55 protein-coding genes are annotated in these 56,073 nt (G+C 62.7%); 21 read left to right on the forward strand and 34 right to left on the reverse strand.

All coding sequences use genetic code 11. The features are described from left to right. Positions 1–25 precede the first annotated feature (25 nt). The 6 genes from FJ930_RS18640 (at position 26) to FJ930_RS18665 (ending at position 4,427) form a co-directional block, all read left to right on the forward strand. Complete coding sequence (locus FJ930_RS18640; protein WP_140739533.1) at positions 26–742, forward strand: ABC transporter permease; 717 nt, start codon at positions 26–28, stop codon at positions 740–742. After that, positions 739–1,563: an ABC transporter permease gene (locus tag FJ930_RS18645; protein WP_141839625.1), complete on the forward strand. Its 825-nt coding sequence runs from the start codon at positions 739–741 to the stop codon at positions 1,561–1,563. The genes FJ930_RS18640 and FJ930_RS18645 overlap by 4 nt, the downstream gene beginning before the upstream one ends. A gap of 137 nt (positions 1,564–1,700) precedes the next feature. Then, the gene (locus tag FJ930_RS18650) at positions 1,701–2,570 is read left to right on the forward strand and encodes an NAD(P)-dependent oxidoreductase (protein WP_141839626.1); all 870 of its coding nucleotides are present in this window, start codon (positions 1,701–1,703) and stop codon (positions 2,568–2,570) included. A gap of 6 nt (positions 2,571–2,576) precedes the next feature. Next, the gene (locus FJ930_RS18655) at positions 2,577–3,281 is read left to right on the forward strand and encodes a DNA alkylation repair protein (RefSeq protein WP_141839627.1); all 705 of its coding nucleotides are present in this window, start codon (positions 2,577–2,579) and stop codon (positions 3,279–3,281) included. Continuing rightward, positions 3,241–3,819 carry a GNAT family N-acetyltransferase gene (locus tag FJ930_RS18660; RefSeq protein WP_141839628.1) on the forward strand — a complete coding sequence of 193 codons (579 nt, stop codon included), beginning with the start codon at positions 3,241–3,243 and terminating at the stop codon, positions 3,817–3,819. Before FJ930_RS18655 ends, FJ930_RS18660 begins: the two co-directional genes overlap by 41 nt. 44 nt (positions 3,820–3,863) lie before the next feature. Next, a complete protein-coding gene (locus FJ930_RS18665; protein ID WP_141839629.1) occupies positions 3,864–4,427 on the forward strand; it encodes a DUF3299 domain-containing protein in 564 nt (187 codons plus the stop codon). A gap of 12 nt (positions 4,428–4,439) precedes the next feature. Here the strand turns inward: FJ930_RS18665 and FJ930_RS18670 are convergent, their stop codons facing one another. The 4 genes from FJ930_RS18670 to FJ930_RS18685 form a co-directional block, all read right to left on the reverse strand. Further along, complete coding sequence (locus FJ930_RS18670) at positions 4,440–4,931, reverse strand: Lrp/AsnC family transcriptional regulator (RefSeq protein WP_006205209.1); 492 nt, start codon at positions 4,929–4,931, stop codon at positions 4,440–4,442. 107 nt (positions 4,932–5,038) lie between these two features. Further along, positions 5,039–5,713, reverse strand: coding sequence for a uracil-DNA glycosylase family protein (locus FJ930_RS18675; RefSeq protein ID WP_141839630.1), 675 nt, complete (start codon positions 5,711–5,713; stop codon positions 5,039–5,041). Next, the gene (locus FJ930_RS18680; protein ID WP_141839631.1) at positions 5,653–6,264 is read right to left on the reverse strand and encodes a glutathione S-transferase; all 612 of its coding nucleotides are present in this window, start codon (positions 6,262–6,264) and stop codon (positions 5,653–5,655) included. The genes FJ930_RS18675 and FJ930_RS18680 overlap by 61 nt, the downstream gene beginning before the upstream one ends. Positions 6,265–6,295: 31 nt before the next feature. Further along, positions 6,296–6,919: a thermonuclease family protein gene (locus FJ930_RS18685; RefSeq protein ID WP_141839632.1), complete on the reverse strand. Its 624-nt coding sequence runs from the start codon at positions 6,917–6,919 to the stop codon at positions 6,296–6,298. Positions 6,920–6,995: 76 nt separating this feature from the next. On the opposite strand from FJ930_RS18685, the gene FJ930_RS18690 reads away from it, so the two are divergent. Further along, positions 6,996–8,516, forward strand: coding sequence for an ATP-binding protein (locus FJ930_RS18690; protein WP_141839633.1), 1,521 nt, complete (start codon positions 6,996–6,998; stop codon positions 8,514–8,516). A 24-nt stretch (positions 8,517–8,540) separates the two neighbouring features. Here the strand turns inward: FJ930_RS18690 and FJ930_RS18695 are convergent, their stop codons facing one another. Next, positions 8,541–9,539, reverse strand: a complete 999-nt coding sequence (locus FJ930_RS18695) for a nicotinate-nucleotide--dimethylbenzimidazole phosphoribosyltransferase (RefSeq protein ID WP_141839634.1) — start codon at positions 9,537–9,539, stop codon at positions 8,541–8,543. A 197-nt stretch (positions 9,540–9,736) separates the two neighbouring features. Between FJ930_RS18695 and FJ930_RS18700 the strand changes: the two genes are divergently transcribed. Both FJ930_RS18700 and FJ930_RS18705 read left to right on the forward strand, forming a co-directional pair. Beyond that, positions 9,737–9,967, forward strand: coding sequence for a DUF1289 domain-containing protein (locus FJ930_RS18700; RefSeq protein WP_141839635.1), 231 nt, complete (start codon positions 9,737–9,739; stop codon positions 9,965–9,967). A 10-nt stretch (positions 9,968–9,977) separates the two neighbouring features. Then, the gene (locus FJ930_RS18705) at positions 9,978–10,682 is read left to right on the forward strand and encodes a TIGR02281 family clan AA aspartic protease (RefSeq protein ID WP_141839636.1); all 705 of its coding nucleotides are present in this window, start codon (positions 9,978–9,980) and stop codon (positions 10,680–10,682) included. Positions 10,683–10,684: 2 nt separating this feature from the next. Here the strand turns inward: FJ930_RS18705 and dusA are convergent, their stop codons facing one another. Next, positions 10,685–11,680 carry a tRNA dihydrouridine(20/20a) synthase DusA gene (gene dusA, locus FJ930_RS18710; protein WP_141839637.1) on the reverse strand — a complete coding sequence of 332 codons (996 nt, stop codon included), beginning with the start codon at positions 11,678–11,680 and terminating at the stop codon, positions 10,685–10,687. Positions 11,681–12,346: 666 nt separating this feature from the next. Further along, a complete protein-coding gene (locus FJ930_RS18715) occupies positions 12,347–12,649 on the reverse strand; it encodes a DUF982 domain-containing protein (RefSeq protein WP_140739574.1) in 303 nt (100 codons plus the stop codon). A 442-nt stretch (positions 12,650–13,091) separates the two neighbouring features. Here FJ930_RS18715 and FJ930_RS18720 point away from each other — a divergent pair, with 442 nt between their 5' ends. Beyond that, positions 13,092–14,549: an NCS1 family nucleobase:cation symporter-1 gene (locus tag FJ930_RS18720; RefSeq protein WP_140739577.1), complete on the forward strand. Its 1,458-nt coding sequence runs from the start codon at positions 13,092–13,094 to the stop codon at positions 14,547–14,549. Positions 14,550–14,598: 49 nt separating this feature from the next. On the opposite strand, the gene FJ930_RS18725 is transcribed toward FJ930_RS18720, so the two are convergent. From FJ930_RS18725 to tpiA, 5 genes are all read right to left on the reverse strand, one after another. Further along, the gene (locus FJ930_RS18725) at positions 14,599–15,144 is read right to left on the reverse strand and encodes a DUF1697 domain-containing protein (protein WP_141839638.1); all 546 of its coding nucleotides are present in this window, start codon (positions 15,142–15,144) and stop codon (positions 14,599–14,601) included. 25 nt (positions 15,145–15,169) lie between these two features. Next, positions 15,170–16,807, reverse strand: coding sequence for a CTP synthase (locus FJ930_RS18730; RefSeq protein WP_140777480.1), 1,638 nt, complete (start codon positions 16,805–16,807; stop codon positions 15,170–15,172). 131 nt (positions 16,808–16,938) lie between these two features. Continuing rightward, positions 16,939–18,066, reverse strand: coding sequence for a L,D-transpeptidase (locus tag FJ930_RS18735; RefSeq protein WP_141839639.1), 1,128 nt, complete (start codon positions 18,064–18,066; stop codon positions 16,939–16,941). Positions 18,067–18,277: 211 nt separating this feature from the next. Then, on the reverse strand, positions 18,278–18,748 hold the full coding sequence (gene secG / locus FJ930_RS18740) for a preprotein translocase subunit SecG (protein ID WP_140739589.1): 471 nt from the start codon (positions 18,746–18,748) through the stop codon (positions 18,278–18,280). A gap of 166 nt (positions 18,749–18,914) precedes the next feature. After that, positions 18,915–19,685, reverse strand: coding sequence for a triose-phosphate isomerase (gene tpiA / locus FJ930_RS18745; RefSeq protein ID WP_141839640.1), 771 nt, complete (start codon positions 19,683–19,685; stop codon positions 18,915–18,917). Between the two features lie 144 nt (positions 19,686–19,829). On the opposite strand from tpiA, the gene FJ930_RS18750 reads away from it, so the two are divergent. Genes FJ930_RS18750 through glp form a run of 5 tightly spaced genes read left to right on the forward strand, consistent with a single transcriptional unit; the run spans position 19,830 to position 25,235 of the window. Further along, the gene (locus FJ930_RS18750) at positions 19,830–21,722 is read left to right on the forward strand and encodes a SurA N-terminal domain-containing protein (RefSeq protein ID WP_141839641.1); all 1,893 of its coding nucleotides are present in this window, start codon (positions 19,830–19,832) and stop codon (positions 21,720–21,722) included. Beyond that, the gene (gene trpD / locus FJ930_RS18755; RefSeq protein ID WP_141839642.1) at positions 21,719–22,729 is read left to right on the forward strand and encodes an anthranilate phosphoribosyltransferase; all 1,011 of its coding nucleotides are present in this window, start codon (positions 21,719–21,721) and stop codon (positions 22,727–22,729) included. Before FJ930_RS18750 ends, trpD begins: the two co-directional genes overlap by 4 nt. 3 nt (positions 22,730–22,732) lie before the next feature. Then, positions 22,733–23,545 carry an indole-3-glycerol phosphate synthase TrpC gene (gene trpC, locus FJ930_RS18760; protein ID WP_141839643.1) on the forward strand — a complete coding sequence of 271 codons (813 nt, stop codon included), beginning with the start codon at positions 22,733–22,735 and terminating at the stop codon, positions 23,543–23,545. 2 nt (positions 23,546–23,547) lie between these two features. Beyond that, positions 23,548–24,030, forward strand: a complete 483-nt coding sequence (gene moaC, locus FJ930_RS18765) for a cyclic pyranopterin monophosphate synthase MoaC (RefSeq protein ID WP_141839644.1) — start codon at positions 23,548–23,550, stop codon at positions 24,028–24,030. Beyond that, positions 24,030–25,235 carry a gephyrin-like molybdotransferase Glp gene (glp, locus tag FJ930_RS18770; protein ID WP_141839645.1) on the forward strand — a complete coding sequence of 402 codons (1,206 nt, stop codon included), beginning with the start codon at positions 24,030–24,032 and terminating at the stop codon, positions 25,233–25,235. Before moaC ends, glp begins: the two co-directional genes overlap by 1 nt. Positions 25,236–25,282: 47 nt before the next feature. On the opposite strand, the gene FJ930_RS18775 is transcribed toward glp, so the two are convergent. Next, positions 25,283–26,113 (reverse strand): alpha/beta hydrolase, encoded by an 831-nt coding sequence (locus FJ930_RS18775; protein WP_141839646.1) that lies wholly within the window; start codon positions 26,111–26,113, stop codon positions 25,283–25,285. A 313-nt stretch (positions 26,114–26,426) separates the two neighbouring features. Between FJ930_RS18775 and FJ930_RS18780 the strand changes: the two genes are divergently transcribed. Both FJ930_RS18780 and kynA read left to right on the forward strand, forming a co-directional pair. Then, positions 26,427–28,052 carry an AMP-binding protein gene (locus FJ930_RS18780; protein ID WP_141839647.1) on the forward strand — a complete coding sequence of 542 codons (1,626 nt, stop codon included), beginning with the start codon at positions 26,427–26,429 and terminating at the stop codon, positions 28,050–28,052. Continuing rightward, entirely contained in the window at positions 28,049–28,885 is an 837-nt protein-coding gene (gene kynA / locus FJ930_RS18785) for a tryptophan 2,3-dioxygenase (RefSeq protein ID WP_140739616.1), read from the forward strand. The genes FJ930_RS18780 and kynA overlap by 4 nt, the downstream gene beginning before the upstream one ends. 57 nt (positions 28,886–28,942) lie before the next feature. On the opposite strand, the gene kynU is transcribed toward kynA, so the two are convergent. Genes kynU through FJ930_RS18805 form a run of 4 tightly spaced genes read right to left on the reverse strand, consistent with a single transcriptional unit; the run spans position 28,943 to position 32,974 of the window. Then, positions 28,943–30,190 carry a kynureninase gene (gene kynU / locus FJ930_RS18790; RefSeq protein ID WP_141839648.1) on the reverse strand — a complete coding sequence of 416 codons (1,248 nt, stop codon included), beginning with the start codon at positions 30,188–30,190 and terminating at the stop codon, positions 28,943–28,945. A gap of 36 nt (positions 30,191–30,226) precedes the next feature. Next, a complete protein-coding gene (locus FJ930_RS18795; protein WP_141839649.1) occupies positions 30,227–31,150 on the reverse strand; it encodes an ABC transporter permease in 924 nt (307 codons plus the stop codon). 5 nt (positions 31,151–31,155) lie between these two features. Continuing rightward, complete coding sequence (locus tag FJ930_RS18800; RefSeq protein ID WP_141839650.1) at positions 31,156–31,935, reverse strand: ABC transporter ATP-binding protein; 780 nt, start codon at positions 31,933–31,935, stop codon at positions 31,156–31,158. Between the two features lie 58 nt (positions 31,936–31,993). Continuing rightward, a complete protein-coding gene (locus tag FJ930_RS18805) occupies positions 31,994–32,974 on the reverse strand; it encodes an ABC transporter substrate-binding protein (RefSeq protein ID WP_140739628.1) in 981 nt (326 codons plus the stop codon). 151 nt (positions 32,975–33,125) lie between these two features. Between FJ930_RS18805 and FJ930_RS18810 the strand changes: the two genes are divergently transcribed. Both FJ930_RS18810 and lexA read left to right on the forward strand, forming a co-directional pair. Next, positions 33,126–33,899 carry a GntR family transcriptional regulator gene (locus FJ930_RS18810; protein WP_140739631.1) on the forward strand — a complete coding sequence of 258 codons (774 nt, stop codon included), beginning with the start codon at positions 33,126–33,128 and terminating at the stop codon, positions 33,897–33,899. 386 nt (positions 33,900–34,285) lie between these two features. Continuing rightward, entirely contained in the window at positions 34,286–35,023 is a 738-nt protein-coding gene (lexA, locus tag FJ930_RS18815; RefSeq protein WP_140606975.1) for a transcriptional repressor LexA, read from the forward strand. On the opposite strand, the gene FJ930_RS18820 is transcribed toward lexA, so the two are convergent. Further along, entirely contained in the window at positions 35,017–37,476 is a 2,460-nt protein-coding gene (locus FJ930_RS18820; protein WP_141839651.1) for a ComEC/Rec2 family competence protein, read from the reverse strand. The genes lexA and FJ930_RS18820 overlap by 7 nt on opposite strands. Positions 37,477–37,578: 102 nt before the next feature. Between FJ930_RS18820 and gltX the strand changes: the two genes are divergently transcribed. Together gltX and gltA are read left to right on the forward strand one after the other, a co-directional pair. After that, positions 37,579–39,003 (forward strand): glutamate--tRNA ligase, encoded by a 1,425-nt coding sequence (gene gltX, locus FJ930_RS18825; RefSeq protein ID WP_140739641.1) that lies wholly within the window; start codon positions 37,579–37,581, stop codon positions 39,001–39,003. 184 nt (positions 39,004–39,187) lie between these two features. After that, positions 39,188–40,516 (forward strand): citrate synthase, encoded by a 1,329-nt coding sequence (gene gltA, locus FJ930_RS18830; protein ID WP_140606978.1) that lies wholly within the window; start codon positions 39,188–39,190, stop codon positions 40,514–40,516. Between the two features lie 68 nt (positions 40,517–40,584). Here gltA and lpxB read toward each other — a convergent pair whose 3' ends face one another. The 16 genes from lpxB to FJ930_RS18915 all read right to left on the reverse strand — a co-directional run bounded on the left by lpxB (position 40,585) and on the right by FJ930_RS18915 (position 56,070). Beyond that, on the reverse strand, positions 40,585–41,748 hold the full coding sequence (gene lpxB / locus FJ930_RS18835; protein WP_141839652.1) for a lipid-A-disaccharide synthase: 1,164 nt from the start codon (positions 41,746–41,748) through the stop codon (positions 40,585–40,587). Then, positions 41,741–42,640: an LpxI family protein gene (locus FJ930_RS18840; protein WP_246676954.1), complete on the reverse strand. Its 900-nt coding sequence runs from the start codon at positions 42,638–42,640 to the stop codon at positions 41,741–41,743. Before FJ930_RS18840 ends, lpxB begins: the two co-directional genes overlap by 8 nt. Next, on the reverse strand, positions 42,627–43,460 hold the full coding sequence (gene lpxA / locus FJ930_RS18845; protein ID WP_141839654.1) for an acyl-ACP--UDP-N-acetylglucosamine O-acyltransferase: 834 nt from the start codon (positions 43,458–43,460) through the stop codon (positions 42,627–42,629). The genes FJ930_RS18840 and lpxA overlap by 14 nt, the downstream gene beginning before the upstream one ends. 13 nt (positions 43,461–43,473) lie before the next feature. Then, on the reverse strand, positions 43,474–43,941 hold the full coding sequence (gene fabZ / locus FJ930_RS18850) for a 3-hydroxyacyl-ACP dehydratase FabZ (protein WP_140606981.1): 468 nt from the start codon (positions 43,939–43,941) through the stop codon (positions 43,474–43,476). Beyond that, positions 43,934–44,989, reverse strand: coding sequence for a UDP-3-O-(3-hydroxymyristoyl)glucosamine N-acyltransferase (gene lpxD, locus FJ930_RS18855; RefSeq protein ID WP_141839655.1), 1,056 nt, complete (start codon positions 44,987–44,989; stop codon positions 43,934–43,936). Before lpxD ends, fabZ begins: the two co-directional genes overlap by 8 nt. Before the next feature lie 76 nt (positions 44,990–45,065). Beyond that, the gene (gene bamA, locus FJ930_RS18860; RefSeq protein WP_141839656.1) at positions 45,066–47,462 is read right to left on the reverse strand and encodes an outer membrane protein assembly factor BamA; all 2,397 of its coding nucleotides are present in this window, start codon (positions 47,460–47,462) and stop codon (positions 45,066–45,068) included. Positions 47,463–47,679: 217 nt separating this feature from the next. Beyond that, positions 47,680–48,822 (reverse strand): RIP metalloprotease RseP, encoded by a 1,143-nt coding sequence (gene rseP, locus FJ930_RS18865; protein WP_141839657.1) that lies wholly within the window; start codon positions 48,820–48,822, stop codon positions 47,680–47,682. Between the two features lie 97 nt (positions 48,823–48,919). After that, the gene (locus FJ930_RS18870) at positions 48,920–49,735 is read right to left on the reverse strand and encodes a phosphatidate cytidylyltransferase (protein ID WP_141839658.1); all 816 of its coding nucleotides are present in this window, start codon (positions 49,733–49,735) and stop codon (positions 48,920–48,922) included. Then, positions 49,732–50,466 (reverse strand): isoprenyl transferase, encoded by a 735-nt coding sequence (locus FJ930_RS18875; protein WP_140739662.1) that lies wholly within the window; start codon positions 50,464–50,466, stop codon positions 49,732–49,734. The genes FJ930_RS18870 and FJ930_RS18875 overlap by 4 nt, the downstream gene beginning before the upstream one ends. A gap of 32 nt (positions 50,467–50,498) precedes the next feature. Beyond that, positions 50,499–51,053 (reverse strand): ribosome recycling factor, encoded by a 555-nt coding sequence (gene frr, locus FJ930_RS18880; RefSeq protein ID WP_140606987.1) that lies wholly within the window; start codon positions 51,051–51,053, stop codon positions 50,499–50,501. Positions 51,054–51,162: 109 nt separating this feature from the next. Continuing rightward, complete coding sequence (gene pyrH / locus FJ930_RS18885; RefSeq protein ID WP_140606988.1) at positions 51,163–51,885, reverse strand: UMP kinase; 723 nt, start codon at positions 51,883–51,885, stop codon at positions 51,163–51,165. Positions 51,886–52,330: 445 nt separating this feature from the next. Then, a complete protein-coding gene (tsf, locus tag FJ930_RS18895; protein WP_141839660.1) occupies positions 52,331–53,251 on the reverse strand; it encodes a translation elongation factor Ts in 921 nt (306 codons plus the stop codon). A 110-nt stretch (positions 53,252–53,361) separates the two neighbouring features. After that, positions 53,362–54,144: a 30S ribosomal protein S2 gene (gene rpsB / locus FJ930_RS18900; RefSeq protein WP_140606991.1), complete on the reverse strand. Its 783-nt coding sequence runs from the start codon at positions 54,142–54,144 to the stop codon at positions 53,362–53,364. 237 nt (positions 54,145–54,381) lie between these two features. Then, complete coding sequence (locus tag FJ930_RS18905) at positions 54,382–54,933, reverse strand: LysE family translocator (RefSeq protein ID WP_246676955.1); 552 nt, start codon at positions 54,931–54,933, stop codon at positions 54,382–54,384. Further along, on the reverse strand, positions 54,930–55,208 hold the full coding sequence (locus FJ930_RS18910; protein ID WP_141839661.1) for a DUF4031 domain-containing protein: 279 nt from the start codon (positions 55,206–55,208) through the stop codon (positions 54,930–54,932). Before FJ930_RS18910 ends, FJ930_RS18905 begins: the two co-directional genes overlap by 4 nt. 31 nt (positions 55,209–55,239) lie before the next feature. Continuing rightward, positions 55,240–56,070, reverse strand: coding sequence for a cell envelope integrity EipB family protein (locus FJ930_RS18915; RefSeq protein WP_141839662.1), 831 nt, complete (start codon positions 56,068–56,070; stop codon positions 55,240–55,242). Positions 56,071–56,073: the final 3 nt, after the last annotated feature.

A 56,073-nucleotide genomic window follows, 5' to 3' on the forward strand; every position in this document is an offset into this window, starting at 1 on the left:
ATCGCCACGGAGACAAGACCCGTAAATGCCGGCCCAAAGCATTTGGACACTTCTCAGTTGGGGCCCCGATGGCTGGAGTGACGATATCGCCTATGGCGCGATGGTCACCATCGCGCTTGCCCTTGCAACGCTGCCGATCGGCCTGACGATCGGCTTTTTCGTCGCCTGGGCCAAGCAGTCCGAAGAACCGTCGCTGCGGCTGGCGGCCAACATCTACACCACCATGTTTCGCGGCCTGCCGGAATTGGTGACGCTGTTCCTGTTCTTCTTCGGCATGCCGATCCTGCTGCAATACATCATCCGCTTCTTCAAGCCCGAGGCGACGATCGATGTGGACAGCTTCGTCGCCGGCATGATCGTGCTTTCGCTGATCTTTTCGTCCTATGCCAGCGAGGTATTCCTTTCGGCCTTTCGCGCCATTCCAAAGGGCCAGTATGAGGGTGGTTATGCGATCGGACTGTCGAAGTGGCTGACCATGCGCAAGGTGATCTTGCCCCAGTTGCTGCGCATCGCCTTCCCCGGTCTCGAGAATTGCTGGCTGAGCCTGCTCAAGGACACCGCCCTGGTCTCGGTGGTCAACCTCGCCGAGACCTTGCGCAACGCCGGCGTGGCGGCGCGCGTCACCAAGCATTCGTTCCTCTTCTATAGCTTCGCCGCGCTGGTCTTCCTCGTCCTGGCGATCCTGTCGTCGATCGCCACCGGGTTCATCTTGCGCTCGCTGGGGCGGAGGGAGGCACGATGAGTATCACGGAAGCGATCGCGGTCGAACGGCCTCCACCGCCGGCTCACGGCTGGCCGCGCACCCGCATCGTGGGATATGCGCTTGTCGGCCTGTGGATTCTCTTCGGCCTCGGTATCGTTGCGTATCTTTTCTATTCCTGGAACGGCGAATTCTTCGCCAGGTATGCGCCGGCCTATCTGCAAGGGCTGGGAACCACGCTGGCGCTCGTGTCGATTTCGATGGTGGTCGGCGCGATCCTTTCATTGCCCGTCACCTATGGCCGCATGTCGAAGAACCGGATCCTGTCCGGCATCGCCTACTGTTACGTCTATTTCTTCCGCGGCACGCCGCTGCTCGTCCAGGTCTATCTGGTCTATTACGGCGTGGGCTCTTTCCGGGTGCAGCTCGAATCCGTCGGACTGTGGTGGTTCTTCCGCGACGCCTTCAACTGCGGTGTGTTTGCCTTCGCGCTCAACACCGCCGCCTACCAGGCCGAAATCCTGCGCGGTGCCATCGAAAGCGTGCCCAGGGGCCAGTGGGAGGGCGCCGCCTCGCTCGGCCTGCACAAGCTGCAGACGTTGCGCAAGGTCATCCTGCCGCAAGCGTTCATCGTGGCGTTGCGACCCTACGGCAATGAACTGGTTCTGATGATCAAGGCCTCGGCCATCGTCGCCATCATCACCGTTTACGACCTGATGGGCAACGCGAAGCTCGCCTACGCCAAGTCCTTCGATTTCCAGGCCTATGTCTGGGTCGCCATCGTCTACCTGGTGATGGTCGAGATCCTGCGCCATGGCGTCGAATGGATCGAGCGCCGGATCACGATTCACCTGCACCGCTGATACATTCGACGCTGCGCGCGTCAGGCAGCCTGCCCTAGGCCCGCACCAGTCGATGCGGCAGCGCGCGCCTTGACGAATTCGCCGCATGGCCTAGAGCTTCCGCAACTGAAATCTCTATTCCGTCGGAAGGACAAAGCATGGCATCGGTGGCATTTCTCGGTCTTGGCGTGATGGGCTACCCCATGGCCGGACACCTGAAAAACAAGGGCGGCCACGACGTCACCGTCTACAACCGCACACGCGCGAAAGCCGAACAATGGGTCGCTCAACATGGCGGCAGCTTTGCCGCGACACCGGCGCAGGCTGCCGAGGGCAAGGATTTCGTCTTCTCCTGTGTCGGCAATGATGACGATCTGCGCTCCGTGACGACTGGTCCCGAAGGCGCCTTCGAGGCGATGAAGAAAGGCTCCATCTTCATCGACAACACGACGGCTTCGGCAGAAGTCGCGCGCGAACTGGCACAAGCCGCGCAATCGAGCGGATTCTCATTTCTCGACGCGCCGGTTTCCGGTGGCCAGGCCGGCGCCGAGAACGGCGTGCTGACGGTCATGGTCGGTGGCGACCAGGCTGCCTTCGACAAGGCCAGGCCGGTCATCGACGCCTACGCCCGTATGGTCGGGCTGATGGGGTCGGCAGGCGCCGGCCAGCTCACCAAGATGATCAACCAGATCTGCATCGCCGGACTGGTGCAGGGACTGTCTGAAGGCATCCATTTCGGCAAGAAGGCCGGTCTTGACATCGAGAAGGTGATCGAGGTGATCTCCAAGGGCGCGGCCGGCTCCTGGCAGATGGAGAACCGGCACAAGACCATGAATGCCGGTAAATATGATTTCGGTTTCGCCGTCGACTGGATGCGCAAGGATCTCGGCATTTGCCTGACAGAAGCCGATCGCAACGGCGCCAAGCTGCCGGTGACCGCCCTTGTCGACCAGTTCTACAAGGATGTGCAGGCCATGGGCGGCAAGCGCTGGGACACGTCCTCGCTGCTGGCGCGGCTGGAGAAGTAGCCGATCATGTCCCTGCCCGCTCCAGGCTGGACCGCGCAGGAGATCGTCGCGCATCTGCGCTCGATCGGCACCGAGGAGAATCGCCGCGGCATGGCGCGGTTCGGCATCAACACCGCGACCGCGCTCGGTGTCGGCAATGTGGATTTGCGGCCCTTGGCGCGCGAGCTGAAGCGCAACCACGAACGGTCCCTGGCGCTGTGGGCCAGCGGCATTCGCGAAGCGCGGCTGATCGCGGCTTTCACTGGTGAGCCAAAGGAGATAACCATTGAGGAATGCCGCCGCTGGGCCGGCGATTTCGATTCCTGGGAAGTTGTCGACACTGTCTCGGACCTGTTCGTGGACACGCCGTTCTGGCGTGAACTGGTCGAAGAGTTCGCTGCCGACGAGCGCGAATTCGTCCGCCGCACGGCCTTTGCGATGCTGGCATGGGCGGCTGTGCATCTGAAGAAGGAACCTGACGCGACGTTCCTGCCTTATCTGCGATTGATCGACGCCCATGCCGGCGATGAGCGCAATTTCGTCAGGAAAGCGGTCAATTGGGCGCTGCGGCAGATCGGTAAGCGATCGGTGACGTTGCATGCTCCTGCCCTCGCCCTGGCGCAGAAACTTGTGGTTTCCAGCGACAAGACCAGGCGTTGGGTCGGCAAGGATGCCGCGAAGGAACTGTCAGATGCCAAGACGCTCGAACGCCTCGCCGCCAGAAAAATCTGAATACGCCGATATCCGTTTCACCGAGGTGACACCGGCAACACGCGTCAGCTTCGAGACCTTGTTCGAGCAGCCCGGTGCGCCGAAATACTGCTGGTGCATGGCCTGGCGACACGCCGGTCGCGAGCATATCCAGAACGACGAGAAGAAACGTCGGATGATGGCGCTCATCGACGCCGGCACGCCGGTCGGCATCCTCGCCCATATCGACGGAAAGGCCGTCGCCTGGTGCTCGGTCGCGCCGCGCGAGACCTATCGCAAGCTTTCAAGTCAGCAGGACGACAGCGAGACGGGCGTCTGGTCGATCGTCTGCTTCTACGTGCCAAGGGCGTTGCGCCGCGGCGGCCTTGCTTCGGCCCTGCTCGATGCGGCCATTGACCATGCCTTTGCCAATGGCGCGCGCATCGTTGAGGCCTATCCGGTGGACGAAGCGTCGCCGAGCTATCGGTTCATGGGTTTTCGCGACATGTTTGCTGTTCGCGGTTTCCGCGAGGCCGGCATGGCCGGATCTCGCCGATATGTGATGCGGCTCGAGCATTGACGCCGTTGGCCTCGGCGTCTTTACTCCCCGCAAGGGAAGCGGCCATGAACTGTTTCAAGTCGATCATAGCGCTCGCGGCGGCGCTGTCTCTCTCCATTGCCGGCGCCTCGGCCGCGACCATGCACATCTTCTGGAAGGATTTGCGCCCGGCCACCCAGGCGGTTGCCGGAGATGCCGGCCTGCCGATGATCGCGGCAAAATTGCCCGACCACGGCGAGACGCTGTCCGTTGGCCTGCAGGACAAGACCATACAATTAGCCGGCTATGCATTGCCGGTCGATCGCGACGGCGACCTCGTCTATCAGTTCCTGTTAGTGCCGTGGACGGGCGCATGCAGCCACATGCCGACGCCGCCGCCCAACCAGATCGTACTGGTTACGCCCGCCCATCCCTACAAGATGTCGGAAGCTTACCAGCCGGTCGCCGTCACCGGTGCCCTGAAGCCGGACATGGAAAAAAGCCAGCTGTTCATCCTCGACGGCGTCAGCGTCATCCTGTCCGGTTACACCGTCCGCAAGGCGGAGGTGGTCGGTGTCGACACCGTGCCTGATACAATCACCCTGCCGGTGAACTCGCCTTGGACATTCCTCAACAAGAAGAAGAACTGATCGGATCGACGCTCAGGCAGCGTTGGCGCCTGATTCCTTATCCAACACCATGTAGTCGAGCGGGATTTCGGTGGTGTATTTGATCTGCTCCATGGCGAAGGACGACGACACGTCGCGAATTTCGATCTTGGCGATCAGCCGCTTGTAGAACGCGTCATAGGCAGCAATGTCTGGCACCACGACGCGCAGCAGATAGTCGACGTCGCCGCTCATGCGATAGAACTCGACCACCTCGGGAAATTCCTGGATGACCTCGGAAAACCGCCGCAGCCATTCGTGGCTGTGCGAATTGGTGCGGATCGACACGAAGACGGTGACGCGCACATTGACCTTCTCGTGATCGAGAATGGCGACGCGCCGCTTGATGACGCCCTCCTCCTCGAGTTTCTGGATGCGGCGCCAGCAAGGCGTGGTCGACAGGCCGACCTTCTTGGCGACATCGGCAACAGCGAGCGTCGCGTCCTCCTGCAAGAGGCGGAGAATTTTTCGGTCAAGGCGGTCCATCGGAGGCTCCTGGGGAATAGTTTCGCTATATTCCCTTTTATTCAGGCCGTTCACAAGAAAGAAATTCTGCTGATCGGCTTGAAAGCGAGTGATTTCTTGCGGATTGCCTAGGCGATGCGATATCGGATTTCCGACCGCAGGAAAGGCAGCAAATCCATTTCAAACCACGGATTCTGCTTCAGCCAGCCGGTGTTGCGCCAGGACGGATGTGGCAGCGGCAGCACTTTCGGGCCAACGGGATTGTCCCATATGGCCCGCCAGTCCATCACCGTTTCCGTCAGCGAAGGGCGGCGCGCGGCGCCCATATGCCAGGACTGCGCATAGATGCCGATCGTCAGCACCAGGTCGATCGCCGGCATCAGGGCCATCAATGGCGCGCGCCAGGCAGGAGCGCATTCGCGCCTGGGCGGCAGGTCACCGCCCTTGGCATCCTGGCCGGGAAAGCAGAAGCCCATCGGCACGATTGCGAATTTTTCGATGTCGTAGAATTCGTCGCTGGTCACGCCAAGCCAGCTACGCAGCCGGTCGCCGGAGGCATCGGTGAACGGCATGCCCGACAGGTGCACCTTGGTTCCCGGCGCCTGGCTGGCGATCAGAATGCGGGCGCTGGATGATGGCCGCAGCACCGGTCGCGGCTCATGCCGCAGTGGCTTGCCGATGGGATTTTCGACGCAAATGCGGCAGGCGCGGACCGTCGCGGCGAATCTGTCCAGTTCCACGCTCAAGCGGCGGCACTCGGCCGGCTGGAGATCGCCTGATGCCAACGCAGCACATTGGTGCATTCCTCCGGCACCTCGATCCGTGCCGGCTTCATGAAGTCGATCGCGATCAGGCCGGTGATGTCGGCAATCGAATAGCTGTCGCCGGCGGCGAACTCCCGATTGGCCAACTCTCCGTCGAGGAGTTTCAGGAACGCTACCGCCTTCGGCTTGTTGGCCTCGCCCCATTCGGGGATCTGTGGGATTTCCCATTCCTTCATCGCCGGATGGATATGGCGAAAGGCCTGGGCGACGCAACTGAGCAAATTGAACTCCATCCGTCTTTGCCACATCTCGACCAGCGCCTTGCCGAGCGCGCCACGTCCGAACAGGGCTGGCTCCGGGTGCAACTCCTCGAAATAGCGGCAGATGGCGACGGATTCGGTGATGACGGTGCCGTCGTCAAGCTCCAGCACCGGCAGGCGTTGCAAAGGGTTGCGCGAACTCACCGCTTCGTTCTTGTGCTCCAGCGCGCCCATGTCGATGGATACCAGCGGAACCGAGATCCCCTTCTCTGCGAGGAAAACGCGAACCCGCCGCGGGTTGGGCGCCCGGCCGCCGTCGAAGAGTTTCATTCGATCCTCCTTCCCTTCCACCAGATACGCTTCACCAGAAGCGAAAGATCTCCCGCACGGCGTCACCGATGGACGCCAGCGTGCCGTGCTTGCGCTCGACAAGCTCGCCGCGATGGCTGGCGCGCCAGTCCTGCGGCCGATCGAACGTGCCCGCCCAGATACCAACCTTTGCCGCGCGCGCAATCGCTTGCTCGTTTTCGAAGTCGCCATAGGCGACGGCCCAGCCGGCCTCGACCTGAGCGCGGTTGAGATCGGTACCGCCGGCCATGCAATCGCCAAGCAACCGGCCATAGCGATCCCGTTGCCAGCCGCCGCAGGTGACCGGCCTGCCGGCGATCAGGCGCACCAGCGACTGACGCGCCAGCGTGCCGCAGGGATAATCGGCGCCGTTCTTGCGGCAGGTCTGGGTGTATTCCGGGGCGTCGATGCCGCGCATGCGGATGCGTTCGGTGCGGAGCGTAATCGAATCGCCATCATTGACGACGGCCGCACCTTGCGTCTTGCGCGTCTCCACCCGGTCGAGGCGCGCCGCCAACAGGATCAGCAGGCCCAGAATGATCACGGTCAGCGCATAGTCCAGCATTTTGCGCCGCAGGCTTCTCGGGCGCGGCACCGCGTACCGCCGGTACGACCTTGGCGACCAGGAACGGCTCATATGGCAAACGGTTGGTTAATCATTCGAACGTAGCTTAACGCCTTGAAATCGCTGCGCGCATGAATTGAAGTTTTTGATGCCCCTGCAACGCTCGAACACAGCGGACAAGTTCATTGTGGACCGCAGGAAACCGCATCGCAACAGCGATGTGGCGCGCGCGGTGCGCAAGACGCGCGACCGTCTTTCGCAGCAGGCGGGCAATCCCGATTTCGACCGCGAACTCCTGAAACTCCACGCCCGCGCCATGACAAGCGGCGCCGTGGTCATCCCGCTACTCGTGCTGGCGATCGCCGCGGCTGGCCGGTTCGCCGGCGTCGGCAACGAGATCGGGCTCTGGGCGCTATTCACGCTTACCTGCTACACGATCGTCGCCTTCATGGCGCGGCGTATCGAGCGGACGGAGGCTTCCGAGATCAACCCCTCGCAGGCACGAAGGGAGTTCCTGGCCGGCCATTTCCTTTGCGGTCTCGGCTGGGCCTGGTTCGTCTGGCTCGGCTGCGGCGCCTGCGCCCTCGACCAGTTCCAGGTGGTCAAGGCGGTGGTGCTGCTGCTTGCCATGGCCGGGACGGCGGTCATGGCCTCGTCCCTCAGCGGCGCACTGTTGGCGACCTTCGCCGTACCGGTGGCGCTCTATGCCTATACCGGGGCCAAGCTGTGGATGCCGGTCGAGGCGATCATGGCGGCGCTGCTTGCCCTGTCGTTGCCTTTCTTCGCCTATGTCGCCCGTCACATCAATCGTTCCTCCTTGATGCTGTTGTCGTTCCGCTCCGAAAAGGACGCGCTGATCGCTGAACTGGAAACGGCGAAATCGATGTCGGACGAAGCGCGGCGACGAGCCGAGGATGCCAACCTGGCAAAGTCGCGCTTCCTCGCTTCGATGAGCCATGAGTTGCGCACGCCGCTCAATGCCATTCTCGGCTTTTCCGAAGTGATGGCGAACGAAGTGCTGGGGCCGATGAGCAATCCCACCTATCGCGACTATGCCCATGACGTCCATGACTCAGGCCAGCATCTGCTCGATCTGATCAACGAGATCCTTGACCTGTCGCGCATCGAGGCCGGCCGTTACCAGCTCAATGAAGAGCCGGTGATGTTGCTCAACATCGTCGAGGATTGCTGCCACATGATGGAGTTGAAGGCGCGCAACAAGGACATCCGCGTCGTCCAGGATTTCGAACCGACATTGCCGCGGCTGTTCGCCGACGAGCGCGCGGTGCGCCAGATCACGCTCAACCTTCTGTCCAACGCCATCAAGTTCACCGCCACCGGCGGCGAAATCCGCGTCCGTGTCGGCTGGACCGCGGGAGGCGGACAATACATTTCGATCAAGGACAATGGTCCCGGCATCCCCGAGGACGAGATCCCGATCGTGCTTTCAGCCTTCGGCCAGGGCTCGATCGCCATCAAGAGCGCCGAACAGGGCACCGGCCTTGGCCTGCCCATCGTGCAAGGCTTGCTCGCCATGCACGGCGGCGAGTTCGAGCTGCATTCCAAGCTGCGCGAAGGCACAGAGGCGATCGCCATCTTCCCGCTGAGCCGAGTGATGGAAGAGCTGCCGGCGCTGCCGACCGCGGCGGTGGCGGCACGACGGCGGTAGAGGATCTCATCGGTGCGCGGGCGGCTATGCCCGCACTGCTGCTGCCATTCCCGAACTGGTCAGCGCCGCCGCCTTGATCAGGCCCGCGGCAAGCGCTGCCCCTGCCCCTTCGCCGTGGCTGATACCCAGGTCGAGCAGCGGCCGGAAGCCAAGCAACTCGGCGGCCCTTGCATGCGCGGGCTCCGGCGACAGGCTGGCGAGAACACAATGGTCGAGCGCTGCGGCGTTCGCGGCATACAGCACCGCCGCGGCTGCGGTTGCCGCAAAGCCGTCTAGCAGCACCGGGACGTTCTGCATCCGCGCGGCGAGGATGGCGCCGGCTATCGCCGCGAACTCGCGGCCGCCGACCCTGCGCAGCACTTCGAACGGGTCTTCGAGATGGCCGCCATGAAAGGCCAGGGCCGCATCGACCACCTCCGCCTTGCGGGCCTGCATCGCCGCATCGGCGCCGGATCCCGGACCAATCCAGTCGGCACCCCTGCCTCCGAACAGCGCGGCGAGCAGGGCGGCGGCGACAGTGGAATTGCCGACGCCGAGATCGCCGAGGCAAAGCAGATCGGTGCCGCCGGCGATCGCTTCCATGCCAAAGGCCATCGTGGCGGCACAGCCACGCTCGTCGAGCGCGGCATCCTCGATGATGTCGCCGGTCGGGATGTGCAGGGCAAGATCGAACACCTTCAGCCCGAGATCGTTGGCAATGCAGATCTGGTTGATCGCCGCACCCCCGGCCGCGCACAGCTCGACCGCGTTGGCGGTAGCCGCCACCGGCCGTGGCGAAATACCGTGCCTGACAACGCCATGATTGCCGGCAAAGACAGCCATCAACGGCCTTGTCACGGCGGGCGGAGCCCGGCCGCTCCATGCGGCAAACCACGCGGCGATGTCCTCGATGCGGCCGAGCGAATTGCGTGGCTTGTCGGCCTTGGCAAACAGCGCGCGCACCTGCGCTTCAGCTTTGAGGTCGGCAGCAGGCAGGTTGTCGAGCAGGTTGCGAAAATCGTCGAAAGGCAGCGCGCTGGTCATGTCGTGAGCAATCATTCCTGGAGTTGGTGAGCGGCATAGCCGCGTTGCGCGATCGGCACAACCTTCCCTGATCATTGTCCCTGGTTGCCGCAAAGGCGGCCGCGGAAGGCGCGATCGCGAGGGCTTGCATTGGCTTTGCCGTTGCACCATGTGGGAGTGGAAGAGCGGATTCCGCACGGGTCCCTCGAGAGAAAGTCATGACGGCCATCGAATCTCCCTGCATCCTGGTCTGTTCGATCGATGTGAAAACCGGCTTCTGCTTCGGTTGCGGCCGCACGCGCGATGAAATCGGCGCCTGGATGGGCATGACGCAGGAAGCACGCCGCAGTGTGATGGCTGAACTGCCGGCCCGGCTGGAAACGGTCGAGCGCCGGCCTCGCCGGGAAACGCGCCGTACCCGCATGGCGCGCGAACGCGACGCACTTTGATGAGGCGGTGATGGGCCGGTTATTCTGGATAGTGATGGCAGTGATCGGGGTGGGAGCGGTCCTGCTCATGATCAACGATTCCGCCGGCAGCACGCTCGGCATCGAGAATTACGATTTCGGCCGGCTGATCTGGCTTGGTGCCTTCGGCGCCCTCATCGGCGCCGGCCTGCTTCGTTCCGGCCGCCCCTTGGGCGCCATGGCCCGCAACCTCGGCGCTTGGGTGGCCATCGTGCTCGCGCTGGTCGCAGGCTATCAGTATCGCTACGAACTGCAGGATATCGCCAGCCGGGTCACCGCCGGCCTCGTTCCCGGCAGTCCGCTGGCGCTCGGTGTCGAAGACGGCCATGCCACGGTGACCCTTGACAAGGCCGACAACGGTCATTTCGAAGCGCGCATCCTGGTCAATGGCAATCCGGTACGTGCCGTCGTCGACACCGGCGCGACCAGCACGGTGCTGACCTCGGAGGATGCGCAAGCGGCCGGCTTCAATCCGGCCGCGCTCAACTACACGATACCGGTTTCGACAGCCAACGGCATGGCACGCGCCGCGGCTGTGAAGACCGACCAAGTGGCGATCGGCGGCATCGTGCGCAAGGACATGACGGTGATGGTCGCGGCGCCAGGCATGCTGAGCCAAAGCCTGCTCGGCATGAATTTCATCGGCTCGCTGTCGGGCTTCGACGTGCGCGGCGATCGTATGATCCTCAGGGACTAAGGTCAGGCCGCCTCGGCTGCTGCTCCCCCGAACTCGACAGCCTCGAAAGCCTTCTTCAGCACGACGGGCCCGGCGCCTGGCCGCGTCGCGTCCGTCGACAGGATCTGGCGGTAGCGCCGCGCACCGGGCAGCCCATGGAACAGCCCGACCATATGGCGAGTGACATGGCCCAGCCGCCCGCCCTGCTCGATGTGGTATGCCGCATAATCCGCCATCGCATCGATCAGCGCGGCGAAATCGAACGCCTCGGGCTTCGCGCCGTAGAACGCGGCATCGACGCCGGCCAGAATGCCGGGCGTGTGGTAGGCGGCGCGGCCAAGCATGGCGCCGTCGACATGATCGAGATGCACGCGCGCTTCTTCAAGCGACTGAATGCCGCCATTGATGCCGATGAATTTGTTCGGTTTTCCAGCCTTCAGCCGATAGACCCTGTTATAGTCGAGCGGCGGGATGTCCCGGTTTTCCTTGGGACTCAGCCCTTCAAGCCACGCTTTGCGTGCATGCACCCACAAAGCGTCGGCGCCGGCATCGAAAACCCCGTCGGCCAGCGCATCGAGTGCTGGCTCAGGATCCTGTTCGTCGACGCCAATCCGGCACTTGACCGTGACGGGTATTGCCACCCCCGCTTTCATCGCCTTGACGCAGTCGGCGACGAGGTTGGGCACTTTCATCAGGCAAGCGCCGAACGTGCCCGACTGGACGCGGTCGGACGGGCAGCCGACGTTGAGATTGATCTCGTCATAACCGAACGCTTGGCCGATGCGCGCAGCCTCGGCAAGCTTCGCCGGGTCGGAGCCGCCGAGCTGCAAGGCAACGGGATGTTCCGCCGCATCAAAGCCGAGCAGCCTTTCGCGCGCGCCCTGGATGACCGCGTCGGCCACCACCATTTCTGTATAGAGCAGCGCACGGCTCGTCAGCTGGCGATGGAAGAACCGGCAATGGCGGTCCGTCCAGTCCATCATCGGCGCGATGGAAATTGGGCTGCCTAATCCATTCATATTCTTGTCATTTCAGCTTCAGCCTGTCCAACGGCTCATTGGAGCGACCGCGAAATTCACCTGCGCCCCTATAGCCGAAAACAGGCCGAATTGCCAGAAGGCGCCATATCGGCCGCCCCTGTCGCCTGATCGATGTCCTCGGTGGAAACTCGACCTCCTCCCGCGGATGCCGCGCCTTCTCGATTTGAGGAGCGCGGGTCGCGTTGGTTTGCTGCGGGTACCTCTGCGATTTGTCTCCCGAGCAGCCCAGCTCCTGCAGCGGCGCGGCCGGCCGCGCAAAACCATTCGGCGGGGCACCAGACATAGGCAAAGTGGAGGCGCGCTTTCACTGGAACGGCGGACCTCAGAGGCCTGCGCAAGAGCTATCTGAACATGCGCGAAGAATGGCAAGGCCGTTCCTCGCGCCGTCCCTACAGCGCCACGTCGACAGCCACAACGCCCTCTGTGAAGCGTGAGAGAAGCTCGCGGAACTGCTTCGGCGAATTGGTCCTCATGAACAAGGACCCATGTCCGAGCCAGCCGACCTGCATGGCGCGATCGAAGAGGTATTCCCGACGCTCGTGCAGCCGAGATGCGCGAAGGGCGATCTCAGGTAGTCACCTTCATGGCAGCGCAAAAACCGCCGCGGCCATCGCGGACGTGGCGGTTAAGTTCGAGGCAATGCGGCTACCGCCGCAATGCGTGAACGCTCGCCATGGTGTCGCTGCCTATCGGCATCGCCATGTCATCATCGAGAAGCCGCGTGATCCGGGCAAAGCCGGTGAACGCTTTCCTTGCTTCCTCGGCCGACATCTGGCCCGACAGGGCAGCCGAGCAGCAGTTCAGCGCACACTGATATACAGGGCCACGCCTTCCCGTTGGCCATTTGCGCAGGAAAACCATCGCTTCGGCAACACTATCTACTTCTTCTACAGGGTGTCCCTGCCCGCGCGATATCCGCACGGGCGAAAAGAAATGCAGGCAGTCCATAGTTTCCTCCCGGTCGATCGCGATGCGCTCGATCGAACCCAATGAAACGCGTCATCTGGCGGTTGGTTCCATGCAGAACGTAAAATCTTTAAAAAATCCGCCGGTCGAAAGCGGCCGCCGAAGGAGCTGGCTACACCGTCGGAAAAAAAAGGACAGGCCACTTTACGGCCGGGTGGTAGTCCTTTACCTCCAGCCGCCCGAACGGCAGTGGTCCCACTGTGATCGGGCACCGCCTGGACAGCATCGCCGTTACCGAAATTCGAATCACCCGGCCGGTGGGATTCAGCAGCGGCCCACCATTGGGGTCCCACGATAATCGCGGTTCGCATTGAATATCTTTAAGGTCAAAGCCGACAAATGGTTGCTTGCCGGTTCCCCAGCGTCAGGCTTAACCTCTGCGGTCAACGCGTGAGGGCGCGTTCTGGCAAAAGGGGACGTTGCAATGACAATACAAGGTGCATCGCCTGACTTATACAACGAGGATCTCGCTCCTGCGAAAATCCGCAATTGGGGACCGTTTTCGATCTTCAACGTCTGGACGTCGGACGTCCATAGCCTCTGGGGCTATTATCTCGCCGCCAGCCTGTTTCTGTTCTGCGGCGGCTTCGTCAATTTTATTATCGCAATCGGCATCGGCTCGCTGATCATCTATGCGCTGATGAACATGGTCGGCTATGCGGGCGTGAAGACGGGCGTGCCCTACCCTGTTCTTGCCCGCGCTTCCTTCGGTATCTGGGGCGCCAACATACCGGCGCTGGTACGCGCGATCGTCGCCTGCTTCTGGTACGGCGCGCAAACGGCGGCCGCCTCCGGCGCGATCGTCGCCCTGCTGATCCGCTCGCAATGGTTCGCCGATTTCAACGCCAGTACGCATTTCCTCGGCCATTCCGGCCTGGAGGTGATCTGCTTCGTGGTCATCTGGGCGCTGCAACTGCTGATCATCCAGAAGGGCATGGAAACGGTGCGCCGCTTCCAGGACTGGGCCGGGCCTGCCGTCTGGGTGATGATGCTGATCCTGGCGGTCTATCTCTGCGTCAAATCCGGTACCTTCGCTTTCACCAGCGACATCCCGATGGACGTGCTGAAGGAAAAGACCAAGGACGCGGGCGTGCCGGGCGAACCGGGTTCATGGACCTCGCTGTTCGCGGTGGCCGCCATCTGGGTGACCTATTTCTCGGCGCTCTATCTCAACTTCTGCGATTTCGCCCGCTACGCGCCGGACAAGGCCGCGTTGCGCAAGGGCAACATCTGGGGCCTGCCGGTCAACCTGATCCTGTTCTCGCTGGTCGCCGGCGTCACCACTATCGCCGCCTATGACGTCTATCACGAGGTCCTGCTGCACCCTGACCAGATCTCGGCCAAGTTCGACAGCTGGTTCCTGGCCGCGCTCGCCGCCTTGACCTTCGCCGTCGCGACGCTCGGCATCAACGTCGTGGCGAACTTCGTCTCGCCGGCATTCGACTTCTCCAACGTCTTCCCACGTCAGATCGATTTCAAGAAGGGCGGCTACATCGCGGCTATCATCGCGCTTGTGCTCTATCCCTTCGCCCCGTGGGAAGGCAGCGCCGCGTCCTTCGTCAACATCATCGGCGCGACGATGGGGCCGATTTTCGGCGTCATGATGGTCGACTACTACCTCATCCGGAAGGGCGAGGTCGATGTCGAGGCGCTCTACCGCGAGGACGGCGAATTCCGCTTCCAGGGTGGATGGCATGTCAATGCCTTCATCGCCGCCGGCATCGGCGCGGTCTTCTCGTCGATCCTGCCGAACTTCACCAATTGGCTCCCGTCCTGGTGGGGCGTCTATGGCTGGTTCTTCGGCGTCGCTATCGCCGGCATCATCTATTATGTGCTGCGCACCGCCGCCGTGGGTGCGGGCGCCAGGATGGCGAAGGCTTGATAGGAATAGGCAGTAGGGAGTGGGAACAACACACCCTACTGCCTACTGCCTACTGCCTATCTTCGACCATCTCGGCCAGCTTGCGCACCGTGTTCCAATTGCGCGACGTGCCTATGCCCATGCGCTTGTGATTGGCCGCGGCAAGCAACCGCGAGCTCGGCCTCTCACGCGAGAACACCAGCCATATATCGCCGCTGACCAGGAGCACCTTTTCGTCCTCGGCGGCATAGGCCTGAAGCCCCGATATGGCGTCTTCGGCCACGGGTTTGCGCATCACGCGCACCGCGACCTGGTCGCCGGCTTCCACCGATTCGGTCGGGAATGGATTGCACGCCGCGAGTTTCAGCCAATCTCCGGCACCACGGACAATGATGTCGACGTGGCGACCAAAGGCCTTTTCGAAGGTGGCCTCCAGCCGCTTTTCAAGCGCGGGGATCGAGGTCCTTTCACTCTCGAAGACAAGGTTGCCGGTCGCCGCCAAAGTGCGAACGTTCTTCAGGCCAAGGCCTTCCGCCATCGCCTTGAGGTCCGACATGACAACCCGACGCCCCTCGCCGAGGATGATGCTGTAGAGGAGCGCGACATAGGTCCGCATGGGGTAAAGCCCGCTTGGCGGAGGCCTAGACCAGGCGCGACTGTTCCACCGCCGCCTCGATGAAGCTGGCGAAAAGCGGGTGCGGATCGAGCGGCCGGCTCTTCAGTTCGGGATGATACTGCACGCCGATGAACCAGGGATGGTCAGGGTATTCGACCGTTTCCGGCAACACGCCATCGGGCGACATGCCGGCAAACACCAGGCCGCAATCCTCGAGCCGCTGCTTATAGTCGATGTTGACCTCGTAGCGGTGACGATGGCGCTCGGAAATCTGCGTGTCGCCATAGATATCGGCAATCTTGGATCCCTTGGCGAGATCGGCCTGATAGGCGCCGAGCCGCATCGTGCCACCGAGATCGCCGGTTTCCCGCCGCTTCTCCAGCATGTTGCCCTTCAGCCATTCGGTCATCAGCCCGACGACCGGCTCCTTGGTCGGGCCGAATTCGGTCGAGGACGCATCTTCGACGCCGGCCAGCGAACGCGCCGCCTCGATGCAGGCCATCTGCATGCCGAAACAGATGCCGAAATACGGCACCTTGCGCTCGCGCGCGAACTTCGCCGCCAGAATCTTGCCCTCGGAGCCGCGTTCGCCAAAGCCGCCGGGAACCAGGATGCCGTGCACCTTTTCCAGCCACGGCGTCGGATCCTCCTTCTCGAAGATCTCCGATTCGATCCAGTCGAGCTTGACCTTGACGTGGTTGGCCAACCCGCCATGCGAAAGCGCCTCGATCAGCGATTTGTAGGCATCCTTGAGGCCAGTGTATTTGCCGACGATGGCGATCGTCACCTCGCCTTCGGGATTGTGGATCCGGTCCGACACTTTCTGCCAGGGCTCCATGCGCGGCTTCGGCGCCGGATCGATGCCGAAGGCCGCCAGCACTTCCGAATCAAGCCCTTCCTTGTGGTAGGCCATCGGCACGTCGTAGATGTGCGGCACGTCGAGCGCCTGGATGACCGCGCTTTCCCGGACGTTACAGAACAGCGAGAGCTTTCTGCGCTCTTCCTTGGGAATGGCACGGTCTGCGCGCACCAGAAGAATATCGGGCGCGATGCCGATACCGCGCAATTCCTTGACCGAATGCTGGGTCGGTTTGGTCTTCAGCTCTCCGGCCGTCGGGATGTAGGGCATCAATGTCAGATGCACATAGACGGCGTTGTTGCGCGGCAGATCGTTGCCGAGCTGGCGGATGGCCTCGAGGAACGGCATCGCCTCGATGTCGCCGACCGTGCCGCCGATCTCGCACAGCACGAAATCATAGTCGTCATTGCCGTTGAGGACGAAATTCTTGATCTCGTCGGTAACGTGCGGAATGACCTGCACCGTGGCGCCGAGATAGTCGCCGCGCCTCTCGCGCTCGATGATGTTCTTGTAGATGCGGCCGGTGGTGATGTTGTCCTGCTGATTGGCCGAGCGGCCGGTGAAGCGTTCGTAGTGGCCAAGATCGAGATCGGTCTCGGCGCCGTCATCGGTGACGAACACCTCGCCATGCTGATACGGCGACATCGTGCCGGGGTCGACATTGAGGTAAGGGTCGAGTTTTTTGATGCGTGCGCGATAGCCTCGCGCCTGCAGGAGAGCCCCAAGGGCCGCCGCAGCTATGCCTTTTCCAAGTGAGGAAACCACGCCGCCTGTGATGAATACATATCGCGCCATGGGATTCATCGCTTAACGCGGCCTGATTGATTCCGCCAGAGAAAAAACCGCCGCGAAGGATTTTTCTCGAGAAGGCGCCGGAGACGAGGCAAAACAAAAGGGCCGGCTGAGCCGGCCCTTTCGGCATGTTGGTGGAAGCGTCAGATGATGACGACTTTGGTGCCGATCCTGACGCGGCTGTAGAGGTCCATGACGTGCTCGTTCATCATCCGGAAGCAGCCGTTGGAGGCGCTGGTTCCGATCGACTGCGGCGCGATCGTGCCATGGATGCGCAGATGCGTGTCCTTCTTGCCGTCATAGAGGTAGATGGCGCGCGCGCCGAGCGGGTTCTGGCCGCCTCCAGGCATGCCGTCCTTGTACTGGCCGTAATGCTTGGGCTCGCGCTTCTGCATGTCGAGCGTCGGAATCCAGCGCGGCCATTCCTGCTTGTCGCCGACAGCAACGGTGCCCTTGAACTGCAGGCCTTCACGGCCGACCGCGATCGCATAGCGACGGGCAGTGGACGATGATTCGACGAGATAGAGACGGCGGGCGCTGGTGTCGATGACGATGGTGCCTGCTTCGTAGCCGGTGAACTCCACGTCCTGCGGCACGAATTCCGGTTTCACCTTGAACGGCTTCTTGGCGTCTCGCTTGGCAAGGGCCGAGTCAAGGGCGCGCGTCTCGGGCAGATAGCTTATCGACGATCCGGAAGAGGTGCCGCCGAACAGGCCTGCGAACAGGCCGCCACCGCCAGTGTTCTGCTTCTGGCCTAGCGCCTCGCTGCGCAACTCGCCATTGTTACCGGTCAATGCGACGTTCATCGCCTCGGCTGGGATTGGTTCGGCGGACTGGATCGGCTGAATCGGCGCCACTGGTTCGATGATCCTGATGGTCTTCTTGGAAGGCTTCGCCTCGGCCACTTCGGTCGCCGGGGCACTCTTGCCCTTGTTGGCCAGGAAGGCCTGCCGTTCCGCCTCGGCTTTGGCTTTTGCCGCCTCGCGCATCGCCAGCTTCCTGGCTTCCAGCGCCTTGGTCTTGGCATCTTCCTTGTCGGCGGCGACCTTGGCCTCGATCTTCTCGATCTGGGCGAGATCGGCCGGCGTCGGGTTTTTCTTCTTCTTGAGAAGCCTCAACTGCGCCGCATCGCTCTTGACTGCGACGTTGATGGCGTCGGTTTTCTCGACCGACTGATTGGCGGCCAGATTGGCCGGTACGCCGGCGAAGGCCGGGGAACCGAGGCCAAGTACGGCGCAAAGTCCCAGGAGAATGAAGCTGCGAAGCTGCATGGCGAGATCCGATCGTTCAATGCTTGTTGCCCACGGCGTCGCCCGGCGTCCCCCAAGGACACCGAAAATGCCGCGTGCAATCTATAGTCGAATAAGCTCGGCGGTCTCAAGCGCGAGACCTCGCTGCTACGCGTCGAATCTTCGTGATCGCGCAGCATTTGCCGCGACTGTGTTCAAACGACAACAGGTCGCGGTTTGGGAGAAGTGGAGGCTACTGGTTCGGGACCTGCGGTGCCGCCGGCGCGGTGTTGGTGGCGCCGTTCGTCGCCGGCGACGTCGAGCCGGCGGCGGGCGCGGTAGCCGGTGCCGGAGGCTTCGTGGCGGCGTCATTGCCGGATGGCGGCGTCGGCGTGGCAGTGCCGGCGGGCGCCGGGGCCGTCGTGCCGGGCAATTGGTTGAGCACGCCCTTGCCGGCGCCGTCCGAGGTCGCGGGAGCCCGATCGAGAATGTCGATCGGCTTCTCGCCGTAGCGGGCAATGATCGATAATGTCAGCGACGTCACAAAGAAAGCGGCCGCCAGGATCGCCGTCGCACGCGTCAACGCATTTGCGGCGCCGCGCGCCGTCATGAAGCCCGATCCGCCACCAATACCAAGGCCGCCGCCTTCAGAGCGTTGCAGCAGCACCACGCCGACAAGGGCGAGCACGACCATGAGATGGATGACGATCAGTACGGTTTGCATAGTTTATCCTGGCAAGGCCCTGCCCGGCCGCGGACACGACCGGTGAATTGGAGGCGGCTCAATACAATGCTTTCACGGCATTTCCAAGCCCGTGGCCGGAATATGGGAAGCAACGCGTCCTTTGCAACGAATTTGGACGCGCCGCGACCCGTCCATCGTCGTGGATTCATCCTGAAATGCTGCGATACGCTTCCGCGATACCGAGGAAATCGGCGGCTTTCAGACTGGCGCCGCCAACCAGCGCGCCATCGACATTCCGGACGCCAAGCAACTCCACGGCATTCGACGGCTTGACCGAGCCGCCATAAAGAATGCGTATCCTGGCAGCGGCGGCGCCGAGTTTTTCCGACAGCCTTTCGCGGATATGCGCATGCGCTTCGGCAACGTCGGCCGCCGTTGGCGTCAGGCCGGTGCCGATCGCCCATACCGGCTCATAAGCAATGACGGTGTTGGATGGCGTGGCGCTTGGCGGCACCGAGCCGGCGACCTGGCGCGACAGCACCTCCAGCGCGGCTCCGGCCTCGCGCTCCTGCCGCGTCTCGCCGATGCAAACGATCGCCACGAGCCCGGCACGCCATGCCGCGGCGGCCTTGGCCTGGACAGTCGCATCGTCTTCGCCGCATTGCTCGCGGCGCTCGGAATGGCCGACGATGACATGGCTCGCGCCCGCGTCCTTCAGCATCTCCGCCGAGATGCAGCCGGTGTAGGCGCCGCTTTCCTTGGGGTGGCAATCCTCACCACCGGCATGGACAGGCGTGCGCGACAGAATCTCCGCGGCATGGGAAAGCAGCGTCGCGGGAACGCAGACCAGTGCCTCGGTTTCCGCGTCGAGCCCGGTCATGAACCCATTGCCGATCATCCTGAGTTCGTTCAGCGAGGCGCTGGTGCCGTTCATTTTCCAGTTGCCGGCGACGAGCGGGCGAATTCCTGGTGTCATGGTCTGCTTCTCCGGGGCGATATCGGGCTCTGGCCCTCACTACCAAAATCAAGCCACAAAGCAATCGACAGTGGGCCGGAAGGGCGCTATTGCGCTTGTTTCAGACTCGGCGCATCCGAAAATGCGCATAAATCGGAAGTAACCATGCTTGGTACATTGAGAAGCGCGGCGGGTACCTGGGTCGCGAAGTCACTGCTTTCGCTGCTGGTGGTGAGTTTCGCCGCCTGGGGCATCTCCGGGCGGCTGATGGGCGGCTTTGCGGGCCACGATTCGGTGATAACGGCGGGTGGCACCAAGGTGTCGATCAACGAATATCGCCTTGCCTATGATCGCCAGCTTGCCGTCATGTCGCAGCAGTTCGGTCAGCGCCTCACCCATGAACAGGCAAAGGCGCTTGGCATCGACAACACGGTGCTGTCGCAGCTCGTTTCCGGTGCCGTTCTCGACGAACAGGCGCGCAAGCTGGGTCTGGGCCTGTCCAAGGACAGGCTGGCCGAGCTGACGCGCGAAGACCCTGCGTTCAAGGGCCCGAGCGGCCAGTTCGACAGGAGGACGTTCGAGTACCTGCTGCGCGAGGTCGGGATGCGGCCCGAGGATTATCTGAAGAACCGCGCCCAGGTCGCGGTGCGTCAGCAGATCGTCGAAGCGGTCTCGGACGGCCTCAAGGCGCCGGACACTTTCCTCAAGGCGGTGGCACTCTACCGCGGCGAGGATCGCACCGTCGACTATCTGACATTGCCGAAGACGCTCGTCCAACCGATCGAGACGCCGAGCGATAGCGTGCTTCAGGCCTATTTCGAGGCCAACAAGAAAACCTACGCCGCACCTGAGTATCGCAAGTTCTCCTATGTCCGCCTCGAGCCTGCGGACATCATGGATACGACCGCCGTCACCGACCAGCAGGTCAACGACGACTACAACAAGAATAAGGCGCGCTACACCACGCCCGAGATGCGCACTATCGAGCAGCTTGTGTTCAAGACACCGGACGCTGCCAAGGCAGCGCTCGATTCGCTCAAGGCAGGCGCCACTTTCGAAAAACTGGTGACCGCCGAAGGCAAGACCCCCGCCGATACGCTGCTTGGCACACTCGCCAAGGACAAGATCGCCGACAAGGCGGTTGCCGATGCCGCCTTCGCGCTCAACGCCAACGAAGTCAGCCAGGTCGTCCAGGGTGCCTTCGGTCCAGTGCTGTTGCGCGTCACCGAGATCAAGCCCGAGGTGGTGAAGCCACTGGCCGAAGTGTCGGACCAGATCCGCAAGGACCTGGCGCTGGGTGAGGCAAGCCGCATTCTTTTGGATGTGCACGACAACTATGAAGACACCCGCGCGTCCGGCAGTTCGCTGGCGGCTGCGGCCGCAAAGCTGAAACTGAAGGATGTCACCATCGACGCCATCGATCGCAATGGCCTCAGGCCGGATGGCTCCATCGTCAAGGACTTGCCGGAATCGCCGGCACTGATCAAGGCGGTCTTTGACGCGGAACCCAACACCGAAAACGAAGCGCTGACCACGGCGGATAACGGCTTCATCTTCTATGAGGTTGGTTCGATCACGCCGGCTCGCGACCGCACATTGGATGAGGTCCGCCAGAAGGTCGTCGCCGACTGGACGGCGGCGGAGACGACCAAGCGGCTCGCCGCCAAGGCGGATGAACTCGAAAAGCGGCTCAAGGCCGGCGCGACGCTCGACGTGATCGCCGCTGACCTCAAGCTGGAAAAGCAGACCAAGCGCGGCCTGAAGCGCGAAGCCGACGATGCCGATTTCGGCAAGGAGGGCGCCGCGGTCATGTTCGGCGTCGGCGAAGGCGGCACCGGATTGATCCCCTCGCCCACCGGCGATGGACAGATCCTGTTCAAGGTCGCCGAAGTGTTCGAACCCGCCGGGGCCGATGCCAGTTCGGTGCCGGAGGATGCGCAAAAATCTTTCACCTCCGGCATGTCGGACGATTTGCTCGACCAGTTGGTGGCGCAGCTGCAGACGCAGTACGGCGTCCGCGTCGACCAGGCCGCCGTTGCCCAAGCCTCGACAAGATGAGCGCGCTGAAAACCCATATCGCCAAGGTCGCGGCCGGCACCGCGCTTTCCTTCGAGGAAGCGCGTGAGGCCTTCGACATCATCATGTCGGGCGACGCGACTCCCGGGCAGATCGGCGGCTTCCTGATGGCGCTGCGCGTGCGCGGTGAAACGGTGAGCGAAATCTCGGGCGCTGTCGCCACGATGCGCGCCAAGATGCTCCGCGTCGAGGCACCCGCCGGCGCGATCGATATCGTCGGCACCGGCGGCGACAATTCCCACAGCGTCAACATTTCAACGGGCTCGGCGTTCGTCATCGCCGCCAGCGGCGTTCCCGTCGCCAAGCACGGCAATCGCGGCCTGTCGTCGCTGACCGGCGCGGCCGATGTCCTGATCGCGCTCGGGGTCAAGATCGATCTCTCGCCCGAGTTCATCGGCCGCTGCATCCATGAAGCGGGCGTCGGCTTCATGTTCGCGCCCGCGCACCATCCGGCGATGAAGCATGTCGGCCCGACCCGCGTCGAGCTTGGCACCCGCACCATTTTCAACCTGCTTGGGCCGCTTTCCAATCCGGCAGGCGTCAAGCGCCAGATGGTCGGCGTATTCCTGCCGGAATGGATCATGCCGGTGGCCGAGACGCTGAAGGCGCTGGGCACCGAGCATGCCTGGGTGGCGCATGGCGATGGCTATGACGAGATCACCACAACCGGCGAGACCCAGGTCGCCGAACTGGTTGGCGGCGAGATCCGCAGCTTCACACTGACTCCGGAAGAGTTTGGGCTGAAGCGCCATACCAAGGACGAGCTGCGCGGCGGTGATGCCGCCTACAATGCCAAGGCATTGCGCGATATGCTGGGCGGCGCTGCCGGCGCCTACCGTGACACCGTGTTGATGAATGCCGGCGCCGGACTGGTGATCGCCGGCAAGGCGACGACGCTTGGCGACGGAATCGCGATGGCCGCGCAGGCCATCGACAGCGGCCGGGCGCTGCAGGTGCTCGACCATCTGGTCGAAATTTCAAACGGGTGAACCGTGTCTGACATTTTGCGCAAGATCGAGGCCTACAAGCGCGAGGAGATCGCCGCCGCCAAGGCGCGTGTGCCGCTGGCCGAGATCAAGGCGCGGGCGAAGGACACGGATGCGCCACGCGGCTTCCTTGCGGCTCTCGAGGCGAAGCGCGGATCGGGCGGCTTCGCGCTGATCGCCGAAATCAAGAAAGCGAGCCCCTCCAAAGGGCTGATCCGTGCCGATTTCGATCCACCGGCGTTGGCAAAGGCTTATGAAAGGGGCGGTGCCGCCTGTCTTTCGGTGTTGACCGATGCGCCGTCCTTCCAGGGTGCGCCGGAATTCCTCACCAAGGCAAGGGCAGCCGTCGCCCTGCCCGTGCTGCGCAAGGATTTCCTGTTCGATCCCTATCAGGTCTTTGAGGCCCGCGCCTGGGGCGCTGATGCCATCTTGATCATCATGGCCAGCGTCGACGATGTCCTGGCGAACGAGCTTGAGACGACGGCGTTCGGACTCGGCATGGATGCGCTGATCGAGGTGCATGACGAGGCCGAGACGGAGCGCGCGGTAAAGCTGTCTTCGCGGCTGATCGGTATCAACAACCGCAATCTGAGAACATTCGAAACCAGCCTAGAAACCTCGGAGCGGCTGGCCGGGATGGTGCCCGCCGATCGCCTGCTGGTCAGCGAAAGCGGGATCTTCACCCATGACGATTGCCTCAGGATGCGGAAGTCCGGCATCGGCACCTTCCTCGTCGGTGAGAGCCTGATGCGCCAACAGGACGTCACCGCGGCGACGCGCCTGCTGCTGACGGGCAAGGCGCCGGCCGAGGCCATCTGACGATGACATCGGCCCTCACCCATCTCGGCGCGCAGGGCGAGGCCAATATGGTCGATGTCGGCGGCAAGGACGAGACGACGCGCACGGCGATCGCCGAGGGTTTCGTCTCGATGCAGCCCGAAACGCTGAAGACCATCCTCGCTGGCAACGCCAGGAAAGGCGATGTACTCGGTACCGCGCGCATCGCCGGCATCATGGCGGCGAAAAAGACACATGAGCTGATCCCGCTCTGCCATCCGCTGCTGTTGACCAAGGTTTCCGTGGACATTGAGCCGGACCACGCGCTGCCAGGCCTGAAAGTCACCGCATTGGCGCGCGTCACCGGCAAGACCGGCGTCGAGATGGAAGCATTGACCGCCGCGTCGGTTGCCTGCCTGACCATCTACGACATGGCCAAGGCGGTGGATCGCGCGATGGTCATCTCCGGCATCCGGCTCGTCGAAAAGACCGGCGGCAAGTCCGGCGACTACAAGGCAGGTGCCTGATGGCGCTGGTTCCGGTGGTGGAGGCGCTCGAACGCCTGCTGGACGGCGCGGTGCCGCTGGCCGGCGAAAGCGTTCCTCTTATCGAGGCGGTCGATCGTGTGCTGGCGGAACCGGTCGTGGCACTTCGCACCCAGCCGCCCTTCAACGCTTCGGCAATGGATGGCTATGCCGTCCATGCCGCGGATGTAGCCTCGGTGCCATCGAAACTCTCGGTGATCGGCATGGCGCCGGCCGGACGTGGCTTTGACGGCACGGTCGGCCATGCGCAGGCCGTGCGCATCTTCACCGGGGCGCCGCTGCCTGACGGCGCTGACACCATCGTCATCCAGGAGAATGTCCGGGCTATTGGCGGCGGCAATATCGAAGTGATCGAGCCTACCGCCGAGTGGCGTAACATCCGCCGCATCGGCCTCGACTTTTCCAAGGGCGACGTCCTGCTGGAAAAGGGACGGGTATTGGATCCGGCGGCCCTTTCCCTGGCAGCATCGGCCAATCATCCCCGGGTGAGCGTGGTGAAACGGCCGCTGGTCGCCATCATCGCCACCGGAGACGAGTTGTTGGCGCCCGGCAGCGAGCTGGGGCCGGACCAGATCATCTCGTCCAACGCTTATGGCGTCGCCGCCACCGCTCAGTCTGTCGGCGCCCGCGCACTCGATCTCGGCATTGCCGCCGACCGCCAGGACGCGATCGCCGGGCTTGTCAGGAAGGCGGTCGCGGCCGGCGCGGATGTCATCGTCACCCTTGGGGGCGCGTCGGTTGGCGACCACGACCTGATTCATGACGTATTGACGGGCGAAGGCATGACGCTCGGCTTCTGGAAGATCGCCATGCGTCCCGGCAAGCCGCTGATGTTCGGGCGTCTTGGCGATATCAGGTGCATCGGCCTGCCCGGCAACCCGGTGGCAAGCCTAGTCTGCTCACAATTGTTCCTGAAGCCGCTTCTGGCAAGGCTCGGCGGCCGCGATCATCGTCAGGACATCCGCCCTGCGCGGCTGGGCGCCGCAATGGCGGCCAATGATCTGCGCCAGGACTATGTGCGGGCGGTGGTCCAGGAGGACGATGGCGGACTGGTGGCGACGCCGTTCGGCATCCAGGATTCTTCGATGCTGAGGATGCTGGCTGACGCCAACGGGCTGATCGTGCGCGCCCCGTTTGCCCCGGCATCGGCTGTGGGAGATTTGTGCAGCGTGCTGATGCTGCGCTGAAGAGCCGCCACATAAGCCGCTGATAAGCGGATAAAAAATGATCTCGGCTATTGCGAGATCAAGGCCCGCGTCAGCGGATGCGCCGGATCGGCGAGGCCATCGACAATATCGTAATGATGCCGGTCGGGTTCGACCACGGCGCTTGTGGTGGCGCCAAGCCCGGTCCAGATGTTGGCCAGCAGCGCGTTCTGGCGCAGGAACTCGGAACGCTCGCCGCCGCCGGCCCAGCAGGTGATGCGGGCGCCGTCCATGGGACGCAGCAGTGCCGGGCTCTCGGCCAAGGCTTCGGCCTCGTCGATTGCCAAAGCCGCGTTCATGCCGGTGCGCATCAGCGGCCGCAAATCATGGAGGCCCGAAATCGAAACGACATGACGTACGCGCCTTGCCACGTCACCAGCCAGAGGCGTGGTTGTGGTCACCATGCGGCTGGCGAGATGCCCGCCGGCCGAATGTCCGGACAGCATCAGGGGGCCTTCGACCATCGCCGCCGCCTTGGCGATTGCCGCACCGATTTCGCCGACGATGCCGGCGATGCGTATGTCCGGGCACAACGTATAGGATGGCATCGCCACGGCGAAGCCGCTGCTGACCGCGCCCTTGGCGAGGTGCGACCAAGTGCTCTTGTCGGACTCCAGCCAGTAACCTCCATGGATGAACACGACGAGCCCCTTGGGAGCGGCCTCGGGAAGGAAAAGATCGAACCGATTGCGCGGTCGGTCGCCATAGGCGATGTCGAACCTTGCGCGGCCTTGCGCCGACATCGCGTCACGAAACGCTTGCGCGGGTTCCGCCCAGGCGGCCGGCCAGCGATCGCTGCCGGCAATGTTCGCGCCATTGGCGTAGGCATTGTCCCAATCGGCAATGCGATGGTCGAGCATCGGAACCCCTCCCCTGAAGCGGCATCATTTCGGTGCTAGCAATGGCCGCCACCATGCCATGCGTCAATGCGCCAGGGCAAAAACATTTTAGGCTTGAAACAAATTTCGACTGGTGCGATCCTGTCTGTAGGAACAGCGACAATGGGAGGTCCGCTGTGCCGTTCAAACCTGTGGATGTCGACCGTTCCGGTGGCTTCGACGACCAGGTGTAGCCGGCTGCACGAAGCCTCCACCGAAAGACGGGAACTTGAGATCCACCACCTCGGTCGGGTGCCTCGCGCACCGGCCAGGCAGCAAACAGGATAGCGGCGAGATGCTTGGGCCTTCAGCGCATATCGATACGTTCACGCGCGATCATCTGCCGCCGCCGGATCAATGGCCGGACTTCCTGCTCGATGGCTTCGACTATCCCGAATACCTCAACGCCGGCGTCGAATTGACCGACAGGCTGGTCGAAAGAGGTCTCGGCGACCACACCGCGCTGATTGGCAATGGCCGCCGCCGCACCTACAAGGAATTGTCCGACTGGACGAACAGGCTCGCCCATGCGCTGGTCGAGAATTACGGCGTCAAGCCGGGCAACCGGGTGCTGATCCGCTCCGCCAACAACCCCGCAATGGTCGCCTGCTGGCTGGCGGCCACCAAGGTCGGCGCCGTGGTCGTCAACACCATGCCGATGCTGCGCGCCGGCGAACTCTCCAAGATCGTTGACAAGGCGGAGATCACCATCGCGCTTTGCGACACCAGGCTGATGGACGAGATGACCGCCTCCGCCAAGGACAGCACGTTCCTGAAACAGGTCATCGGCTTCGACGGCACCGCCAACCATGATGCCGAACTCGATCGCGCCGCCCTCGACAAGCCTGTCACCTTCACCGCTGTCAACACCGGCCGCGACGACGTCGCGCTGCTTGGTTTCACCTCGGGCACGACAGGCGTGCCCAAGGCAACGATGCATTTCCACCGCGACCTCCTGATCATCGCCGACGCCTATGCCCGCGAGATTCTTCAGGTGACGCCGGACGATATCTTCGTCGGCTCGCCGCCGCTCGCCTTCACCTTCGGCCTTGGCGGGCTCGCCATCTTTCCCCTGCGCTTCGGTGCCGCGGCGACGCTGCTGGAACAGGCGACGCCGCCCAACATGATCCACATCATCGAGACCTACAAAGCGACCATTTCCTTCACCGCGCCGACCGCCTATCGCGCAATGCTGAAGGCCATGGATGAAGGCGCCGACCTGTCATCGCTGCGCGTAGCCGTTTCGGCCGGCGAGACATTGCCGGCTCCGGTCTTCGAAGAGTGGACGAAAAAAACCGGCAAGCCGATCCTCGACGGCATCGGTGCCACCGAAATGCTGCACATCTTCATCTCCAACCGCTTTGACGACATGAAGCCTGCCTCGACCGGCAAGCCGGTGGGCGGCTACGAAGCGCGCATCGTCGACAACGAGATGCGCGACGTGCCGCGTGGCGAACCCGGACGGCTGGCGGTGCGCGGACCGACCGGCTGCCGCTACATGGCCGATGACAGGCAGAAGGACTATGTTCGCGACGGCTGGAACCTGACCGGCGACACCTTCACCCAGGATGAGGACGGCTTTTTCCACTTCGCCGCGCGCTCCGACGACATGATCGTCAGCGCCGGCTACAACATCGCCGGGCCCGAGGTCGAGGCGGCGCTGCTGGCGCATCCCGATGTCGCCGAATGCGCGGTCATCGGCGCCGAGGATCCAGAACGCGGCCAGATCGTCGAGGCGCATGTCGTGCTGGTGCAAGGCGTGGCGTCCGATGCATTGACCGTCAAGCGCCTGCAGGACCACGTCAAGGCCACCATCGCCCCCTACAAATATCCGCGCTCGGTGAAATTCATCGCCGCCCTGCCCAAGACCCAGACCGGCAAGATCCAACGCTTCCGGTTGCGCATGGAGAAAATCAATTGAGCGAGCCCTACGATCCGGCGTCCGAAGGCGCACAGATGTCGTTCAAGGAGCGCATGTCCTACAGCGACTATCTGCATCTGGAAAAAGTGCTCGACGCGCAGGCGCCGCTGTCGTCGGCGCATGACGAGATGCTGTTCATCATCCAGCACCAGACCTCGGAACTCTGGATGAAGCTCGCGCTGCACGAGATCGGTGCCGCGATCCGCTCCATCCGCGCCGACCGGCTTGAGCCGAGCTTCAAGATGCTGTCGCGCGTCGCGCGCATTTTCGAGCAGTTGAACAATGCCTGGGACGTGCTGCGCACGATGACGCCCAGCGAATACACCGAGTTCCGCGACGCGCTCGGCCAATCCTCGGGCTTCCAGTCCTGGCAGTACCGCGCCATCGAGTTCATGGCCGGCAACCGCAACCTCGCAATGCTCGGCCCGCACAAACACCGGCCGGACCTCAGCCAAAAGCTGGAGGCGATCCTGGCCGAGCCATCACTCTACGACGAAGCGCTGCTGCTTCTGGCGCGCAACGGGTTCGACATCGGTGCCGATGCCAGACGTACGAATTGGCGCGAAACCCGCACAGCGAACGAAGAAGTCCTGGTCGCCTGGCAGACCGTCTACCGTGATCCGCAGCGCTACTGGATGTTCTATGAGCTGGCCGAGAAACTGGTGGATTTCGAGGACTACTTCCGCCGCTGGCGCTTCAACCACGTCACCACGGTCGAACGTATCATCGGCATGAAACGCGGCACCGGCGGCACGTCAGGCGCCTCCTATCTCAAGAAGATGCTCGAGGTCGTCCTGTTTCCGGAACTCTGGACGGTTCGCACCCGGCTCTGACGAGCGCCTTTGCTTCGTAAATGTCGTCGCCCGCTGAACGCTTCGGGCAACAGCCACTCAAGTCACGGCTGTCTTGACCGCGAAGCGCGCTTCTTGCCAGGCGCCGGTGCGCAGGATGTCTTCCAGCACCTCGACCGCCTGCCAGACGTCCCTGTAACCGACATAGAGCGGCGTGAAGCCGAAACGGATCGTTGACGGCGCGCGGAAATCGCCGATCACGCCACGCTCGATCAAGGCTCGCATCACCTGATAGCCATGCGGGTGGATGAACGACACCTGGCTGCCGCGCGCATTGCCGTCTCGCGGGCTTTCGAGCTCAAGGCCGTAGGCGCCGCATCTGGTCTCGACGAGCTGGATGAACAGGTCGGTGAGTGCGATGCTCTTCTTGCGCACCGCGGCCATGTCGACGTCGTCCCAAAGATCCAGTGCACCCTTCAGCGCCCGCATCGAGAGCACGGGCTGCGTGCCGCACAGGAACCGGCGGATGCCGCTGCCTGCGGCATAGCCCTGTTCGAAGGCGAAGGGCCTCGCATGCCCCCACCAGCCGCTCAGCGGCTGATGGACGTCACTGTGATGACGTTTTGCGGCGTAGATGAAGGCCGGCGCGCCCGGACCGCCATTGAGATATTTGTAGGTACAGCCGATGGCGAAATCAGCATTGGTGGCATCGAGTTCGACCGGCAAGGCCCCGGCTGTGTGGCAGAGATCCCAGACGATCAGCGCGCCGGCCTGATGCGCCTTGCGCGTCAGCGCGGCCATGTCACGCAACTGCCCGGATTTGTAATTGACGTGGTTGACCAGGATGACGGCGACGCGTTCGTCGATCAGGTCCTCGATATCAGGCGCATCGACCCCTTCGAGCCGCAGCACCGTGCCCGGCCGTGTCGACGCCACACCTTCGGCCATATAGAGGTCGGTTGGGAAACTGTCGCCTTCGGCGACGATGACCGACCGGTCCGGCCGCATGCCAAGCGCGGCATGCAGCACCTTGTAGATGTTTATCGAGGTCGTATCGCAGACCACCGTCTGGCCGGCCGCGGCGCCGATCAGGCGTCCAAGCTGGTCGCCAAGGGCGACCGGCATTTCGAACCAGCCGGCGGTGTTCCAGGCACGGATCAGATCCTGCGCCCATTCCTGGGTTGCGGCCTTCTGCAGCTCGTTGAAGACGGCGGGGGCCGCCGCGCCGAGCGAATTGCCGTCGAGATAGATAACCCCGTCCGGCAAAATGAACCGGTCGCGCATAGCACGCAGCGGATCCGCCGCATCCATGGCTTCGACTGCTGCGAGATCGAGCGTTGCACGCATGATTTCAGACATTCCCTGGTTTGTTCACGCTCTAATTTATTCACGAATGGCTTCGCGAGCCGGCGCGGGTCCCCGGCTGCGCTTGAGGCTGGGCAAGGCCAGCATGGCGAGCACGAACAGGCCGGTGGCAAGCTTCAGGTCAGGCGGCGGCATGCCGGCGGCGAGGCAGAACGACACCAGCTGGTAGTAGATGATCGCGCCGGCGAAAGGCGCCAGCAGCTGACGCCAGACCGTCTGCTTGCCGACAACCGCCTCGCCGATCATCAGCGCGGCAAGCCCGTTGATGAGAATCCCCAGTCCCATATTGACGTCGGCAAATCCCTGCGACTGCACCATCAGCGCGCCGCTTGACGCCGAAAACGCGCTCGCCAGCCCGACACCGCCTATGGTCGCCGCCCAGACATTGATACCTTGAGCTTCGGCCATGTCGGGATTGGCGCCGACGGCACGCACCGCGGTCCCCTTCTCGGTCCTGAAGAACATGTAAAGCACCGTAAAGACGAGGAGCGCGAGAAGGCCGGCGACAACGATCTTGCTGGCCGGAAAACCCGGCCGGGCGAACGGCACCCAGTCGAACACGGTGGGCGAGCCGAAAACGGAGAGATTGGACTTGCCCATGATGCGCAGGTTGATGCTGTAGAGCATCGTCATCATCAGGATACCCGCAAGAAGCGTGTGGATGCGGAAGCGCAGATGAATGAAGGCGGTACAGCAACCCGCCACAAAGCCCGCTGCGATGGCGACCGCGATGGCTGTCAGCGGCGATGCACCGGCTGCAAGAAGCACGCCACAGACGCAGCCGCCCAGCGGAAAGGCGCCCTCGCTGGTGAGATCGGGAAAATTCAGCATGCGAAACGGGATCATGATCCCGAGCACGACAAAGGCAAGGATCAGGCTCTGCGCCAGTGTGACCGGGATGATCGCGACGAAGCTCGTCAGAACTTCCTGGATAAAGCTCATGGTGATCAGCTCGCCAGCAACATGCGATCGGTCTTGACGGAAAAATGGCCGATCAGATCTGCAACCGTGACCGCCGATTTCTCCTCGCCGGTGACTTCCAGCCGGACCCGGCCCGCGTCGAGCATGATCACCCGGCTGCCATAGTCGACGGCGTGCTGCATATTGTGGGTCACCATCAGGGTGGTCAGCTTCAGCGCATTGACGGCGCGCACCGTCGCCTTCATGACGATGTCAGCCGTGCGCGGGTCGAGCGCTGCCGTGTGCTCGTCGAGCAGCAGCAAGTCCGGCGATCCGCCGACCGCCATGATCAGCGACAGAGACTGCCGCTGCCCGCCCGAAAGCAGGTCGACGCGGGTGTCGAGGCGATTTTCAAGACCGAGGCCCAGTATGGACAGGCGCTCCTTGTAGGACGCGCGCCGCGCGGCGTTCAGCCCTTGCCGCAAGGTGCGTTTGTGGCTGCGCAGATCGGCCAGCAGCATGTTCTCCGCCACGGTCATGCTGGCGGCGGTGCCACGCATCGGATCCTGGAAGACGCGCGCCAATTTGGTGGCGCGCTTGTACACCGGCATGTCAGTCACATCGGTGCCATTGATCAAGATCCTGCCGGAATCGAGGATGAGAGATCCGGAAATGGCATTGAGCATGCTGCTCTTGCCGGCCCCATTGGAGCCGATGACGATACCGAACTCGCCCGTGGCCAACGACAGGTTGAGACCGTCCAGCGCGACCTTCTCGTCGGCCTGGCCCTTGTAGAACACTTTGCGCGCGGATCGGATCTCGAGCATCGTTCCTCCCACAACTGAAGGATGACGGCGCCGACGCCGTCACCGCTGCAGCCTAACGTCAGTCGACGATGCAGCCGCAATCGGCCATCGAAGCGGGTATCTCGATGCCGAACGCGGCCATCGCCTTGCGGGAGATCGTTGCCATGTGGTCCTTGTAAGCCGGGCGCGACGGCGCGATCGTCTTCGGATCCTTGCCTTTAAGGATTTCGGCGGCGATGTTGCCGGCATTGACGCCAACCTGCGTGTAGTTGACCGCGAAGCTTGCCGGTACGGTGCCGTTGCGGACCGCGCTGTCATCGGAGTTGACGACCGGGATACCGGCCTGGCGAGCGGCTGCGGAGACAGCGGCGATCGCCGGCTGGATCAGGTTCGAAGCCGGGCCGTAGATCACGTCGGCCTTGCCGGCGAGCGAAGCGATGCGTTGCTGGATGTCATTGACGTTGTCGATGCCGACCTCCACGACCTCGAAGCCGGCCGCGGGTGCCGCCGCCTTGATCTTTTCGATCAGGGCAACGTCATTGGCCTCGCCTGGATTGTAGGGCACGCCAAAGCGCTTGGCGTTCGGCAGCAGCTTCTTGGTGAAGGCCATCACCGCGGCGACATCCTGCAGATCGCTGGCGCCGGTCATGCCTTCGTCTCCGGAGTCCCATGACGGCACCAGCTTGGCCGCGACCGGATCGGTGACCGCGGCAAAGACGATCGGAATGCCGGACCCTGCGAGCGCCTTCTTGGCGATCTGCGAGACCGGCGTGGTGATGGTGTAGATCAGCTTGGGCTGCTCCGCCTGCAGCTTGGCGATCATCTGCGGCACCAGCGATGCATCGAAATTGGTGTGGCTCTCGGTGTAGACGACGTCCTTGCCCTCGACGAAGCCATTGTCCGCCAGCGCCTTCTTGAAGCCGGCTATGGCCGCATTCAACTGCGGATGCTCTCCGAAATTGGCTATGCCGATACGAATCTGATCTGCTGCGGCGCTGCCGGCGCTGACCATCAAGGCGCCAGCCAGGGCCAATCCTGACAGCCATTTCGACTTCAACATCATTTCCTCCCAGATTTGATTAGCGCCGCTTATGGACGGCGCGTCAGGCGATCATGGTCAGTCCGCCGGTCCATGTCAAACATTATATATAATTCTTGCCATGCATCGCCATGATATATAATTTTCCAAGCCCGACGATGGACGGACTGCGATGCAGGATCAGAATAACTCCACAAAGACGGAGGCGGCCTATCAGCTGCTGCGGCGCGATATCCTGACGACGCGCCTCATGCCCGGTGCGCCGCTCAAGCTGAGTGCGCTACGCGGCACATATGGCGTCGGCTGGACGCCGCTGCGTGAAGCATTGTCTCGGCTTGAAGCCGAGCGCCTTGTCACCGCCATCAGCAATCGCGGCTTTGCCGTCGCGCCCGTGTCGCGCGCCGAACTCGAGGATCTGGCGCGGGCAAGAATGGTCGTCGAAATACCCCTGTTCGTGGAATCGATGGAGAAAGGCGACAGGCAATGGGAAGATGCCGTTGTCACCGCGCATTACCGGCTCTCGCGCTGCAAGACCGCGGTTGACGACCCCTCGGACGCGGCCGTCGACCAGTGGGACGAGAGCCACGAGGCGTTTCACGCGGCGCTGCTGAGTGCTGCGACGTCCAACTGGCTGTCGCGATTCCGTTCGACGATCGCGGATCAGCTGCGGCGGCATCATCGTTTTCTCGGCCTGGCGCCGACATTGCGGGCGGCGGCCGGCCTCAAGCATGGCTATGGAGAGGCCATGGATGCCCTGCGCGAGGCGATCGCGATCGAGCATCACACCGCGATCATGGAGGCGGCGCTCGATCGCGATGTCGAGCGGGCAAAGGCATTGATGACGGCGCATATCGGCTACACGCTGCACGTCTATGTTCACAGCGAAGATAGCGGCGCCAACAACTACACCGCACGCGCCGGCAGCCTGAAAGCGGTTTCCGGATGATTTCGGCGCTTCCGCGCCGTCCGACGCTTACGCACGGATCCATCCCCCCAGGCGAGCTGGCGAACGTTGGCGTTTTGGTTTCGTTTCGTTCCGCTGGGATGACACTGGGCGACTTCATAAATCCGCCCCGTGCGCCTTTCAAGCGACTGAAGCCAAACCTCGACAAGGGGTGGGCCACAGGCCATTAACCAAAACGATTTCAATGCGTGTGTCGGCGGCGGAAATCGTCGGTTGCCGTTTGTTGCCGGCGGCAAAAATTTCGAACCCCTTAACAAATTCACTAAACTTTAAACGGTTGCGGAACACAACTGGAACAGATAGTGTTTGTTCTGGGTTTGTTTTTCGATTCCGATTCAGACCCTTCGTTCAATGCCTTGGGGGCCGCCATGCTGACGCGCAAGCAACATGAACTGCTGATGTTCATTCATGAACGGCTCAAGGAAAGCGGCATCCCGCCCTCCTTCGACGAGATGAAAGAGGCTCTTGATCTTGCCTCCAAGTCGGGGATCCACCGCCTGATCACGGCGCTGGAGGAACGTGGCTTTATTCGCCGACTGCCCAACAGGGCGCGCGCACTGGAAGTGCTCAGGCTGCCGGATTCGATCGCGCCGGGCCTCAATGCCGCAAAGAAATTTTCGCCAAGTGTCATCCAGGGCAGCCTCGGTCAGGGCAACCTTGGTCGTCAGATCAAGCCTGCGCCGTCGCGCTTGCCCGCGGCTGGCAATGACGACGATGCGGTTCCCGCGGTCTCGATCCCGGTGATGGGCCGTATCGCCGCCGGTGTGCCGATCGATGCCATCCAGCACCAGACGCATTCGATCTCGGTGCCGCCTGACATGATCATGGGCGGCGAGCACTATGCGCTGGAGGTCAAGGGGGACTCGATGATCGAGGCCGGTATCTTCGATGGCGACACGGTCATCATCCGCAACGCCGATACGGCGAGCCCGGGCGAGATCGTCGTGGCGCTGGTCGACGAAGAGGAAGCGACCCTGAAACGGTTCCGCCGCAAGGGAGCTTCGATTGCCCTTGAAGCCGCCAATCCGGCCTACGAGACCCGCATTTTCGGACCAGACAGGGTCAAGGTGCAAGGCAAGCTCGTCGGGCTGATCAGGCGCTACTGAGCAGGGACTGGTGCGCTTGCATTGTCGGGCTTTTTATAGGGCGGCAGCCCCCTCGCCTCGCGCGAGAATTTGCGCTGTTCATGCCAGGGCCGGTATGGCCTGTCGACGGCGAAGCTGACGGTTGGCGGGCCGATCGCCGATTGGCGGTCGAAGAAGACCGCGGCACTTCCTTTGCGAGCGAGTTGCCGTTTGGTGACGACGAGAACCAGCGGGTTATGGCAGGCGTCATAGCCAGTAGCGTCGTTGACGACGATCACGTCGGCGAAACCGCAGGCCTTCCAGGTATTCTTGCGGTCTTCGACATGCGCGACGATCGCTCCGGAAGGGTGCCTGGCGAGACAGACGCCGTCTGTGCAGTAGAACGGTGCTCCCGGCGGCAGATTTACGGCATCGGCAATGGTGAACTGCCCATCAGCCTTGTTGAACACCTCCGGCACGACGATGCTTTCGGATACCAATGCGCGTTTCCAGTTGTCGACGGTGAATTCGTTCGGGCGTGCCCGGCTGACGGCGAGTTCGCCACCGCCGATCGGCACCGCGACCAGCCGCGCGTCTTCCGAGATCAGCACATCCGGTGTGCGCGTATGCGACACCGTCAACAGGCCGGCAAGCGCGAACGGGAGTGCGGCGAGCCGCAGCCATGTCGTCGCCATCGTCGCGATAACCAGGGCGACCGTCACCAGCAGCACGGACTGCTGCGAAATCAGTCCGACCGCATCTACCGGAGAGCGTTCCGATATCCACGCAGATATTGCGATCATTGCCGTCAGGCCTTTGCCCATCAGGTAAAGGGACGGCGCATCCAAGCCGAACGGCATCAGCAACGCGCTGGCGACGGCCAGGAACATCACGACCGATACGATCGGCATGACGGCCAGATTGGCGAACAGGCTGAGCGGCGATACACGCTGGAAATGCCAAATGGCAAACAGCGTCGTAGCGCTGCCGGCGATAATGGAGGTCATAGCCAATCCACCCGTCGTCAGCAGGAATTTTTGTGTCAGAAGCCCTGGCAGGGATAGCTTCGGCGACGGCGGCCTCGTTTTTCGCGCACGATAATCCGCCCAACCGGCATAGGCGCCAACCAGGGCGGCGGTCGCGGCGAACGACATCTGGAAGCTCGGTCCGACCACCTCATGCGGCGAGACCAGGATAACGGCGATCGCTGAGATCGCCAGGTTGCGCATGGTCAGTGCCGCGCGATCGAACAGAACCGCGATCAGCATCACCGCCAGCATGATGAAGCTGCGTTCGGCGGCAACGACGACGCCCGAAATGACGAGATAGGCAGCGATCGAGAAGAGCGCTGCGGCGGCAGCGTATTTCTTCACCGGCCTTCGTGCGGAAAAATCTGGAAACAGCGCGAAGGCGCCGCGCAGCAGACCCATGACAGTGCCGGCGACCAGCGCCATGTGCAATCCGGAAATGGATATGATGTGATAGATGCCGGTGCGCCGCATCGCCTCGTTGATTTCGTCGGGAATGCCGGCGCGCACACCGACGATCAGTGCCGCCGCGATCTCGCCCTCGGCGCCGCCGATGATACCTGTGATGCGGCCGGCGACGGATTGGCGGGCATTTTCCACCGCCGACGACAGGCGAGCCGAAAGCAGCATGCCGTCGTCGGCTCTGACAATCCTGGGATTGCCGAGAAAAAACCCGCTGCCGCCGATGCCGGCGAAATAGCTGTCGAAGGAGAAATCATAGCTGTCCGGCCGCACCGGACCGGTCGGCGGCAAGAGTTTGGCATAGCCTGATATCAACGAGCCGGCGGTCAATTCCGGCGGTATCTTGCGTGCCGAAAGCCGGACCCTTTCCGGCATATAGCGCAGTTTCGGCCGGGCGGTGGACGTCACGTCAATGGTCAGCCGGATGCGGCCGGTCTCCATCCGATCGAGCGAGACGACGCGACCCGTCACTTCAGTCGAAATCTCCGAGCCCAGCATTCGTGTTCCGGCCCGCCATGTTTCGACCTTCGCCGCGAGCAGGCCCAGCGCGCACAGCAGCATTGCCGTAAAACACAGGTGGGTTTTTGGCCGGGAACGCGAGGCAAGCGCACAGAGCGCCGTCAGTACGACGACTGCTACAGGCTTGGCAAAATCAGGCTCCGCCGCCAGCGAATAGTAGCCGATCGCTCCGGTGGCCAGACAGACCGGCACCAGCAGGAAGGCGATGCCCCGGTCAAGTTCCAGTTCCGCCGCCTTGGCCACGCCATGGCGCAGGCGAGGCAATGATGTCAGGCCGAATTGCCGGCGCACGCGCGCAATCCTGCCCGCGGCAGGCGGTGGATTTGGTGCAGGGATATCCGTCTGCAGCGGCCGGGTAGCGGGCGCGGGCACGAGGGATGTCGGCGATGGCAACGGGATAGCCGGAGGCGTTGCAAACAAGGACCGTTCGCTGACGCCAGCAACAGCGTCCTCGCCCCGATCCGAGCCCCGGCCTCGTCCAGCCATCGGGTCTGCCCCTTGCACCCCTGACGCCCTATGGTACATGAACCCGCGACGCGCGAAAGTCCGCGCAACCGAACCCCGCCTCAGATGGTTTCCGAGAGTTTCATGTCCGACAAGGTCGTCACCCGTTTTGCCCCTTCGCCCACCGGCTATCTGCACATCGGCGGCGCCCGCACGGCGTTGTTCAACTGGCTTTATGCCAAGCACACCGGCGGCACGATGCTGCTGCGCATCGAGGACACCGATCGCGAGCGTTCGACCGATGCTGCGACGGCCGCCATCCTGGACGGACTCTCCTGGCTCGGTCTTGGCTGGGACGGCGACGCTGTCTCCCAATTCGAGCGCGCGCCGCGGCATCGCGAGGTGGCCGAGGAACTCGTGCGCCTAGGCAAGGCCTACCACAGCTACGAGACGCCTGCCGAGCTGGAGGCGATGCGCGAGGCAGCGCGTGCCAAGGGCCTGCCGCCACGCTACAACGGCCAGTGGCGCGATCGTGATCCATCCGAGGCGCCTCCGGGGGTCAAGGGCGCCATCCGCATCAAGGCGCCAACCGAGGGCGAGACGGTAGTTGACGACCGTGTCCAGGGCGAGGTGCGATTCCCCAACAAGGATCTCGACGATTTCATCATTCTGCGTTCGGACGGCAACCCGACCTACATGCACGCCGTCGTCGTCGACGACCACGACATGGGCGTTACGCATATCATTCGGGGCGACGACCACCTGACCAATGCGGCCCGCCAGACGGTGATCTACAACGCCATGGGCTGGGAGGTGCCATCGATGTCGCACATCCCGCTGATCCACGGCGCCGACGGTGCCAAGCTGTCGAAGCGCCATGGCGCGCTCGGCGTCGAGGCCTATCGCGCCATGGGCTACCTGCCGGAGGCACTGCTCAACTACCTGGCGCGCCTCGGCTGGAGCCATGGCGACGACGAGATCATGTCGATCAAGGATATGATCTCCTGGTTCGACATCGGCGACGTCAACAAAGGCGCCGCCCGTTTCGATTTCGCCAAGCTGGAGGCGCTGAACGGCGTCCATATGCGCCGCATGAGCGACGCGGAACTGTTCGACATCTTCATCGCCACCCTGCCCTATCTCCAGGGCGGCCCGGCGATGGCCGCGCGCCTCAACGAGCATAACAAGGCGCAATTGCTGGCAGCCCTTCCGGGCCTGAAGGAGCGCGCCAAGACACTGGTAGAACTCGTCGATGGCGCCGCTTACCTGTTTGCGGAGCGGCCGCTGCCGGTCGACGAGAAGGCGGCGCTGCTGCTCAATGGCGATTCCCGCAAGATCCTGCGCGGCGCTCACGAAGCCTTGAATGCGCTTTCGGGCGACTGGACGGCCGCCGCCGCGGAGGCCGCGATCCGCGACTATGCGCTGGCCGGAGGCCACAAGCTGGGCGCCGTGGCACAGCCCTTGCGCGCCGCCCTGACCGGCAAAAGCACCTCGCCTGGCGTGTTCGACGTGCTTGCCGTGCTGGGGCGTGAGGAAAGCCTGGGTCGCATATCGGATCAAATCGATTAGGAGCAAACTGGCCCAAAAAGATTGGCATTGAAAGGCGGGTTTCGCAGTGCAACATTAGGCCTTGGCCCAATCTGGCACGCACCTCCTAAAATGCGGTGGCGAATACGCGCATTGCAGTGATTTCGACGTGTCGCTTCGCAGAAATTTGCCTTTGCCGGCATGAGGAAACAAGAAGGAGTTTGCAATGACCGAAGCTGCGACAAAACTGGAATTTGGCGGCAAGACCCAGGAGGCCACGGCCAAGCTGGAGCTCGGCGGCAAGACTCATGAGTTCAAAGTGCGAAGTGGCTCCGTCGGGCCAGATGTCATCGACATTGCCACACTTTACAGCACCACCGGCGCCTTCACCTACGATCCCGGCTTCACCTCGACCGCGAGCTGCGAATCGGAGATCACCTTCATCGACGGCGATGCGGGCATTCTCCTGCATCGCGGCTACCCGATCGACCAGTTGGCGGAACACGGCGACTTCCTCGAGGTCTGCTACCTCCTGCTCTACGGCGAACTCCCCACCAAGGCGCAGAAGGACGATTTCGATTACCGCGTGACGCGCCACACAATGGTGCACGAGCAGATGTCGCGCTTCTTCACCGGCTTCCGCCGCGACGCGCACCCGATGGCGGTGATGTGCGGCGTGGTCGGTGCGCTGTCGGCTTTCTATCACGACTCCACCGACATCTCCGACCCGTACCAGCGCATGGTCGCTTCCATGCGGCTGATCGCCAAGATGCCGACGATCGCGGCCATGGCCTACAAGTATCACATCGGCCAGCCCTTCATTTACCCGAAAAATGATCTCGGTTTCGCGGCAAACTTCCTGCATATGTGCTTCGCAGTGCCTTGCGAGGAGTACAAGATCAACCCGGTGCTGGCCCGCGCCATGGAGCGCATCTTCATCCTGCACGCCGATCACGAGCAGAACGCCTCGACCTCCACGGTTCGCCTCGCCGGCTCTTCGGGCGCCAACCCGTTTGCGTGCATCGCCGCCGGCATTGCCTGCCTGTGGGGCCCGGCGCATGGCGGCGCCAATGAAGCGGCGCTCAACATGCTGGGCGAGATCGGCCATGTCGATCACATCCCGGAGTTCATCGCCCGCGCCAAGGACAAGAACGACCCGTTCCGGCTGATGGGCTTCGGCCACCGCGTCTACAAGAACTACGATCCGCGCGCCAAGATCATGCAGAAAACGGCGCACGAGGTTCTGGGCGAGCTCGGCATCAAGGACGATCCGCTGCTCGACATCGCCATGGAACTGGAAAAGATCGCGCTGACCGATCCTTATTTCATCGAGAAGAAGCTCTACCCGAATGTCGACTTCTATTCCGGCATCACGCTAAAGGCGCTGGGCTTCCCCACCACCATGTTCACGGTGCTGTTCGCCGTCGCCCGCACTGTCGGCTGGATCGCGCAGTGGAAAGAGATGATCGAGGATCCGCGCCAGAAGATCGGCCGCCCGCGCCAGCTCTATACTGGCGCGCCGGAGCGCGATTACGTGCCGATCGCCAAGCGGTGAATTCGGGCAGTTGGTAGTCAGTAGTCAGTAGTGAAGAATCGTCATTCCTTTCACTACTCACTACTCACTCACTTGACATACCGCATCACGACAGCCGCCGCGATTTCGCCGGACGGCCTGTCCGTCGCCATGCGCCGTGCGATCTCGGCAAACCCGTCTTTCTGCCAGGCGCGGATGCCGGTGTCGGTCAACAACCCTTCCAACTGGCGCGCCAGATTGTTCGGTTTGACGTACTCGTTGTAGAACTCCGGGATCAGCGCGCGATCCGAGATCAGGTTGGGCAGCAGCGCCGACCAGACGGTAACGAGATACGGCGCGACGACGCGCGCGACAGGGTCGAGGCGGTAGCAGGAGACCATCGGCACACCGGACAATGCCAGTTCCAGGGAGACCGTGCCGGACGCGATCAACGCCGCGTCGGCTTTGCCGAAGGCCTGCCATTTACGCTCGGGCTCCAGGATGATCTCGGGTTTCTCATCCCAGCGCGTGACAGCGGACCGGACGGTGTCCGCGACATGAGGCACCGTCGGCAACATCAGCCGAAGGCGGTGTCCGCGCGCCCGCAGCATCGACACGGTCTCGCCAAACGGCTCCAGCAGTCGCCGCACCTCGCCGCGCCGCGAGCCGGGCAGGACAAGCAGCGTCTTCACGCGGTCCGGCGAAAGGTCGCGCGGCTGCCCCTGAGCCTTTGCCGCCGAGAGCACACCCGCATCATGGGTCAGACGGTGCCCGACATAGGTGCCGGGCGGGCCGTCAAGTCTCGCGAGCTCCTTCACTTCGAACGGCAGGATGCACAGGATATGATCGACATAGGGCTTCATCGCCATCGCCCTGCCCGGCCGCCATGCCCAGACGCTCGGGCAGACATAGTGGACGATCGGGATCGATGGGTTGGCCGCACGCACCTTCCTGGCGACGCGCAACGAAAAGTCCGGGCTGTCGATGGTGATCAGGCAGTCGGGCTTGGCGTCGGCGATCATCCCGGCCATCTGGCCGATCCGCTGCATCAGGCGCGGCAGATCGCGCAGGACGGCACTGAAACCCATCAGCGCGACCTCGCCGGCATCGAAGGGCGAAACCAGCCCTAGCCTCTGCAGATGGCGGCCGCCGAGGCCGACGAGTTGCACCTCGCGGCCTGTCGACGCCTTCAGCGAACGCACGATGTCGGCGCCCAGGAGATCGCCGGATTCTTCACCGGCCACGATTGCAATCTTCAGCGCCTTGTCAGCCATGTGGCGGCTCCGTTGCTGGCAGGCCGACAATGAACAGGCCGAGCGCGTTCGCGCGCGCAAGCGTCACCGGTCCTTCGAGGACGAGCGATCGTCCGGCCTCGACCGCAATGCCGGCAAGTCCCGCCGCATGCGCCGCCTCGACCGTCTGTGGTCCGATCGACGGCAGGTCGGCGCGCAGTTCCTGGCCAGGTTTGGCACACTTGACCAGAACCCCACGGGTCTTGCCGGCAAGCCGGCCGTGGCGGCGCAGCTCTCGTGTTCTTTCGAGCAGGCCGTGCGTACCTTCGATGCCTTCGAGCGCAATCGCCCGGCCACCGACAGCAATCGCCGCCTGGCCGATATCGAGCGCCCCGATGGCCTTGGCTGCCTGCCTCGCCGCTTCGATGTCGCGCCAGTCCGATTGCTTCGGTGCCGTCGCGGTCAGCGTGCCTTCGCCGGCGGCGAGCTCGGGAACGACCTGATGCGCGCCGATCACCTTGATGCCCCGCTTTTCCAGACCGCGTGTCACGACCTTCAGCAGGCCGTCATCGCCACGCGCCAGCGCCATGATCACCGACGGCACAATCGCCAGCAAGCCAAGGCTCAGGCGAATCTTGGCCAATTGCGGCCTGCGTTTGATCTCGCCGGCCAGAACCAGATGCGTGATTCCATACCGCTTCAGCGTCGGCACCAACGAACCGATCTGCTCCAGGGCCAGGCTGTCGTGCTCGTAACGGCGCAGGTCCTGCTGGCGATCGGCTTCGCCCTCCATCAACAGGACGAAAGGCGGATAACCGTGTGTGGCCAAGCCTCGAGCGACTTCGACCGGAAGACTGCCGCCACCGGCGATGATGCCAACCCTGGCATCAGGCGGCAGATCCAGACCGCTTGCCGCTGTCTTAGTCTTCATCATCGGCATCGTCGCCATCGCCGCCCTTGAGCGATGGCACCGCATAGTGCCGCTTGCCGCGACTGGTGATGAAATCGATGATCTTCATCGCGGTTGGGGACGAAGCGAACTCCGCTTTGGCGAACTCGATGTTTTCGCCAACGGTGCGGGAACGGTCGAAGATCGTCTTGTAGGCTTTCCGCAGCAAATGGATTTCGGACCTTGGCAGGCCGGAACGCTTCAGGCCGATAATGTTGAGGCCCCGCAGGCTGGCGCGGTTACCAACGGCGATGGCGTAAGGAATGACATCGCCCACGATCGCGGAGCAACCGCCCAGAAACGCGTTGTCGCCAACGCGCACGAACTGATGAACGGCGGTCAGGCCGCCAATATAGACATTGTTGCCGATTTCGCAGTGGCCGCCCAGCGTCGCCCCATTGGCGAAGGTGGCGTTGTTGCCGACCACGCAATCATGGGCGATATGGGCGTAGGCGAGGAAATTGCCGTTGTCGCCCACCGTCGTTTCGCCGCGGCTGGTGTCGGTGCCGACATGCATGGTGACGCCTTCGCGGATGGTGCAGTTCGCGCCGATGACCAGTGTGGTGCGTCCGCCCTTGTGCTTGGTGTTCTGCGGCGGCCCACCCAGTATCGCCATCGGGTAGACCTTGGTCGAGGCACCGATGGTGGTCGCGCCCATCACCGAGACATGACCGGCCAGTTCGACACCGTCGCCGATCACGGCATCGGCGCTGATATGACAAAACGGCCCTATACGAACATCCTGGCCAATCTGGGCGCCTTCTTCCACGACGGAGGAAGGATGGATTGAAGTCTTGATTTTCATAAGCACTCGATCGTCAGTCGCCGGTGACCATCATGGCTGAAATCTCGGCCTCGGCCGCCTTGGTGCCCTCGACCATGGCTTCGCAGGCGAATTTGAGCAGGTTGCCGCGCTTTTTGATTTTCTTGACGTGGATCTTCAACTGGTCGCCGGGAACGACCGGTTTGCGGAATTTGGCGTTGTCGATGGTCAGGAAATAGACCAGCGATGGCTTCGATGCCCCAAGGCTGCGGATGCAGATGGCGCCGGCCGTCTGCGCCATTGCCTCGACGATCAGCACGCCCGGCATCACCGGCTGCTCGGGGAAATGGCCTTGAAAATGCGGCTCGTTGATGGTGACGTTCTTGATGCCAATGGCGGATTCATCGCCATCGATGTCAACAATACGGTCGATCATCAGGAATGGATAACGATGCGGCAGAAGCTTCATCAGCCCCATTATGTCGACCGCTTCCAGCGTCGTCGCCGCCACCATGTCAGCCATTGTCCTTGCCCTGCTTGCGTGCCCTGGCCATCGTGCGCAACATGGCTATCTCTCGCATCGCTTCCGCCATCGGCTGCGCCGGATAGCCGCCCCAGATCTCGCCGGCAGGAACATTGCTCATAAATCCACTTCTGGCGGCAAGCTTGGCTCCCGTGCCGATGGTCAGATGATCCGCAAGTCCGACGCCGCCGCCCATGGTGACATTGTCACCCACGACCACGGAACCGGAAATACCTGAAAGCCCTGCGACTATGCAATTGCGACCGATGCGGACGTTATGGGCGATCTGCACGAGATTGTCGATCTTGGTGCCCTGACCGATAATCGTATCGGACATGGCGCCGCGATCGACAGTGGAATTGGAGCCGATCTCGACATCGTCCTGGATGACCACCCGACCGATCTGGGGAACACGTTCCGGCCCCTTGGCGCCGCCGACGAAGCCAAAGCCATCCTGGCCGATCCTGGCCCCGCCATGGATGATGACCCGGTTGCCGATCAGCGCATATTGGATACTCGCGCCCGGGCCAACATAGCCGTTGCGGCCAATCTTGCAGGACTGCCCGATGACGGCGTTGGGCGCGATCACGGTGCCGCTGCCGATCGAGACGCCCGGCCCAACGACCGCTCCGGCCTCGATGATCACGCCGGCCTCGACATGCGCGGTTGGATCGACATGGGCATGCGGCGAAACGCCGGTTTCGCCGGTCATTGGCCCTGGCGTGGCGGCCGTGGGGAACAGCAGTCGCCCGACCAGCGCGAATGCCTGCTGCGGTCGCGGGTGGATCAGCACAGCGATGCCGACCGGCGCCTTGTTGGCGAATTCCGCTGGGCACAGCACGGCCGCGGCCCGCAGCGATGGCATCAGCGCGGAATTACGCCTGCCGTCCACGAAGACGAGCGCATTCGCTCCGCCTTCGCTGGCTGGTGCCAGTGCTTCGATCGAAACGTCGGATTGGCCGGAATCGACAAGCACCGAGCCGGTCAGATTCGCGACTTCGGCCGCCGTATACCGGCGTGATGGCGCGAAGAACACCGGATCGGTCATTCCAGAAGCTATATCCAGCTAGGTCGGAACATTTCTCCCGGATCCAAAAAAATCCGGGAGCATCGTTGGCCGCCGATCAGAAGCGGGTCGATATGCCGAAGTTGAATTCTTGCACCTCGTCACGCGCTTCCTTCTTGACCGGGATCGCATAGTCGATACGGATCGGGCCGAACGGTGAAGCCCACATCAGGCCGACACCGACCGAGGCGCGCAATTTCATACCAGTGCCCGCAATTGATATGTCTGGGGCGAGATCAGCGCCAAGATGTCGGTCGATCTTGCTGCCGTAGAGCGTTGCGGCGTCCGCAAACACCGCACCGCGCAGACCGAAGCTCTCGGGAATGACCGGCAATGGGAACTGCGCTTCGGCCGAGGCGTTGAAATAAGTCACACCCCCCAGATGGTCACCCGTGGTCGGGTCCACCGGACCGATGCCATTATACGCAAAGCCACGGATCATGCGGTCGGTGCTCTGGAACTGATCGAAAATACGCAGATTACCGTCGCCGCCATAGGCCTCAACGTGTCCTGCACCGCCTGAAATCAGCCCGACCAGATCAAGCTGCTCGGACAGCGTCTGGTAGACACTGCCGCGCCCGGTGATCTTTACGAACTTCGCGTCACCACCGAGACCGGCCAGCTCGACCGTCGTGTTGGCATAGATGCCTTCATGCGGGTTCTTCATGTCGTCGATCGTGTTGTAAACCAGCCCGAGGCTGACCGACGACTTGATCCAAGGACTCTGGGCGATGCCATCCAAGATCGCCGGCGAAATCGAGCAGGTGCCGGCGGGAGCTGAATCGGAGGTAGGACCGCAATTGTCATCCACCGAATATTTCTCTTGCGAGATGTTGTATGCCAGCTGGGTCGTGATGCTGTTCGTGATCGGCAAGCCGAAGCGCACGGTCGCACCCGTGGTATCGCTGTCGTAATTGTTGTTGTATTGCCGCGTCGATTTGTAGACGTCGAAGCCGGCTGCGATGCGCCGCCCGAGGAAATACGGTTCGGTGAATGAGATGCTGTAGTCGCGCGAATGCCTGCCGCCACCCGCCGACAGCTTGATGTACTGACCACGGCCGAGGAAGTTGCGCTCGGTGATCGATCCTTCGACCGACGGGCCGGCCGTGTCACCGCCAGTCGAATAACCGGCGCCGACAGAGAACTCACCGGTGGATTTCTCGACTACGTCGACCACCAGCACGACCTGGTCGGGCTGCGAACCGGGCACCGTCGAGATTTCGACTTTGTCAAAATAATTCAGGTCTTCAAGGCGCTTCTTCGCGCGCTGGACGAGCACCTGGTTGAACGCATCGCCTTCACTGACGTCAAACTCGCGGCGAATGACGTAGTCGCGCGTGCGGTCGTTGCCGCGGATTTCGATGCGCTCGATATAGGCCTTGGTCCCTTGGTCGATCGTATAAACGACCGAAATCGTATGGTTCTCGAAGTTGCGGTCGCCGCGTGGCGTCACCTGCGCGAAGGCATAGCCCGAACCGGCCACCTTCTCGGTGAGCGCTACGATGGTGTCTTCGACGTTCTTGGCGTTGTAGACATCGCCCTTGCGGGTCTCGACCACCGCTTCAAGCGCCTTCGAATCCACTTCCGGGATGGTGCTTTCGACGCTGATATCGCCGAAATTGTAACGCTCGCCTTCCTGGACGGTGATAGTAACCGTGTACTTGTTCGTCGCGCTGTCGAGTTCGCCGACGGCGGACACCACCTGGAAATCGGCATAGCCGTGATTGTAGTAGAAGCGGCGCAGCAGTTCCTGGTCGGCGCGCAGCTTGTCCTCGTCATAGACGTCGTCACGCAGGACGAACGAAACCCAGGACGAGCGCTTGGTGTTGATCACGTCCGACAGGCGGCGGCTGGAATAAGCGCTGTTGCCGACAAAATTGATCGCCGCGATCTGCGTTCGGTCGCCTTCGGTGATGTGGAACACCACGTTCACGCGGTTGTCACCGAGCTCCATGACCTGCGTGGTCACGCCGGCATCGTCACGGCCGATACGCCTGTAGGCGGCCTTGACCGCCTCGACGTCCGAATCCAGCGTCGCCTGCGAGAAGGTGCCGCGTGGCTTCAACTGGACCGCGGCCTGGAGTGCATTGTCCTTGAGCTTCTTGTTGCCCTGGAACAGCACCTGGTTGACGACCTTGTATTCGGAAACCTTGACCACCAGCGTCGAGCCGACTTGGTTGATCCGCACGTCCGAGAACAGCCCGGTGCCGAACAGCGCCTTGACCGCGGCGTCGATGTCGGAACTCGAGAAGGCCTTGCCCGGCTTGATGGTGATGTAATTGCGGATCGTATCGGCGTCGACACGCTGGTTGCCGCTGACCTCCACCCTGCTGACGACAGCGGCTTCAGCCGCCGATGTGGCAACGAATTGCACTGCGAGCGCACCTGGCACAACCAGAGCGGCGGACAGTGCCGCCGCTGACGCGGCGTTCAGAAACTTGGATGCTGCCTTCATCGGGCTTAATAACCTTTTCTCGTAGTCCCCACGGCGAGAAAACCGGACGTGCGGTAATTTCCCCTACCGTATTAACCGGATTTTCCCTACACGCAAGGCTTCTGGTTAATTTGTATTTACTTAACCCTGCTGCGTGGCTTTCGCGTCACTCATATCCCCGTGCATGGTAAACGGCGTCTCAACATCGACCATGCCAAAGCCAAATTTCTTCATGATTTCAGCACCCAAACAGATCGTTCCAGAATACGAAACCCATGAAGCACAAGACCAGAAGCAGACCGGCCCGATAGGCCATTTCCATCATCCGTTCCGACACCGGCCGGCGGATGACGGCCTCCACCCCGTAGAACAAGAGATGGCCGCCGTCGAGGGGGGGAATCGGCAAAAGGTTTAGAATGCCTATCCCGACGGACAGCAGCGCGACAAGCTGCACCAGCCACTCGAAACCCAGCTTGGCCGCCCTGCCGGCCATGTCGGCGATCTTGACGGGACCACCCAACTGACACTTGTCTTCGCGTCCGACGGCGAAGCGCTGCAAAAACTGGCCCGTGCGCTCGATGACGTGGCCTGTTTCCTCGACTGCCGCCGCAACCGCCCCGACCGGGGTGTAGGTGATGAGACGCGGCTGGCCGAGTTCCTTGTTGTTGACGACGCCGATCACCGCAACCTTGACCTTGTTGCCGAGCGCGTCTTCCTGCTCCATCAACTGCGGGGTCGCGGTCACCGTGACTTCCTTGCCGTCGCGCAGCATGACGAAGGTGATGGTGTCGCCGGCACGGCCCGAGACCAGCCGCTGTACGTCGCCGAAGGTCTCGACCTTGCTGGCATCGACGCTGACGAATCGGTCGCCGGGCATGATGCCGGCCTTCGCCGCCGGACTGTCGGCGGTAACTTCGGCCACCATGGGCTCCGCGACATAACGCCCATAGGCGCCGAACAGCACGGCAAAGACGACGATCGTCAGCAGGAAATTGAACAGAGGCCCGGCCGCCACCGTCGCCGCGCGCTTCCAGATCGCCTGGGTGTGGAAGGCAACCTTGCGTTCCTCGTCGGTCAGTGTTTCGAGCTCTTCCGATGTCGGCTGGCTGGAGGTGGCGTTCATGTCGCCGATAAATTTGACATAGCCGCCAAGCGGTATGGCGCAAAGCTTCCAGCGCGTGCCATGCCTGTCGTTGAAGCCGATGAGTTCGGGACCGAAGCCGATCGAAAAGGCCCTGACGCCAATGCCGCACCAGCGGCCGACGAGGTAGTGCCCCATTTCGTGGACGAACACCACCACGGTCAGCACGAAGAGAAACGGCACGAGCGTGCCGAGAAAGAAACCTTCCGTACTGAAAATCGCGTGAAGAATCCCGTTCAAGTCATGCCCTCAAAATTCTTCCGCCGTTGAGGCGTGACTGTGACATCAATCCAGGCGAATCCAAGGCGTATCCGCACCAGATCGTGAAACGACAAGGTCAAACGGGAAACAGCCCCTGCGCCGGATGTTCGGCGCCCGCCGCCATCCAGCCGATGACGTATAGGGCGAAAGCCGCCGCGACAAGCCCGTCGACGCGGTCCATGACTCCGCCATGGCCCGGAATGAGCACGCCCGAATCCTTGCGGCCGTGACGCCGTTTGACCCAGGATTCGAATAGGTCGCCGGCCTGGGCGACAATCGAAAGCACGAGCGCCACCAAGCCGAGCAAGGCCAGATTGCCGGCACCGGCCATGGCGGCCAGAATGAGCCCGGCGACAACACCGCCAACCGCGCCGCCAAGCGCGCCGCTGCGCGTCTTGCCGGGTGATATCGACGGGGCCAATTTCGGACCGCCGACGGCGCGCCCAACGAAATAGGCAAAAATGTCGGTCGCCCAGACGACCGCGAAGAGGAACAGGATGGCGACAAGACCCGAATGATCGCCATCGCGCAGCAAGGCAAGCGACAGGCCGGACACGCTGGCATAGGCAAGGCCGCTCGCCTCCCACTGCCCGGTCTCGCGCACCAGGGCGGCAATCGCTGTCACCGCAATCAGAAACACGACGAGGGGCAGCAGCCAGAATGCGGGAAGGCCGGCAATCAAGGCGCCGATGAACACGACGGCCAGCGTCTCGGGCAGGAAACCGAGCCGCTTGGCCGCGGCAGGCCGCGACATGCGCGTCCACTCGTAAAAGATCATTGCCGACATGACGGCGCACAGCAGCCGGAAAGGCAGGCCACCCAGCCAGGTCAGGCCAAGGGCAACGATGGCAAGCACGACCGCTGAAATGACGCGGAGCTGAAGATTGCTCATCCCGCGGCCGGTCGCGAAGCGACGTCTTGGGGGTCCAGTCCGCCGAAACGGCGCTCGCGGCCGGCAAATTCGCGCAGGGCTTCCGCCAGATGCTCGCGGCTGAAGTCCGGCCAGTAGCACGGCAGGAAGACGAGCTCGCTGTAAGCGGCCTGCCATAGGAGGAAGTTGGACAGGCGAAGCTCGCCGCTGGTGCGGATGACCAGTTCGGGATCGGGGATGCCCTGCGTGTCGAGAGAGGCGGCAAAGCTTTCGGCGGTGATCGCCTCGCTGTCCAATTCACCCCGCCCGACGGCTTCGGCGAGCTTGCGCGCCGTGCGCACGATCTCATCGCGACCGCCATAGTTGAAGGCGATGACCAGCGTCAGCGACGTGTTCCGGATTGTCAGCGATTCGGCCTCTTCGAGCAGGCCTCTGATGTCCGGCTGCAGCCCTGCCCTGTCGCCGATGATCCTGACCCGCACGCCGCTCTGGTGCAGTTCGGCCAGATCCCGGCGGATGAACAGTTTCAACAACCCCATCAGGTCACTGACTTCGGACTTGGGCCGCGACCAGTTTTCCGACGAGAAGGCATAGACGGTCAGGAATGAGATGCCGAGGGCCGGTGCCGCGCGCACCGTCTTGCGCAGCGCCTCGACACCAGCGCGATGACCCGCGAGCCTCGGCATGCCGCGCGCCTTGGCCCAGCGTCCATTTCCATCCATGATGATCGCGACATGCGCGGGCGTTGTCATGATCTCGCTTTCGGGTCAGCCGAAGCCCAACCCTAAACCTGCATGATTTCAGCTTCCTTGTCGGAAAGCAGATGATCGATGGTGCTGATCGTTTCGTCGGTAAGCTTCTGGACCTGATCCGAACGCTTGCGATGATCGTCCTCGCTGATCGCGCCGTCCTTCTCGGCCTTCTTCAGGAAGTCCATGCCGTCGCGGCGCACATGGCGCGCAGCGACGCGGGCGTTCTCGGCATAGCCATGCGAGATCTTGACCAGTTCCTTGCGGCGCTGTTCGTTGAGCTCCGGCAGTGGAATCCTGAGATTGGTGCCGTCGACGATCGGGTTGAAGCCCAGATTGGATTCACGGATGGCGCGGTCGACCGCGCCGACCATCGATTTGTCCCAGATCGACACCGAGATCATACGTGGTTCCGGCACCGTGACGTTGGCCACCTGATTGATCGGCATGGTGGTGCCGTAGGCCTGCACCTGGATGGCATCGAGCAGATTGCTGGAGGCGCGACCGGTCCGCAGCGAAGCCAGATCATGTTTGAACGCGGCGATCGCCCCATCCATGCGCCTCTTGAGGTCGTCGTACTCACCACTCATCTTAGTCTCCTCGACCCGTCTGCCGCGGGTTCACTGCTTCGGGGCAACGCCCCATGTGCGAGCCTGATTCTCGAAAAGCCGGTTTCCCTTTTAAGGGATCAGGCCCGGATCAATCATCCGCGACGACCGTGCAGCGGCCGCCGCCCCTCAGAATATCGCCGAAACCACCTTTTTCGTGGATCGAATAGACGATTATCGGAATGTTGTTTTCGCGCGCAAGTGCAATCGCAGCCGTATCCATGATGGAAAGGCCGCGCTTTATGACTTCGGCGTGACTGATGCGCTCGAAACGCGTCGCATTAGGGTCCTTTTTCGGATCTGCCGAATAGACACCATCGACCTGCGTGCCCTTGAACAGTGCATCGGCACCGATTTCTGCGGCGCGAAGTGCCGCGGCCGAATCAGTGGTGAAGAACGGATTGCCGGTGCCACCGGCGAAGATCACCACCTTGCCCTGATTCATGTAGGCGGTCGCCTGGCGCTGCGAAAAGCTCTCGCACAGCTCGGGCATGGCGATCGCGGACAGCACGACGGCGTCGACACCGATCTTGTTCAGCGACGTGCGCAGCGCTAGCGAGTTGATGACCGTGGCGAGCATGCCCATGTGATCGCCGGTGACGCGGTCTCCGCCCTTGGAGGCGACGGCCACACCGCGAAAGATATTGCCGCCGCCGATGACGACACCGACCTCGATGCCCAGCGCGCGGGCCTCCGCGATGTCGGCGGCGATGCGATCCACGACCGAAACGTCGATGCCGAAATGCTGCTCGCCCATCAACGCTTCACCCGAGGCTTTCAGCAAGACACGTCGGTAGAGGGGCTTCACCGTCATCTGGTTCCTCGAAAATCTCGGCGCGGCAGGTTCTGGAGGCGAAAGGCCCCTGCTTCACCCGGCGGTTCTGTCATGGCGGGTTGACCGGATACACGAAGGGCGCAGCGATGTCACGCCGCGCCCCTGTGCAAAATTTCAGGCTTTCTGGATCAGGTGCTGCTGAGGCTGGCGGCCCGGCCCTCGACCACCACCGGCGGCGAATGGCAGAGAGGCTTGTCGCGGTCACGACGCCTCCTGCGACCCTGACCTGGACTGTGAACCGAAGCAGAAAAGGACATGGCCACGGTCCGGCTGACGTCACCCTTTCACGCCGTGATCGTCTGTCTCCCCGCCTATATCGGGCGCCGAAACTGCGGGCCTTTATCGACATCGCGCAAGAAATCGGCCTGACATCCCTGCGGACGCCAGGCCGGAAAACCGCTTTCGGGATAAATCGGTAAGCGACTTACTTCTTGACCGCCGCCGCGACTTCCGCCGCGAAATCCGTCTCTTCCTTTTCGATGCCTTCGCCGAGCGCGAAGCGCAGATAGGCCGTGATCTTGGCCGGGGCGCCGATTTCCTTCTCGGCATCCTTCAGCGCCTTCTCGACGGTGATGTCGGGATTGAGCACGAAGGCCTGCTTCAGGAGCACGACTTCCTCGTAGAACTTACGCAGGCGACCTTCGACCATCTTCTCGATGATCGCTTCCGGCTTGCCCGACTGGCGCGCCTGGTCGGAGAAGATCGCCTTTTCGCGTTCCACCGCGGCCGGATCGATCTGCTCTGCCGTCAGCGCCATCGGGTTGGTGGCAGCGACATGCATGGCGATCTGACGGCCAAAGGCGTTGGCGGCGTGCTCATTGCCGGTGGTCTCGATCGCGACCAGCACGCCGAGCTTGCCGAGGCCGTCGGCAACCGCGTTGTGCACATAGGTCGCCACCGCGCCATGTGGCACGGTGAGCTTGGCCGAGCGGCGGAAGCCCATGTTCTCACCGATGGTGCCGACCGCGTCCTTGATCGTATCGGCGACCGACTTGTCCGAACCCGGATATTGGGCGGCCGCAACCGCCTCGGTCGTGCCATAGGCAAGCGCCACCTTGGCAACGTTGGCGACGATTTCCTGGAAGGCGGCATTGCGGGCAACGAAGTCGGTCTCGGAATTGACCTCGACGACCGCAGCCTCGCGCACGCCATTGTCGACGCCGATCAGGCCTTCGGCAGCGGTACGGCCGGCCTTCTTGTCGGCCTTGGAGATACCCTTCTTGCGCAACCAGTCGACGGCCTCTTCCATGTTGCCGTTGGTCTCGTTCAACGCCGCCTTGCAGTCCATCATGCCCGCGCCGGTCAAGTCGCGGAGTTCTTTGACCTGTGCAGCCGAAATGCTCATTGTCGCCTCTTTGTTTTTAAATGCACCGACGCACCATCGGCATTCGATGGTGCGTCTGTTTAGCGTGCCAAAATATGAGAAAGATGAAGGCCGCAACCGGCCTTCGCTTATCAAGCCTTGGGGGCTTCCGACGCCGGAGCCGGATCGAGCGCCGGTTCGACCGGGGCTTCAACCGAAGCGCCGATGTCGACGCCGAGCGCGCCCTGCTGACGGGCGATGCCGTCGATCGCAGCCTTGGCGATCAGGTCGCAATAGAGCTGGATGGCGCGGGCCGCGTCGTCGTTGCCGGGAATCGGGAAGTCGATCTTGTCCGGGTCGCAATTCGAATCGATGATCGCGACGACCGGAATGCCGAGGCGCTTGGCCTCCAGGATGGCGATCGCTTCCTTGTTGGTGTCGATCACGAACATCAGGTCGGGCGTCGAGCCCATGTCCTTGATGCCGCCCAGCGCCTTGTCGAGCTTCTCGCGCTCACGATCGAGGTTCAGGCGTTCCTTCTTGGTGAGGCCCTGGGCCTCGCCGGCCAGCATCTCGTCGAGCTTGCGCAGGCGCTGGATCGAGTTCGAGATCGTCTTCCAGTTGGTCAACATGCCGCCGAGCCAACGCGAATTGACATAGTACTGGGCCGAACGCTGCGCCGCATCGGCGACGATGTCGGACGCCTGGCGCTTGGTGCCGACGAACAGAACGCGACCGCCCTTGGCGACGGTGTCCGAAACCTGCTTAAGCGCCTGGTGCAGCAAGGGCACCGTCTGCGACAGGTCGATGATGTGGATGTTGTTGCGGGCGCCATAGATGTAGGGCGCCATCTTCGGGTTCCAGCGGTGGGTCTGGTGGCCGAAGTGAATGCCAGCTTCCAAAAGCTGGCGCATGCTGAAATCAGGCAGTGCCATTCTCATTTTCCTTTCCGGTTAGCCTCCACGGACACAGGCATTTTTGGACTTCAGTCCTCGAACGCCACCGGAGGTTTCAGCCGGATTTCTCCCGGGCAGACACCAAAGTCCGTGTGTGGAATGAGCGGGCATATAGAGGGGAAGAGCGACAAACGCAAGCGTTGTGGCGCGTCAGCGCTCAGCGTGCGGCAATCAGTGCTCCGGTACCGATCATGGCGCTGCCGGCGAACCTGTTCATCAGCCGCATGCGCCTGGGCGTCGTGAACCAGCCCGATGCTCGGCCCGCCAGGGCGGCATAGACCCCATGGTAACGACATTGACGCTGATGACGACGGCCACCACGAGTAGGCCATCGAAAAAGGTCATCGTATCAAGGTTGAGGATCAGCGGCATGATCGAGGCGTGAAAGAGGATCGCCTTTGGATTGCCGAGCGCAATGGACGCGCCGAGCAGGAACGATCGCGACAACCTTGCTTCGGTCGCCCGCGGTTTATCCGGCTGCGCGGCTGCGGCACGCCACATCCGGATCCCGAGATAGATCAGATAGGCGGCGCCTGCATATTTCAGCAGGAGAAAGACCCATTCGAACGTCTGGGCCAGCGCCACCAGCCCGAGCAGTGCGAGGGTGACCAGCACGGCATCGCCGGCGGCGACGCCAACGCCGGCCATGAAGGCGCGACGGAAACCGCGCGACACGCCATTGGTGATGACCGCGAACATCGCCGGACCTGGCGTCGCGGCGGCCAGCGTAATCGCGGCGCAATAAGCCAGGAATGCCGTTGGTGTCATGACTGGGCCTTTCCGTTGGGCACACGCACGCGCCGGAAGATTGCGACGATCTGCTCGCGGCTGCATTCGACGGCGCCGAGCCGCACCGCGCGGTCGCGCTCGAAGCCGGTTATGTCATAATGCGGCGCCGACGTCTTGGGCGGGCCCTGGTAGGACGAGCGCTTGATGCCGAGCTCGGTGGCAAAGCGATGCAACTCGTCGATATCATCAGCCAGGAGATGGCACCAGAGATGACCGGCCCACTTCCAGATCGCTGCATCGACATAGACCGCCATCAAGCCCGCCGCGGCCAGCTCAATTGCCCTGCTACTTCGACACCGGGCAAGGCTTTGTCTGGTCGAACAGCGACAGGTTGACCAGCTTGCCGGTCATCGAGAAGTCGCCATAGTCCATGACGAGATCGCGGGTGATGCCGTTTTCGTGCAGCTTGAAGCTGATCCGGTATTCCGGCACCTCTTCGCCGTTCTGGGCGCTGTCGTCGAAATAGGCGATGTCGACCGGCCAATATTTGTCGGTGGCGAGCTTGGCCAGCGCCGGCGCCTCGGGATCGGTCTTGTCGGCGTCGCTCTTCTTGCCGACGACGACGGTGGTCGTCATCACCTTGTTGGCGTCTTCCGAACCGTCGAACAGGTTTGTCTGGTAAAAGTTTTCGCCCTTCTCGGCCTTGCCGATCAGTTCCACCAGATGCTGGGTCGGAAACTGGGTGGTGGCTAGCTCCAGGCTATTCTTCTCGGGCTTGTCGATATCGACCTTCAGCCCCTTGGCATTCTTCGTGGCGATACCCTTGACCTCCTTGTCGAGATTCTGGTCGACAAAGGATTTGGTCACGAACGAAAAGGTCTTGCCTTCGGCATCCTCGAACGTCGTCGTCTGCTGGTCGGTCAGTCTGGTATTTTCGTTGGTGACGATCTGGGTGACGAAACGGAATTTCACCGTATAGCCTTCGCAAGCCGAACCGTTGAATTCATAGACCATGCGGCCGGATATGCCTGTAATGCCGGAGCGGTCGGAGGCCTTGTTGAGGGTAAGGTCATACACGGCGCGGTGCGCCTGCAACGCCGGGACGGCAAAGGCGGGGCCTATCGAGAAGACCGCCGCCAAAAAAACGGCGTTGAATGCGAGGCGCGTTGCGCGCATGAG

It is taken from the genome of Mesorhizobium sp. B2-4-15, assembly GCF_006658505.1.
Lineage (GTDB): Bacteria > Pseudomonadota > Alphaproteobacteria > Rhizobiales > Rhizobiaceae > Mesorhizobium.

Bases quoted from the DNA above. Each gene is read 5' to 3' on its own strand.
- FJ930_RS18640 (WP_140739533.1), top strand. From the start codon at position 26: ATGCCGGCCCAAAGCATTTGGACACTTCTCAGTTGGGGCCCCGATGGC.
- FJ930_RS18645 (WP_141839625.1), top strand. From the start codon at position 739: ATGAGTATCACGGAAGCGATCGCGGTCGAACGGCCTCCACCGCCGGCT.
- FJ930_RS18650 (WP_141839626.1), top strand. From the start codon at position 1,701: ATGGCATCGGTGGCATTTCTCGGTCTTGGCGTGATGGGCTACCCCATG.
- FJ930_RS18655 (WP_141839627.1), top strand. From the start codon at position 2,577: ATGTCCCTGCCCGCTCCAGGCTGGACCGCGCAGGAGATCGTCGCGCAT.
- FJ930_RS18660 (WP_141839628.1), top strand. From the start codon at position 3,241: ATGCCAAGACGCTCGAACGCCTCGCCGCCAGAAAAATCTGAATACGCC.
- FJ930_RS18665 (WP_141839629.1), top strand. From the start codon at position 3,864: ATGAACTGTTTCAAGTCGATCATAGCGCTCGCGGCGGCGCTGTCTCTC.
- FJ930_RS18670 (WP_006205209.1), bottom strand. From the start codon at position 4,931: ATGGACCGCCTTGACCGAAAAATTCTCCGCCTCTTGCAGGAGGACGCG.
- FJ930_RS18675 (WP_141839630.1), bottom strand. From the start codon at position 5,713: ATGCACCAATGTGCTGCGTTGGCATCAGGCGATCTCCAGCCGGCCGAG.
- FJ930_RS18680 (WP_141839631.1), bottom strand. From the start codon at position 6,264: ATGAAACTCTTCGACGGCGGCCGGGCGCCCAACCCGCGGCGGGTTCGC.
- FJ930_RS18685 (WP_141839632.1), bottom strand. From the start codon at position 6,919: ATGAGCCGTTCCTGGTCGCCAAGGTCGTACCGGCGGTACGCGGTGCCG.
- FJ930_RS18690 (WP_141839633.1), top strand. From the start codon at position 6,996: ATGCCCCTGCAACGCTCGAACACAGCGGACAAGTTCATTGTGGACCGC.
- FJ930_RS18695 (WP_141839634.1), bottom strand. From the start codon at position 9,539: ATGACCAGCGCGCTGCCTTTCGACGATTTTCGCAACCTGCTCGACAAC.
- FJ930_RS18700 (WP_141839635.1), top strand. From the start codon at position 9,737: ATGACGGCCATCGAATCTCCCTGCATCCTGGTCTGTTCGATCGATGTG.
- FJ930_RS18705 (WP_141839636.1), top strand. From the start codon at position 9,978: ATGGGCCGGTTATTCTGGATAGTGATGGCAGTGATCGGGGTGGGAGCG.
- dusA (WP_141839637.1), bottom strand. From the start codon at position 11,680: ATGAATGGATTAGGCAGCCCAATTTCCATCGCGCCGATGATGGACTGG.
- FJ930_RS18715 (WP_140739574.1), bottom strand. From the start codon at position 12,649: ATGGACTGCCTGCATTTCTTTTCGCCCGTGCGGATATCGCGCGGGCAG.
- FJ930_RS18720 (WP_140739577.1), top strand. From the start codon at position 13,092: ATGACAATACAAGGTGCATCGCCTGACTTATACAACGAGGATCTCGCT.
- FJ930_RS18725 (WP_141839638.1), bottom strand. From the start codon at position 15,144: ATGCGGACCTATGTCGCGCTCCTCTACAGCATCATCCTCGGCGAGGGG.
- FJ930_RS18730 (WP_140777480.1), bottom strand. From the start codon at position 16,807: ATGAATCCCATGGCGCGATATGTATTCATCACAGGCGGCGTGGTTTCC.
- FJ930_RS18735 (WP_141839639.1), bottom strand. From the start codon at position 18,066: ATGCAGCTTCGCAGCTTCATTCTCCTGGGACTTTGCGCCGTACTTGGC.
- secG (WP_140739589.1), bottom strand. From the start codon at position 18,748: ATGCAAACCGTACTGATCGTCATCCATCTCATGGTCGTGCTCGCCCTT.
- tpiA (WP_141839640.1), bottom strand. From the start codon at position 19,685: ATGACACCAGGAATTCGCCCGCTCGTCGCCGGCAACTGGAAAATGAAC.
- FJ930_RS18750 (WP_141839641.1), top strand. From the start codon at position 19,830: ATGCTTGGTACATTGAGAAGCGCGGCGGGTACCTGGGTCGCGAAGTCA.
- trpD (WP_141839642.1), top strand. From the start codon at position 21,719: ATGAGCGCGCTGAAAACCCATATCGCCAAGGTCGCGGCCGGCACCGCG.
- moaC (WP_141839644.1), top strand. From the start codon at position 23,548: ATGACATCGGCCCTCACCCATCTCGGCGCGCAGGGCGAGGCCAATATG.
- glp (WP_141839645.1), top strand. From the start codon at position 24,030: ATGGCGCTGGTTCCGGTGGTGGAGGCGCTCGAACGCCTGCTGGACGGC.
- FJ930_RS18775 (WP_141839646.1), bottom strand. From the start codon at position 26,113: ATGCTCGACCATCGCATTGCCGATTGGGACAATGCCTACGCCAATGGC.
- FJ930_RS18780 (WP_141839647.1), top strand. From the start codon at position 26,427: ATGCTTGGGCCTTCAGCGCATATCGATACGTTCACGCGCGATCATCTG.
- kynU (WP_141839648.1), bottom strand. From the start codon at position 30,190: ATGCGTGCAACGCTCGATCTCGCAGCAGTCGAAGCCATGGATGCGGCG.
- FJ930_RS18795 (WP_141839649.1), bottom strand. From the start codon at position 31,150: ATGAGCTTTATCCAGGAAGTTCTGACGAGCTTCGTCGCGATCATCCCG.
- FJ930_RS18800 (WP_141839650.1), bottom strand. From the start codon at position 31,935: ATGCTCGAGATCCGATCCGCGCGCAAAGTGTTCTACAAGGGCCAGGCC.
- FJ930_RS18805 (WP_140739628.1), bottom strand. From the start codon at position 32,974: ATGTTGAAGTCGAAATGGCTGTCAGGATTGGCCCTGGCTGGCGCCTTG.
- FJ930_RS18810 (WP_140739631.1), top strand. From the start codon at position 33,126: ATGCAGGATCAGAATAACTCCACAAAGACGGAGGCGGCCTATCAGCTG.
- lexA (WP_140606975.1), top strand. From the start codon at position 34,286: ATGCTGACGCGCAAGCAACATGAACTGCTGATGTTCATTCATGAACGG.
- FJ930_RS18820 (WP_141839651.1), bottom strand. From the start codon at position 37,476: ATGGCTGGACGAGGCCGGGGCTCGGATCGGGGCGAGGACGCTGTTGCT.
- gltX (WP_140739641.1), top strand. From the start codon at position 37,579: ATGTCCGACAAGGTCGTCACCCGTTTTGCCCCTTCGCCCACCGGCTAT.
- gltA (WP_140606978.1), top strand. From the start codon at position 39,188: ATGACCGAAGCTGCGACAAAACTGGAATTTGGCGGCAAGACCCAGGAG.
- lpxB (WP_141839652.1), bottom strand. From the start codon at position 41,748: ATGGCTGACAAGGCGCTGAAGATTGCAATCGTGGCCGGTGAAGAATCC.
- FJ930_RS18840 (WP_246676954.1), bottom strand. From the start codon at position 42,640: ATGATGAAGACTAAGACAGCGGCAAGCGGTCTGGATCTGCCGCCTGAT.
- lpxA (WP_141839654.1), bottom strand. From the start codon at position 43,460: ATGAAAATCAAGACTTCAATCCATCCTTCCTCCGTCGTGGAAGAAGGC.
- fabZ (WP_140606981.1), bottom strand. From the start codon at position 43,941: ATGGCTGACATGGTGGCGGCGACGACGCTGGAAGCGGTCGACATAATG.
- lpxD (WP_141839655.1), bottom strand. From the start codon at position 44,989: ATGACCGATCCGGTGTTCTTCGCGCCATCACGCCGGTATACGGCGGCC.
- bamA (WP_141839656.1), bottom strand. From the start codon at position 47,462: ATGAAGGCAGCATCCAAGTTTCTGAACGCCGCGTCAGCGGCGGCACTG.
- FJ930_RS18870 (WP_141839658.1), bottom strand. From the start codon at position 49,735: ATGAGCAATCTTCAGCTCCGCGTCATTTCAGCGGTCGTGCTTGCCATC.
- FJ930_RS18875 (WP_140739662.1), bottom strand. From the start codon at position 50,466: ATGACAACGCCCGCGCATGTCGCGATCATCATGGATGGAAATGGACGC.
- frr (WP_140606987.1), bottom strand. From the start codon at position 51,053: ATGAGTGGTGAGTACGACGACCTCAAGAGGCGCATGGATGGGGCGATC.
- pyrH (WP_140606988.1), bottom strand. From the start codon at position 51,885: ATGACGGTGAAGCCCCTCTACCGACGTGTCTTGCTGAAAGCCTCGGGT.
- tsf (WP_141839660.1), bottom strand. From the start codon at position 53,251: ATGAGCATTTCGGCTGCACAGGTCAAAGAACTCCGCGACTTGACCGGC.
- rpsB (WP_140606991.1), bottom strand. From the start codon at position 54,144: ATGGCACTGCCTGATTTCAGCATGCGCCAGCTTTTGGAAGCTGGCATT.
- FJ930_RS18905 (WP_246676955.1), bottom strand. From the start codon at position 54,933: ATGACACCAACGGCATTCCTGGCTTATTGCGCCGCGATTACGCTGGCC.
- FJ930_RS18910 (WP_141839661.1), bottom strand. From the start codon at position 55,208: ATGGCGGTCTATGTCGATGCAGCGATCTGGAAGTGGGCCGGTCATCTC.
- FJ930_RS18915 (WP_141839662.1), bottom strand. From the start codon at position 56,070: ATGCGCGCAACGCGCCTCGCATTCAACGCCGTTTTTTTGGCGGCGGTC.